The sequence below is a fragment of the Pseudaeromonas sp. HNCC25DJ180 genome, from assembly GCF_055413345.1.
Map to the genome: position 1 here is coordinate 115,343 of NZ_JBVAYF010000010.1, position 55,837 is coordinate 171,179.

Annotated in this window: 52 protein-coding genes, 5 tRNA genes and 1 riboswitch (2 of these 58 cut by a window edge); of the genes, 22 read left to right on the forward strand and 35 right to left on the reverse strand. The window is 56.1% G+C overall.

The features are described 5' to 3' along the window. Positions 1-311: the 3' portion of an FMN-dependent NADH-azoreductase gene (locus tag ACZYTD_RS10800; protein ID WP_463891953.1), read on the forward strand. 298 nt of this gene lie to the left of the window's left edge; only the last 311 of its 609 coding nucleotides appear in the window; the start codon falls outside the window, past its left edge; it ends in the stop codon at positions 309-311. A 231-nt stretch (positions 312-542) separates the two neighbouring features. Here ACZYTD_RS10800 and ACZYTD_RS10805 read toward each other — a convergent pair whose 3' ends face one another. Continuing rightward, the gene (locus ACZYTD_RS10805) at positions 543-902 is read right to left on the reverse strand and encodes a DUF2956 family protein (protein WP_463891955.1); all 360 of its coding nucleotides are present in this window, start codon (positions 900-902) and stop codon (positions 543-545) included. Positions 903-1,140: 238 nt separating this feature from the next. On the opposite strand from ACZYTD_RS10805, the gene ACZYTD_RS10810 reads away from it, so the two are divergent. Next, positions 1,141-1,944, forward strand: coding sequence for a BPSS1780 family membrane protein (locus ACZYTD_RS10810; protein ID WP_463891956.1), 804 nt, complete (start codon positions 1,141-1,143; stop codon positions 1,942-1,944). Between the two features lie 55 nt (positions 1,945-1,999). Next, complete coding sequence (locus tag ACZYTD_RS10815; RefSeq protein ID WP_463891957.1) at positions 2,000-2,512, forward strand: hypothetical protein; 513 nt, start codon at positions 2,000-2,002, stop codon at positions 2,510-2,512. Here ACZYTD_RS10815 and ACZYTD_RS10820 read toward each other — a convergent pair. Next, positions 2,474-3,148: an HAD family hydrolase gene (locus tag ACZYTD_RS10820; protein WP_463891958.1), complete on the reverse strand. Its 675-nt coding sequence runs from the start codon at positions 3,146-3,148 to the stop codon at positions 2,474-2,476. The two genes, ACZYTD_RS10815 and ACZYTD_RS10820, sit on opposite strands and share 39 nt — an antisense overlap. A gap of 183 nt (positions 3,149-3,331) precedes the next feature. Between ACZYTD_RS10820 and ACZYTD_RS10825 the strand changes: the two genes are divergently transcribed. Then, positions 3,332-4,675, forward strand: a complete 1,344-nt coding sequence (locus ACZYTD_RS10825) for a Fic family protein (RefSeq protein WP_463891960.1) — start codon at positions 3,332-3,334, stop codon at positions 4,673-4,675. A 71-nt stretch (positions 4,676-4,746) separates the two neighbouring features. Here the strand turns inward: ACZYTD_RS10825 and ACZYTD_RS10830 are convergent, their stop codons facing one another. The 4 genes from ACZYTD_RS10830 to pepA all read right to left on the reverse strand — a co-directional run bounded on the left by ACZYTD_RS10830 (position 4,747) and on the right by pepA (position 10,467). After that, entirely contained in the window at positions 4,747-5,343 is a 597-nt protein-coding gene (locus tag ACZYTD_RS10830; RefSeq protein WP_463891962.1) for an esterase/lipase family protein, read from the reverse strand. Between the two features lie 194 nt (positions 5,344-5,537). Next, positions 5,538-8,396, reverse strand: a complete 2,859-nt coding sequence (locus tag ACZYTD_RS10835; RefSeq protein WP_463891964.1) for a valine--tRNA ligase — start codon at positions 8,394-8,396, stop codon at positions 5,538-5,540. 2 nt (positions 8,397-8,398) lie between these two features. Continuing rightward, complete coding sequence (locus ACZYTD_RS10840; RefSeq protein WP_463892080.1) at positions 8,399-8,866, reverse strand: DNA polymerase III subunit chi; 468 nt, start codon at positions 8,864-8,866, stop codon at positions 8,399-8,401. A 98-nt stretch (positions 8,867-8,964) separates the two neighbouring features. After that, the gene (gene pepA / locus ACZYTD_RS10845) at positions 8,965-10,467 is read right to left on the reverse strand and encodes a leucyl aminopeptidase (RefSeq protein ID WP_463891966.1); all 1,503 of its coding nucleotides are present in this window, start codon (positions 10,465-10,467) and stop codon (positions 8,965-8,967) included. 176 nt (positions 10,468-10,643) lie between these two features. Between pepA and lptF the strand changes: the two genes are divergently transcribed. The 4 genes from lptF (at position 10,644) to ACZYTD_RS10865 (ending at position 13,902) form a co-directional block, all read left to right on the forward strand. Next, positions 10,644-11,753 (forward strand): LPS export ABC transporter permease LptF, encoded by a 1,110-nt coding sequence (lptF, locus tag ACZYTD_RS10850; RefSeq protein WP_463891968.1) that lies wholly within the window; start codon positions 10,644-10,646, stop codon positions 11,751-11,753. Next, complete coding sequence (gene lptG, locus ACZYTD_RS10855) at positions 11,753-12,823, forward strand: LPS export ABC transporter permease LptG (RefSeq protein WP_463891970.1); 1,071 nt, start codon at positions 11,753-11,755, stop codon at positions 12,821-12,823. The genes lptF and lptG overlap by 1 nt, the downstream gene beginning before the upstream one ends. A gap of 157 nt (positions 12,824-12,980) precedes the next feature. After that, positions 12,981-13,169: a hypothetical protein gene (locus tag ACZYTD_RS10860; RefSeq protein WP_463891972.1), complete on the forward strand. Its 189-nt coding sequence runs from the start codon at positions 12,981-12,983 to the stop codon at positions 13,167-13,169. Positions 13,170-13,278: 109 nt separating this feature from the next. Next, positions 13,279-13,902: a pentapeptide repeat-containing protein gene (locus ACZYTD_RS10865; RefSeq protein ID WP_463891974.1), complete on the forward strand. Its 624-nt coding sequence runs from the start codon at positions 13,279-13,281 to the stop codon at positions 13,900-13,902. 74 nt (positions 13,903-13,976) lie between these two features. Here ACZYTD_RS10865 and ACZYTD_RS10870 read toward each other — a convergent pair whose 3' ends face one another. After that, the gene (locus ACZYTD_RS10870) at positions 13,977-14,222 is read right to left on the reverse strand and encodes a DUF535 family protein (protein WP_463891976.1); all 246 of its coding nucleotides are present in this window, start codon (positions 14,220-14,222) and stop codon (positions 13,977-13,979) included. A gap of 21 nt (positions 14,223-14,243) precedes the next feature. Between ACZYTD_RS10870 and ACZYTD_RS10875 the strand changes: the two genes are divergently transcribed. Further along, a complete protein-coding gene (locus tag ACZYTD_RS10875; RefSeq protein ID WP_463891978.1) occupies positions 14,244-15,056 on the forward strand; it encodes a substrate-binding periplasmic protein in 813 nt (270 codons plus the stop codon). Positions 15,057-15,616: 560 nt separating this feature from the next. On the opposite strand, the gene ACZYTD_RS10880 is transcribed toward ACZYTD_RS10875, so the two are convergent. The 15 genes from ACZYTD_RS10880 to ACZYTD_RS10950 form a co-directional block, all read right to left on the reverse strand. Next, positions 15,617-17,026 carry a HipA domain-containing protein gene (locus ACZYTD_RS10880; RefSeq protein WP_463891980.1) on the reverse strand — a complete coding sequence of 470 codons (1,410 nt, stop codon included), beginning with the start codon at positions 17,024-17,026 and terminating at the stop codon, positions 15,617-15,619. A gap of 475 nt (positions 17,027-17,501) precedes the next feature. Next, positions 17,502-17,900, reverse strand: a complete 399-nt coding sequence (locus ACZYTD_RS10885) for a type II toxin-antitoxin system death-on-curing family toxin (protein ID WP_463891982.1) — start codon at positions 17,898-17,900, stop codon at positions 17,502-17,504. Next, complete coding sequence (locus tag ACZYTD_RS10890) at positions 17,900-18,079, reverse strand: hypothetical protein (RefSeq protein WP_463891984.1); 180 nt, start codon at positions 18,077-18,079, stop codon at positions 17,900-17,902. The genes ACZYTD_RS10885 and ACZYTD_RS10890 overlap by 1 nt, the downstream gene beginning before the upstream one ends. Positions 18,080-18,429: 350 nt before the next feature. Continuing rightward, a complete protein-coding gene (locus ACZYTD_RS10895) occupies positions 18,430-19,962 on the reverse strand; it encodes a GNAT family N-acetyltransferase (RefSeq protein ID WP_463891986.1) in 1,533 nt (510 codons plus the stop codon). 432 nt (positions 19,963-20,394) lie between these two features. Further along, positions 20,395-21,345 carry a DUF4062 domain-containing protein gene (locus ACZYTD_RS10900; protein ID WP_463891988.1) on the reverse strand — a complete coding sequence of 317 codons (951 nt, stop codon included), beginning with the start codon at positions 21,343-21,345 and terminating at the stop codon, positions 20,395-20,397. A 621-nt stretch (positions 21,346-21,966) separates the two neighbouring features. Next, positions 21,967-22,494, reverse strand: coding sequence for a GNAT family N-acetyltransferase (locus ACZYTD_RS10905; RefSeq protein ID WP_463891991.1), 528 nt, complete (start codon positions 22,492-22,494; stop codon positions 21,967-21,969). After that, complete coding sequence (locus tag ACZYTD_RS10910; protein ID WP_463891992.1) at positions 22,491-22,730, reverse strand: type II toxin-antitoxin system TacA family antitoxin; 240 nt, start codon at positions 22,728-22,730, stop codon at positions 22,491-22,493. The genes ACZYTD_RS10905 and ACZYTD_RS10910 overlap by 4 nt, the downstream gene beginning before the upstream one ends. Positions 22,731-23,263: 533 nt before the next feature. Continuing rightward, positions 23,264-26,911: an urea carboxylase gene (uca, locus tag ACZYTD_RS10915; protein WP_463891993.1), complete on the reverse strand. Its 3,648-nt coding sequence runs from the start codon at positions 26,909-26,911 to the stop codon at positions 23,264-23,266. Between the two features lie 150 nt (positions 26,912-27,061). After that, the gene (locus ACZYTD_RS10920) at positions 27,062-27,748 is read right to left on the reverse strand and encodes an urea amidolyase associated protein UAAP2 (RefSeq protein WP_463891995.1); all 687 of its coding nucleotides are present in this window, start codon (positions 27,746-27,748) and stop codon (positions 27,062-27,064) included. Positions 27,749-27,793: 45 nt separating this feature from the next. Next, the gene (locus ACZYTD_RS10925) at positions 27,794-28,516 is read right to left on the reverse strand and encodes an urea amidolyase associated protein UAAP1 (protein WP_463891997.1); all 723 of its coding nucleotides are present in this window, start codon (positions 28,514-28,516) and stop codon (positions 27,794-27,796) included. After that, positions 28,513-29,304 carry an ABC transporter ATP-binding protein gene (locus ACZYTD_RS10930; protein WP_463891999.1) on the reverse strand — a complete coding sequence of 264 codons (792 nt, stop codon included), beginning with the start codon at positions 29,302-29,304 and terminating at the stop codon, positions 28,513-28,515. The genes ACZYTD_RS10925 and ACZYTD_RS10930 overlap by 4 nt, the downstream gene beginning before the upstream one ends. Beyond that, positions 29,301-30,134, reverse strand: coding sequence for an ABC transporter permease (locus ACZYTD_RS10935; RefSeq protein ID WP_463892001.1), 834 nt, complete (start codon positions 30,132-30,134; stop codon positions 29,301-29,303). Before ACZYTD_RS10935 ends, ACZYTD_RS10930 begins: the two co-directional genes overlap by 4 nt. A gap of 8 nt (positions 30,135-30,142) precedes the next feature. Next, complete coding sequence (locus ACZYTD_RS10940; RefSeq protein ID WP_463892003.1) at positions 30,143-31,237, reverse strand: putative urea ABC transporter substrate-binding protein; 1,095 nt, start codon at positions 31,235-31,237, stop codon at positions 30,143-30,145. A gap of 64 nt (positions 31,238-31,301) precedes the next feature. Next, a riboswitch (guanidine-I (ykkC/yxkD leader) is annotated at positions 31,302-31,404 on the reverse strand. A 268-nt stretch (positions 31,405-31,672) separates the two neighbouring features. Continuing rightward, positions 31,673-33,913: a methyl-accepting chemotaxis protein gene (locus ACZYTD_RS10945; RefSeq protein ID WP_463892005.1), complete on the reverse strand. Its 2,241-nt coding sequence runs from the start codon at positions 33,911-33,913 to the stop codon at positions 31,673-31,675. 406 nt (positions 33,914-34,319) lie between these two features. Continuing rightward, on the reverse strand, positions 34,320-34,835 hold the full coding sequence (locus ACZYTD_RS10950; RefSeq protein ID WP_463892007.1) for an RDD family protein: 516 nt from the start codon (positions 34,833-34,835) through the stop codon (positions 34,320-34,322). A gap of 197 nt (positions 34,836-35,032) precedes the next feature. On the opposite strand from ACZYTD_RS10950, the gene ACZYTD_RS10955 reads away from it, so the two are divergent. The 3 genes from ACZYTD_RS10955 to ACZYTD_RS10965 all read left to right on the forward strand — a co-directional run bounded on the left by ACZYTD_RS10955 (position 35,033) and on the right by ACZYTD_RS10965 (position 36,603). Then, a tRNA-Leu gene (locus ACZYTD_RS10955) sits at positions 35,033-35,118 on the forward strand. A gap of 175 nt (positions 35,119-35,293) precedes the next feature. Next, positions 35,294-35,707 (forward strand): DNA breaking-rejoining protein, encoded by a 414-nt coding sequence (locus ACZYTD_RS10960; RefSeq protein ID WP_463892009.1) that lies wholly within the window; start codon positions 35,294-35,296, stop codon positions 35,705-35,707. A 179-nt stretch (positions 35,708-35,886) separates the two neighbouring features. Beyond that, a complete protein-coding gene (locus ACZYTD_RS10965; protein WP_463892011.1) occupies positions 35,887-36,603 on the forward strand; it encodes a substrate-binding periplasmic protein in 717 nt (238 codons plus the stop codon). Positions 36,604-36,706: 103 nt separating this feature from the next. Here the strand turns inward: ACZYTD_RS10965 and ACZYTD_RS10970 are convergent, their stop codons facing one another. Next, positions 36,707-38,218 carry an MltF family protein gene (locus ACZYTD_RS10970; RefSeq protein ID WP_463892013.1) on the reverse strand — a complete coding sequence of 504 codons (1,512 nt, stop codon included), beginning with the start codon at positions 38,216-38,218 and terminating at the stop codon, positions 36,707-36,709. 320 nt (positions 38,219-38,538) lie between these two features. Here ACZYTD_RS10970 and ACZYTD_RS10975 point away from each other — a divergent pair, with 320 nt between their 5' ends. The 3 genes from ACZYTD_RS10975 to ACZYTD_RS10985 all read left to right on the forward strand — a co-directional run bounded on the left by ACZYTD_RS10975 (position 38,539) and on the right by ACZYTD_RS10985 (position 41,042). After that, positions 38,539-39,033 carry a glycine zipper 2TM domain-containing protein gene (locus tag ACZYTD_RS10975; protein ID WP_463892015.1) on the forward strand — a complete coding sequence of 165 codons (495 nt, stop codon included), beginning with the start codon at positions 38,539-38,541 and terminating at the stop codon, positions 39,031-39,033. Between the two features lie 145 nt (positions 39,034-39,178). Then, the gene (gene rlmD, locus ACZYTD_RS10980; RefSeq protein ID WP_463892017.1) at positions 39,179-40,519 is read left to right on the forward strand and encodes a 23S rRNA (uracil(1939)-C(5))-methyltransferase RlmD; all 1,341 of its coding nucleotides are present in this window, start codon (positions 39,179-39,181) and stop codon (positions 40,517-40,519) included. A 256-nt stretch (positions 40,520-40,775) separates the two neighbouring features. Next, complete coding sequence (locus ACZYTD_RS10985) at positions 40,776-41,042, forward strand: SemiSWEET family transporter (RefSeq protein WP_463892019.1); 267 nt, start codon at positions 40,776-40,778, stop codon at positions 41,040-41,042. Positions 41,043-41,113: 71 nt separating this feature from the next. Here the strand turns inward: ACZYTD_RS10985 and ACZYTD_RS10990 are convergent, their stop codons facing one another. From ACZYTD_RS10990 to rsmC, 8 genes are all read right to left on the reverse strand, one after another. Continuing rightward, positions 41,114-41,395 (reverse strand): late competence development ComFB family protein, encoded by a 282-nt coding sequence (locus tag ACZYTD_RS10990; protein ID WP_463892021.1) that lies wholly within the window; start codon positions 41,393-41,395, stop codon positions 41,114-41,116. 86 nt (positions 41,396-41,481) lie between these two features. Then, positions 41,482-41,566: transfer RNA gene (locus ACZYTD_RS10995), tRNA-Leu, on the reverse strand. Between the two features lie 75 nt (positions 41,567-41,641). Further along, positions 41,642-41,726 (reverse strand) — tRNA-Leu (locus tag ACZYTD_RS11000). A 66-nt stretch (positions 41,727-41,792) separates the two neighbouring features. Then, a tRNA-Leu gene (locus ACZYTD_RS11005) sits at positions 41,793-41,877 on the reverse strand. A gap of 70 nt (positions 41,878-41,947) precedes the next feature. Then, positions 41,948-42,032, reverse strand: a tRNA-Leu gene (locus ACZYTD_RS11010). 106 nt (positions 42,033-42,138) lie between these two features. Further along, positions 42,139-43,596 (reverse strand): glycogen synthase GlgA, encoded by a 1,458-nt coding sequence (gene glgA / locus ACZYTD_RS11015; RefSeq protein WP_463892023.1) that lies wholly within the window; start codon positions 43,594-43,596, stop codon positions 42,139-42,141. A gap of 3 nt (positions 43,597-43,599) precedes the next feature. After that, a complete protein-coding gene (gene glgC, locus ACZYTD_RS11020) occupies positions 43,600-44,847 on the reverse strand; it encodes a glucose-1-phosphate adenylyltransferase (protein ID WP_463892082.1) in 1,248 nt (415 codons plus the stop codon). Positions 44,848-44,936: 89 nt separating this feature from the next. Further along, on the reverse strand, positions 44,937-45,974 hold the full coding sequence (rsmC, locus tag ACZYTD_RS11025) for a 16S rRNA (guanine(1207)-N(2))-methyltransferase RsmC (RefSeq protein WP_463892025.1): 1,038 nt from the start codon (positions 45,972-45,974) through the stop codon (positions 44,937-44,939). Between the two features lie 296 nt (positions 45,975-46,270). Here rsmC and dapA point away from each other — a divergent pair, with 296 nt between their 5' ends. Together dapA and ACZYTD_RS11035 are read left to right on the forward strand one after the other, a co-directional pair. Further along, complete coding sequence (gene dapA / locus ACZYTD_RS11030; RefSeq protein ID WP_463892027.1) at positions 46,271-47,143, forward strand: 4-hydroxy-tetrahydrodipicolinate synthase; 873 nt, start codon at positions 46,271-46,273, stop codon at positions 47,141-47,143. 113 nt (positions 47,144-47,256) lie between these two features. Then, a complete protein-coding gene (locus ACZYTD_RS11035) occupies positions 47,257-47,850 on the forward strand; it encodes an HAD family hydrolase (RefSeq protein WP_463892028.1) in 594 nt (197 codons plus the stop codon). Positions 47,851-47,931: 81 nt separating this feature from the next. Here the strand turns inward: ACZYTD_RS11035 and hfq are convergent, their stop codons facing one another. The 4 genes from hfq to ACZYTD_RS11055 all read right to left on the reverse strand — a co-directional run bounded on the left by hfq (position 47,932) and on the right by ACZYTD_RS11055 (position 50,665). Then, positions 47,932-48,291: an RNA chaperone Hfq gene (gene hfq / locus ACZYTD_RS11040; RefSeq protein WP_463892030.1), complete on the reverse strand. Its 360-nt coding sequence runs from the start codon at positions 48,289-48,291 to the stop codon at positions 47,932-47,934. 131 nt (positions 48,292-48,422) lie between these two features. Beyond that, positions 48,423-49,559, reverse strand: a complete 1,137-nt coding sequence (locus ACZYTD_RS11045; protein WP_463892031.1) for an HlyD family secretion protein — start codon at positions 49,557-49,559, stop codon at positions 48,423-48,425. 2 nt (positions 49,560-49,561) lie between these two features. Beyond that, positions 49,562-49,927 (reverse strand): DUF3302 domain-containing protein, encoded by a 366-nt coding sequence (locus ACZYTD_RS11050; protein WP_463892032.1) that lies wholly within the window; start codon positions 49,925-49,927, stop codon positions 49,562-49,564. Positions 49,928-50,065: 138 nt separating this feature from the next. Beyond that, the gene (locus ACZYTD_RS11055; protein WP_463892034.1) at positions 50,066-50,665 is read right to left on the reverse strand and encodes an outer membrane beta-barrel protein; all 600 of its coding nucleotides are present in this window, start codon (positions 50,663-50,665) and stop codon (positions 50,066-50,068) included. A 344-nt stretch (positions 50,666-51,009) separates the two neighbouring features. Between ACZYTD_RS11055 and ACZYTD_RS11060 the strand changes: the two genes are divergently transcribed. The 5 genes from ACZYTD_RS11060 to ACZYTD_RS11080 form a co-directional block, all read left to right on the forward strand. Continuing rightward, positions 51,010-51,945: an autotransporter domain-containing protein gene (locus tag ACZYTD_RS11060; protein ID WP_463892036.1), complete on the forward strand. Its 936-nt coding sequence runs from the start codon at positions 51,010-51,012 to the stop codon at positions 51,943-51,945. A 425-nt stretch (positions 51,946-52,370) separates the two neighbouring features. Next, positions 52,371-53,480, forward strand: coding sequence for a methyl-accepting chemotaxis protein (locus tag ACZYTD_RS11065; protein WP_463892038.1), 1,110 nt, complete (start codon positions 52,371-52,373; stop codon positions 53,478-53,480). 14 nt (positions 53,481-53,494) lie between these two features. After that, the gene (locus tag ACZYTD_RS11070) at positions 53,495-53,860 is read left to right on the forward strand and encodes a response regulator (RefSeq protein WP_463892040.1); all 366 of its coding nucleotides are present in this window, start codon (positions 53,495-53,497) and stop codon (positions 53,858-53,860) included. Between the two features lie 7 nt (positions 53,861-53,867). Continuing rightward, positions 53,868-54,176, forward strand: coding sequence for an STAS domain-containing protein (locus ACZYTD_RS11075; protein WP_463892042.1), 309 nt, complete (start codon positions 53,868-53,870; stop codon positions 54,174-54,176). Between the two features lie 9 nt (positions 54,177-54,185). Next, a protein-coding gene (locus ACZYTD_RS11080) for a chemotaxis protein CheA (RefSeq protein ID WP_463892044.1) crosses the window boundary here: on the forward strand, positions 54,186-55,837 show its 5' portion. The gene runs 508 nt beyond the window's last position; the window shows 1,652 of its 2,160 coding nt (coding positions 1-1,652); the start codon lies at positions 54,186-54,188; its stop codon lies off the right edge, out of view.

Sequence of the window (55,837 nt, forward strand, 5' to 3'; positions counted from 1 at the left end):
TACCCACTCAGCTCAAGAGCTGGTTTGACTACATCTGCCGGGCCGGGGTCACCTTTAAATATTCCGAGACAGGTCCGGTTGGTCTGCTGAGCAACAAGCCGGTGCTACTGGTGGTGACGACCGGTGGTTTGCACCGCGATACCGCAACCGATCTGGCGTTGGCACATATCCGTACCGTCTTGAATTTCATTGGCTTGCAGGATATTCAGGTCGCCTATGCTCAAGGTCTGGGTATGGGCCCGGAAGCCAGGGAGAGTGGTCTGGACGCGGCCCGTGTCAGCTTCGCTGGTTTCTTACCTGCTTTGGCATGAGCCGAGTAGGCAAGAGGATAAAGCGTGGCAACTGTCAGAGATGACAAGGTCGAATGGCAAACTGTCAGCTAGACTTAATGAGGTGCTTAAGTTTGGTGTCCGGTCTGCGAGAGCCGGGTACCGTGACCGAAAGCCACTCTGCTTTGTCAGGCAGCCCGCTTAACCTGACTAGCCCCGATGCCTATGCTCGGGGCTTTTTTATATCGGGTGGCCGGTTATCTTGCGGCTGGGTCAGCGGTTGCCGAGATAATAGATCGCCATGCCGAGCCAACTCAGCAGTAACAGGCCCCAGGGTAACCAGTAGTGCCAGGGACGATTGCTGCGGACTTCGTCTGCCACCTCCCTCTCCGCACTCTCCTCTTCAGCAAGCTCGGTGTTGGTCAGGGGCTTACGCTGTTTCTTGCGTGCCTTATCCGCCTCTCTTTGCTTGGCCTTCTGGGCCCGTTTAAATTCGGCCAGCCCTTTTTGAATACCCTGGGCTATGAGTTGGGTCTGCTCTTTGGTCTGGCCTGGGGCCTGATTGGCGCGGGCCAGGCGCAGTGATTCGGCAACGACCTCGTCTGAGATCTCGGGTTTGCGGTTCAAGGTCATGGGGCTCTCGGCAGCTAGTTATGAGGATGATTGTGCCATAACCCGCTGAATTTGGCAGGGAGGCTTGCCCCTTGTCTGCTCATCTCGTCTGACTCCCGTCACACTCCGCATTCCAGTTGTTTGAAACCATTGCTTTTTCTATGTCACTGCCCCAAGGTTTCCCCAGGGAAGGGGAAGATACACCACAGTAGCGTCAGTCAGCGCAGAAGCGCGAGTCCAATAATAGGGGAGAAACCAAGTGAACGAGATCAGTCAGTATCCTGCTGGGGAGCAGTTAGAGTTTGTCTCCAGTGCGCCTCAGCTGCAGCCACCGCGACGGGTAGCCGTGGGGCGAGGCTGGAGCTGGATCCATGAAGGATTTGGCCTGTTCAATTGCGGCATGGGGGTGAGTGTTGGCATCCTGCTGTTTAGTATTGTCATTCAGGTTGCAGGTAACGTGATCCCAGGAGCAGCGCTGCTGGTTTCGCTGTTTAGTCTGGTTCTGTCTGCAGGCTGGGTGGCGGTGGCGCACAGAGCCAGGGAAGAGGGGGTGATCCGTTTTAGTGACTTCTTCGCCGGTTTTCGCAAGAACATGGGCAATCTGGTGTTGGTGGCTGTCATTTACATGGGGCTGATTTTTGCCTGCTTTATGCTGGTGGGGATACTGTTTCTGGTCCATGGGGTGATCTCGGGGGAGCTTCAGCAATGGGGGGAATTGATAAATGGGGGGCAACAGGCTCTGGGGGTAGATAATAGCTGGGTTATTCTCAGCTTCTCATTCTGGCTCCTGGTGCTTCTGCTCTTCATCGTTCCTTTGGTCATGATGGTTTACTATGCGGCGCCCCTGGTCTATCTGAATGATGTGCAACCCTGGGCGGCGATGAAGCTGAGTTTTCAAGGGTGTATGCGCAACATGCTGCCCCTGCTCTGGTTTAGTTTGCTGGTGACGCTGGGTTTTATTCTGGTAGGTACCGTCACTCTGTTGCTGGGGCTGCTGGTGCTCTGTCCCGTGATGGGGTACGCCCACTACTGCTCCTACCGGGATATCTACCTCTATCAATAATCTTAAGTGCGGGGCATGCCATGGCCGAGCCCCGCCTCGTTAGGGTTGAACGCCTATGCCCATTACACCACTCCATATGGGGCCAGGCATGCTGCTCAAGGGCGTAGCCGAGCGGCAGATGAGCCTCATCGCCTTTGGTGTCGCCCAGATCGTGATGGATCTGGAGCCCCTGCTGGGACTGTTGCGGGGCGCGGCCGAGCTGCATGGCATCAGCCATACCCTGCTGCTCGCTCTGCCCATTGGCGCTTTGGCCGCCTGGCTGGGACGCGTCTTAAGCCCACCCTTGCTGGGCAGATGGAACCAAGAGATGCGGCACTATGGCTGGCCTCGGCTTCTGGTTGAGTACGTGCCAGGCTGGCGCCCCTATCTGCTAGGCGGCTGGCTGGGCAGCTACAGCCATCTGCTACTCGATAGCCTGATGCATGGGGATCTGCACCCCTTCTGGCCCCTTTGGCAGGGAAACCCCCTGTTGGGATTGTGCTCGATTGCCACCCTGCACGCCTTTTGCCTCATCTCGGGTGGGGTGGGTCTATTGCTCTGGTTTGCCCGCCGTCTGACCTGCCGTTGATGCGGGGGTGAGCAGGGCTGACAACTCGGCAAGTGAGTCGACCACGCGCCAGGCGCCGCTGAAGTCATGACCTTGGGTGAGCGGGTGACGCAGCACTATGCAGGGGATACCGGCGGCATTGGCGGCGGCGAGGCCGCGGGGGGAATCCTCGATCACCAGGCACTGCTCGGCGGTTAGTCCCAGACGCTTGAGCCCCTGCAGATAGGGTTCAGGATCGGGTTTGCTACCCGTGTAATCTTCCGCCGCGAGGATAAACTCAAAGTGGTCGACTAACCCCAGCTCTCGATGGATCAGCTCGAAATGCTCGGGGTAGGAGCTGGTGACGATTCCCATGCGGTAGTGGGGGGCCACGGCATTGAGCACGCTAACTATGCCCGGCATGGCCAGGCTCTGAGCCTGCTTGAGTTTGTGGCTGTAGATCCGGTTGCGCTCGGCGCGCCAGAGCTCGATCTGCGCCTCGGAGGGCTCGCCCAGCAGATGCCAGCCGCCACAGTTATCCAGCAGATACCACTTAAAGAAGCCCTCGGGCGTCAGCTCGGCCCCCAGGCTCGCCAGCAGTTCGCGATTGGCCTCGAAGAAGAGGCGCTCGCTATCTACCAGTACCCCGTCGTTATCCCACAAGATGGCCTCAACCATGGCAACGCTCCCAGTCCACATTCTGCGTGGATTCTGCCAGCAGGGTGGCATTTTGTCGAAGCCTCTGAGTGCTAACCATGGACTTGAATAGCCTGATGCTGGTAGCAAATGAATTCTTGACTTAAATGGATAAAAATCCATAGTAATCTACATTAAACGCAATTTTTTTATTTTGAGTTATATATGGCAAAAGAGCGTGTTGAGCGGGCACCAGTATGCGATTTGGCGACGCTTGATCTGAGCCAGATTGCCCCCTATCTGGCTCACCATGATGCTACGGATAATAGGGGCCGATATCTGCACTGGGATCAGCTCAAATGGCGGGTGCCGCGCAGCGAGGCCAAACAGATCTGGTTGGCCGTCAAGTTCAAGCGTCTGCTCCAGATGCGCTATCTCCCCTTGCGGGATGAGAAGGGGATCCCTTTTTGTTACTGCACTCCCCATACCATGGAGGCTCGTCTGCACCAGATCGTCAAGGTGGCGGGGGGGAGCGTGGCTGTTATGGCGGGTAATGTGGCATCGGAGAGCATCCAGAAGCGTTATCTGGTCTCTTCTTTGATGATGGAGGAGGCGATCACCAGTGCCCAGCTTGAAGGCGCCTCTACCACGCGGGAGGTGGCCAAGAAAATGCTCGAAGAGGAGCGGGAGCCGATCGATGAAGACGAGAGGATGATAGTCAATAATTTCCTGCTGTTGCGTTACGCCGAGAGGATTAAAGCAGAGCCCTTGAGTCTGGATTTGATACTGGAGTTTCATCGTATCGCCACCCAGGGGACGACGAGTAATGATGTCACGCCGGGGGCATTTCGTGCGGATAACGGTATCTATGTGGATGATGGTAATGGGGATATTGCGCACCAACCGCCGGATTTCACCCTGATCGAGTCGCGGCTGCAGACGCTGTGTGATTTTGCCAATGCCGAGCACTCAGGGCTGAATGGTTGCGACTTTATTGCTCCTGTCATCAAGGCCATCATACTGCACTTTATGTTGGGCTATGAGCATCCATTCCGTGATGGTAATGGTCGTACAGCCCGGGCACTTTTTTACTGGTTTATGCTCAAGAACGAGTACGACCTGTTCAAGTATGTTTCTATCAGTAAATTGCTCAAGGATGATCCAAAGGGGTATGGGCTAGCCTATCTCTACAGCGAGAAGGATCAGAATGATCTGACCTACTTTATTGATTATCAGTTGGAAATCATCCTAAAGGCCTTTGATGAGTTGCAAGCTTATCTGCAGCAGAAAACCGGTGAGTTCTACCAGATCCTCTCGATACTCGAGAGCTCACGTTATCAGAATGAACTGAATTTTGTGCAGAAGGATTTGATCAAGAAGGGGATCAAGGAACCAGGGCGTATCTTTACCGTCAAAGGGGTGGTCAATAGTTATGAGCTTTCGGAAAACACGGCGCGCAGCTATCTGAACAAACTGGTGGAGAGCAAACTGTTTCTGCAAACCCGAGAGGGGCGTACCACTCTCTATTTCGTGCCCTCGGATCTGGCTTCTCGATTGCGGCTTGGGTAGGACGTCAATGGTGACTGACGTGCAGTTGTAGTTAATGCAGGGGTGAGCTTGGGGCTACAAGTTAGCGCGGTTTATACCTCGGCTGGTGAGCTATCAAGTCGGGCTAACTGCTCGATAATGTCCTCGATCACCAGCTTCGAGCTCACCATGCCACGATGCAGCAGGGTGGGCACCACCCTGTTGCGTGCCTGGGGCCAGTGGGCACTGCGGGAGGGGAGCACCATCAGATCAAACGGCGTGCGATAGGCAAAGAGCGGCAGTGGGGTTAAGGCATCCACACTCTGCGCCAGTTGCTGCAAGAAACGGCTACCACGGCGCATCTCGCGGCAGCCTTGCCCCGGATAGCCATAGGCCAGCCAGGAGCCCTGATGGGGGCCGGAAATGGCAAAGAAGGCACAGGCTCTGGCTGCTCCGCCCAGCTGTTGCAGATAGGTGCGGGAGATAAGGCAGCCCATGCTGAAACCCACCACAGCAAAGCGCGTCGAGCTGGGCAACTGCGCATCGATATAGGCCGCCAGCTTCTGTGCCAGATCGGCAATGCCCAGACGTGCATCGGCGGGTTTTAGCGTTGGGCAGTGGCAGTGATGCCCCGCGGCGTCAAGCCGCCGCTGCAGGCGTACAAACCGTCGCCCGCTATCGCCAAAGCCATGAACCAGAACGATTTCCATGAGTACCTAGGGGAGTGGTAGTGTGGGGACGCATTGAGCCTACCACGTCGCGGAGCACCTTTGCGCGTTACCTTTGCCCGTTACACCGGTTGGATTTCCCCCGTGATCTGGGGTCAGTGACAACGGCTTCCCTATAAAAAAAACACCCCGGCACTGGGCCGGGGTGAGGATTAACAGAAGATGAACCTTAAGGCTCAGAGCGCCTTGATGGTTTCCTGCTGCTCTTTGAGCTTGGCGAGCTGCACCTGATAGTCGGCCAGCTTCTCGCGCTCCTTGGCCAGCACCGCTTCCGGTGCCTTGGCGACAAAGCCCTCGTTGCCGAGCTTGCCTTCGATGCGACCGCACTCCTGGCTCAGCTTGGCCACTTCCTTCTCCAGGCGAGCCAGTTCGGCCTCCTTGTCGATAAGACCAGCCATGGGGATCAGCAGCTCGGTGGCGCCGATCAGCTTGGTGACGGAGACAGGCGCTGCATCACCGGCTGCCAGCACGGTAATGGATTCCAGCTTGGCCAGGGATTTGAGGGTCGCTTCGTTGCTCTGGGCGCGAGCGGCATCTACCGCATCGGCCTTGAGCAGCACGGTCAGCGGCACGCTTGGGGCCACCTTCATCTCGGCACGGATATTACGGATGCTGATGATAAACTGCTTCACCCACTCCTGATCTGCCAGTACCGCCTCGTCGACCTTGGCTGCCTCGAAGGCCGGATAGGCTTGCAGCATCAGGGTATCGCCTTCGCTGTAGCCAACGCCTGCCAGCGGTGCCACGTTCTTCCAGATCTCCTCGCTGATAAAGGGCATCAGCGGGTGTACCAGACGCAACAGGGTCTCCAGCACGCTTACCAGGGTATGGCGGGTAGCCTGCTGCTGGGCAGGAGTACCGTGCCAGAGCACTGGCTTGGTCAGCTCCAGATACCAGTCGCAGAACTGGTTCCAGATAAACTCATAGAGCACACCGGCTACCTGATCGAAACGGTAGGTGTCCATGGCCTGACGCACATCGCGGATGGTGAGCTGCAGCTGGGACTGGATCCAGCGATCCGCCAGGCTGTAGTCGGCGGCGGCCGCCGGAGTGCACACCTGATCTTCGGTGTTCATCAGCACGTAGCGGCTGGCGTTCCACAACTTGTTGCAGAAGTTGCGATAGCCATCCAGGCGCTTCATGTCCCAGTTGATGTCGCGGCCGGTCGAGGCCAGTGCCGCCAGGGTGAAGCGCAGGGCATCGGTGCCGTGCGCTTCGATCCCGTCCGGGAACTGTTTCTCGGTGCGCTTGCCAATCTTCTCGGCCAGCTGGGGCTGCATCATGTTGCCGGTGCGCTTCTCCAGCAGCTCGGGCAGGCTGATGCCGTCGATCATATCCAGCGGATCCAGCACGTTGCCCTTGGACTTGGACATCTTCTGCCCCTCTTCGTCACGGATGAGGCCGGTGACGTAGACGGTCTTGAAGGGCACCTGGGGTGAGCCATCTTCATGCTTCATGAAGTGCATGGTCATCATGATCATGCGCGCCACCCAGAAGAAGATGATGTCAAAGCCGGTGACCAGCACATCGGTGGGGTGGAAGGTGCGCAAATCCGGGGTCTGCTCCGGCCAACCCAGAGTGGAGAAGGTCCACAGGGCCGAGCTGAACCAGGTATCCAGCACGTCTTCGTCCTGACGCAGTTTCACGTCAGCAGCGATACCATACTTGCTGCGCACCTCGGCCTCGTCGCGGGCCACATAAACCTTGCCGGACTCATCATACCAGGCCGGAATGCGGTGACCCCACCAGAGCTGACGGGAGACGCACCAATCCTGAATGTCGCGCATCCAGGAGAAGTACATGTTTTCGTACTGCTTGGGCACAAACTGGATGCGACCATCTTCCACCGCCTCGATGGCGGGCTTGGCCAGCACACCAGCGCGCACATACCACTGGTCGGTGAGCATGGGCTCGATGGGCACGCCACCGCGATCGCCGTAAGGCTGTTGCAGCACATGATCCTTGGTCTCGGCCAGCAGACCCAGCTCGTCCAGCTTGGCCAGAATGGCCTTACGGGCGGCATAGCGCTCTAGCCCTGCAAACTCGGCAGGCAGCTCGGCCGGATAGGCAGTGCTCGGGTGGCCGCTGGAGTCATAGACTTCGGCCACGGCGCGGACATGGGCATCCAGGGTGAAGATGTTGATCATCGGTAGGGCGTGACGCTTGCCCACCTCGTTATCGTTGAAGTCGTGAGCCGGGGTGATCTTCACACAGCCGGTGCCCTTCTCCATGTCGGCGTGTTCATCGCCGACGATCGGAATGCGACGGCCCACCAGCGGCAGCTCGATAAACTTGCCGATCAGGTTCTTGTAGCGCGGATCTTCCGGGTTCACCGCCACGGCGGTGTCACCCAGCATGGTTTCCGGACGGGTGGTGGCGACTACCAGGAAGTGTTCACCATCGCGGGTCTGCTCGCCATCGGCCAGCGGGTAGCGTAACTGCCACATGAAGCTTTTGACTTCGCGGTTTTCCACTTCCAGATCGGAGATGGCGGTGTGTAGCTTCGGATCCCAATTCACCAGACGCTTGCCGCGGTACATCAGCTCCTCGTCATAGAGGCGCACGAAGACTTCCTGCACGGCGCGGGAGAGGCCCGGATCCATGGTGAAGCGCTCGCGATCCCAATCCACCGAGGTGCCGAGGCGGCGCATCTGACGGGTGATGGTGCCGCCAGACTCCTCCTTCCACTGCCAAATCTTGTCGATGAAGGCGTCACGGCCATAGTCGTGGCGATTCTTGCCCTCTTCGGCGGCGATCTTGCGCTCAACCACCATCTGGGTAGCGATACCGGCGTGGTCGGTACCGGCCTGCCACAGGGTATTCTTGCCCAGCATGCGCTGATAGCGGATCAGGGCATCCATTATGGTCTGCTGGAAGGCGTGACCCATGTGCAGGCTGCCGGTGACATTCGGCGGCGGTATCATGATGCAGTAGGCATCCTGGCTGGTATCACCGTGGGGCTTGAAGTAGCCCTGGGATTCCCAGTGCTGGTAGAGCGCCTGTTCAACGGCGTTGGGATTGAAGGTCTTTTCCATGATCACTCGGTCTCTTGGCTCGGCGCTGATCCGTCACCATCTTGGGGGGCGGGCAGGGTCTGCAACGTAAAGCCGGCGGCGCGATACTGCTTGTAGCGTTCGCGGGCCAGCTGTTTGAGGGTTTCGTCTGTGGGGACAAAATCTACCACTTCGGTAAAGCGCCCTGCAAATGGTGGGGCCTCTTTACCGAGATTAATCAGTACCTGGCGGTTACGACGGGGGGCGGTGAAGCCGATCTCCACCGGTGCCAGATGGCCTGTTGGTTCGTCGGAGAGGCCGTGGGGCACGAAGCTATCCGGGTCCTGTTGCCACAGGGCTTCGTCCAGTTGCCAGGCCTGCTCCTGGGAGTCGGCATAGAGAAACAGGCTCTGCCCCAGACGGTAACGGGCCGTGGTCAGTTGGCAGACCAGGGCTAATAAGGTCTCGGGCTGCTCCGGGCTTGGCAGCAGGTAGAAGGTGGCTTGTTTCATCACGACTGGCTCCAGGTTCTGCTCATCACGGCGTGTCGCATCATGCAGCAAGGGGATGCAAGCATCCCCCTGTTCCTGTCAGGATGGTTTGAGTCCGTTTACTCATCCAGATCCATGCCGACGCGGCTGAGCAGGAATTGGGTCAACAGGGGCACGGGGCGACCGGTTGAACCCTTATCCTTGCCGGACTTCCAGGCGGTACCGGCTATGTCCAGGTGGGCCCAGTTGTACTTCTTGGCAAAGCGCGACAAGAAGGCGGCCGCCGTGATGGCACCACCGGGGCGACCTCCCACGTTGGTCATGTCGGCAAAGGGGCTCTCCAACTGCTCCTGATACTCATCCCACAGGGGCAGGCGCCAGGTCTTGTCGCCGGAGAGTTCGGCGGCGTTCAGCAGCTCGTGAGCCAGCGGGTTGTGGTTGGCCAGCAGCCCCGTGGTGTGATGGCCCAGGGCAATCACGCAGGCGCCGGTCAGGGTGGCTACATCGATGACGCACTCGGGCTCGAAGCGATCCACATAGGTGAGTACATCGCACAGCACCAGCCGCCCTTCGGCATCGGTGTTGAGGACCTCTATGGTCTGGCCGGACATGGAGGTGAGGATATCGCCGGGACGGTAGGCGTTACCATCGGGCATATTCTCGGCGCCCGCCAGAATGCCTATGACGTTCAGCGGTAGCTTGAGCTCGGCCAGGGCATACAGGGTGCCGAGCACGGAAGCGGCTCCCCCCATGTCATACTTCATCTCATCCATGGCATCGGCCGGCTTGATGGAGATACCGCCCGAGTCGAAGGTGAGCCCCTTGCCTATCAGCACAATCGGCTTGGCGTCCGGGTGCCCCTTATATTCGATGATGGACATCATGGCTTCATTCTCGGAGCCACGAGCCACGGCCAGGTAGGCATTCATCCCCAGCTCGGCCATCTGCTGATCGCCAATCACCTTGGTGCTGATGTTGGGGCTGGCATCGGCCAGACGGCGCGCCTGGGAGGCCAGATAGGCTGGCGTGCAGATGTTTGGCGGCATGTTGGCCACATCGCGGCAGATCTTCACCCCTTTAGCCACGGCCAGGCCATGGGCTATGGCCTTCTCACCCTGGGTGAGTTCTCGGCGGGTGGAGACGTTGAAGACCAGCTTGCGCAGCGGACGGCGTAGCTCGGCCTTGTTGGTCTTGAACTGATCGAAGCTGTAGAGGCCGGCCTGGGTGGTTTCTATGGCCTGACGCACCTTCCAGTAGGTATCACGCCCCTTGACGTGCAGCTCGGTGAGGAAGCAGACCGCCTCCATGGAGCCCGTCTCGTTCAGGGTGCTGATGGTCTTCTGCACTATCTGCTTGAACTGGCGCTCATCCAGCTCCCGCTCCTTACCACAGCCGACCAGCAATACCCGCTCGGAGAGCACACCGGGAACCTGGTGTAACAACAGCATCTGGCCAGGTTTGCCTTCCAGATCGCCGCGACGCAGCAGAGTGCTGAGATAACCATCACTGATACGATCCAGCTGCTCGGCGACACTGGAGAGACGACGGGGTTCAAACACGCCGACCACAATACAGGCGCTGCGCTGCTTTTCAGGGCTGCCGCTTTTTACACTGAACTCCATGGAGACTCCTTGGTCCTAAAGACAAAGTGCGTGGTTTATTCGATAATAGGGCATAAGGTGTTCGGCCTGCTGCGTAATAGACCGCCAGGTTACACCAGGTAAATATGCCAAAATGGAATTTTCAGGCCTATTTTTTAGCGATTCGCTCAAAATTACAAGTTTTCCCCGAGGCTAGCGTGATCCTGTCCCGTTACATCTTTAAAGAAACCGTCAAGACTCAGCTGGCCGTGCTGGGTATTTTGTTGCTGATTTTTTTGAGCCAGAGCTTTATCCGCATTCTCAGTCGCGCGGCGCGCGGGGCTATTCCCACCCAATTGGTGAGCGAGATGCTGGCCCTCAACATTCCCAGCATGGCCATGCTGATGTTGCCCATCAGCTTGTTCATTGCCGTGCTCTTCGCCCATGGTCGTCTGCATGCCGAGAGTGAGATGACGGTGATGCGGGCCGTGGGGTTGGGGCCGAACAGTACCATGATGGCGACTCAGGTGCTGGCCTGCCTAACCATGGTGGTGGCGCTGTTTAACTCCATGTGGCTGACCCCTTGGGCCGAAGAGCAGCAGTACCGGGTGCTGGACAAGGTGAAGGCGGATCCGGGTTTCTTCGCCCTGGACAGTGGCCGCTTCATGAATCTGGATAATGGCAAGGTCGTGGCCTACATAGACAGGCTGGATGGCAAGAGCGAGAAGAAGCTGACGCGCATCTATATCTTGCAGCAGGGCTCGGATGCTCAGGCACCTTCCGTGGTGGTCTCAGATTCCGGCAGCATCAAGAGCGATGGCAGCGGTCTGCAGTGGTTGACCCTGAACGATGGCAAACGCTACGAGGGGCCCAGCAACAAGGGAGAGTTCAAGATCTCCGAGTTTGCCGAGTACCGCACCTGGATCCAGGACAAGGAGGGGGTGGCCGCCGAGCGGCGTAAGGTGACGGCCCTCTACCTGCCCGCCCTGCTGGCCAGCGATGACCCTAAGGCCGTGGCGGAGTGGCAGTGGCGGGTGGCGTTACCGCTCTCCATTCCGATACTGACGTTGATCGTGGTGCCCATGGCAGTAGTCAATCCACGACAGGGACGCTATGCCAAGTTGCTGCCGGCCATCTTGCTCTATCTGAGCTATTTCTTGCTGCTCTCAGCCGGTAAGTCGGCGCTGGAGCGGGGAGATCTGCCCGCCGTCCCAGGGCTCTATCTGGTGCCACTCATCTACCTGTTGTTGTTTGCCTTGCCACTTAATCTAACCGATACCCGCTGGCGCAATCGTCTACGCCTGCGTATCAAGGGGAGCTGCGCCTGATGTTTGGCATTCTTGATCGTTATGTGGGCCGCAGTGTGCTGATGGCCGTGCTGCTCTGTACCCTAGTGCTGGTCGGGCTCTCGGCTCTAATCAAGTATGTGGAGCAGCTCAAGCAGGTAGGGGATGGGAACTATGATTCCATTGCCGCAGCCTGGTATGTGCTCTTCTCCATGCCCAAGGAGTTGGTGCTCTTCTTCCCCATCGGTGCCCTGTTGGGTGGGGTGATTGGCCTGGGGCAACTGGCCTCCAACTCCGAACTGGTGGTGCTGCAGTCCGCGGGACGTTCTCGCTTCAACATTGTCATGGCGGTGTTAAAGACAGTTCTGCCCACCATGCTCCTCATCATGCTGGTGGGCGAGTATCTGGCGCCGCTCACCGAGCGTCGGGCTGATGATCTCAAGAGCATGGCCATCTCGGGTGGCCAGATGACGGTCTCCTCGGCCGGGGTCTGGGTGCGCGAGCAGCAGGATTTCATCAATATCAGCCGTGTGCTGCGGGATGGCTCACTGCAGGGGGTGACGCGTTACCGCTTCGGCACTGGGCCCGAGCTGCTGGAGACGGCCCGAGTCCAATCGGCACGCTATCTCCACGGCCTGTGGCAGATGAGCCAGGTACAGCGCACCTTCTTCAACAGTGCGCAGCAGGTGAAGAGTGAATTCCATGAGGAGGAGATCTGGTCCATGGGTCTCTCCCCAGACAAACTAGAGGTGGTGGCCATCTCCCCCGATGAGCTCTCGGCCTCGGGTCTGCTGGAGTACATCCGCTACATGCAACAGAGTGGTCAGAAGGTGGAGCGTTATGAGCTGGAGTTATGGCGTAAGGCGCTCTCACCTCTGGCGGTGATCGCCATGATGCTGCTGGCGGCCAGTACCGTCTTTGGCCCCCTGCGCTCCGTACCCATGGGGGCGCGTATTGTCACCGGGGTGATCCTCGGTTTCAGCTTCTACGTGGCCAACCAGATTTTTGCCCCCATCAGCCTGGTCTACTCTGTGCCTCCGGTTTTAGGCGCGGCGGCTCCCAGCCTGCTGTTTCTCGGCGTGGCGCTTTACCTGCTCAAACGTCGGGGTTAGTCCCTGGCGCCGGGGCATGGCTTGCTGTGCTCCTCTGCCACAAACCCAGGTGGCATGCGTATCCTACTCTCTGTGCGTTGAATAGGCTGGCGCGTTGAATGGGCCGGGTCTGGGTTTAACGTTATGCGATTTAGCGTGTCATGCCATGGTGATTCATATGACACTTACCATGCTCCATGCCTCGAAACAGACGCAGATCTGGGTGGTCTCCCATGCGCCGCGTCTGATCGCCACCCTGGCCAAGGATGTCTCTTGCAATGCCATCAATCTGGAGAAGGAGTTGGGGCAGACCCTGATCCCGGGGCAAGATTTGCTTACGACCCCAAGTTGGCACTGGCCTGAATAGGGGCGCCAATCGCGTAGGCGGCAAAATCCTTCACACCCGCGCTGGGTCTGTACTTCCCTATCGTGCTGTTGCGTATCACAATGCGTTTTTACTTTTTGTGAGAGCCACCATGTCTGCCGTGAAAGCCGCCATGTCTGATCCTCTGCGCTCCGCCAGCCACTATTTTTCCCGCACCTTTAACCATATTGTCGATCCAGGAGTAGAGCTAGAGGGGTGCGAGTTTGAGGAGTGTGAGTTTCGGGAGTGCAATTTTACCGAGGCGCTGTTTCGCCGCTGTCGTTTTATCGACTGCACCTTTACCCGTTGCAATCTAAGCCTGTTGAAGGTGGCTCAGAGCGGGTTCACCGGCGTCAGTTTTGATGAGTGTAAATTGGTGGGAGTAGACTGGACTCGAGCGGCTTGGCCGCGACTGGTGTTCAGCAGCTCTTTGGCTTTTAGCCACTGCATTCTCAACGACTCCTCCTTCTTCGGCCTGGAGCTGGATGAGATAGTGCTTGAGGCGTGCAAGGCTCATGATGTGGATTTTCGCGAAGGGAGTTTCTGTCGTGCCCGCTTCGTTGATACCGATCTGACCCACAGCCTGTTCGGCAAAACCAACCTGACCCAGGCTGATTTCACCGATGCCAGCCACTACGATATCGATATATTCAATAACCGTCTGAGTCAGGCTAAATTCAGCCGCTACGAGGCCATCCGTCTGCTGGACAGCCTAGATATCGAGCTGGTGGAGTAGGAGAGGAGTAGGAGAGCAAACCACTTCTCATGCTTTACGTTTCGTAAGCACCAATCATCTCGTTTCTGCCGACCTTATTCGGCCAATCGCTCTCTCGTCTGAGTAGCCAGCTCGTCTAGCCAAGCATAACGTTGCCGGTACATGGCGCGGTTCTTGGCTGCTATCTCTTCCAGCGGTTTATGTTGATAGGGCGCCAGTCGCCAGAGATGTTTGGAGATTGGGGGGGCTGTGCCTGTGTGCTCACCATCCTGATAAGCCGGATCCGTGATGCCTTGACAAGTCAGGTGGTGTAGACGAAAACATAAGTGAATGCCAGCCAAGAGGGCGGCAAAGGGGACGCTATGTCAACTCAGCCTCGGTCCGTAGGTTCAGCGAGTGCTATTCGCACCAGGAGTGGCAAGCTATCACTCGTGATGTCCGTTCTGATCCTGTGGGGCGTGGTTTTTGGCATGCAGCCGGTGGTTGCCGCTACCGTTATTCTCGCGGCCGCTGCAGAGAGTGTTCCGACCTCCTATGCCGAGAATGGAAAGCAAACGGGCATCTTGATTGATGTTATCAACGAAGCCTTCAGGAGAGCCGGATACTCTGTGGAGGTGAAGCTAATGCCTTGGGCGCGTTGCCTAAAGGAGGTGAAGACGGGGGATGTTGATGGGATCTTCTCGGTATTTGTCACGCCCGAACGTCAAATGTATCTGACCTATACCAATGAGGTGTTGATTACTCAAGTTCAGGCGTTTTTTGTTCGATCTGATTCTTCGTTAACGTTCGAGGGTGAGCTGAGCAAGTTTACCGGCCAATCCATAGGCGTCGTCAATCAGACTAGCTATGGTCCGCGTCTGGATGCGGCCCTGAAAGAGGGTATCTTCGAGAAGATAGATTCCACAAAAGACTCCGAATCGAATATCAGGAAGTTGATAGCGGGGCGAGTGGATATGATCCCCTCCTATCGCCATGTGGTGCTGAGCACGGCCAAGAGGTTGGGAGTAGTAGACAAGATCAGACAGCTATCTCCGGATATCGAGGCGATTCCCAGCTACCTGGCGTTCACCAAGAAACGTGATTTTGCCAAACTCATCAGTGACTATGACAAGGCCATCGTTGCTATGAAGCAGGATGGCACCTACGACCAGCTGTTTAATCGTTACATTCAATAACTGTCCATTACCAACGTCATGACCTAACCGCTAACTCTGCCGCCACCTCGTGGTTTGGTGATATCCATCTTTCTTTAAAATTCCAATATAATCAAAATGATACAAAACAACCAATGAGTTCATTGAGATGTAACCTATGGATTTTGTTGGATGTTTTTATTCTTGTTCTGCAGCTTTGGCGCGTATCCCAAGGTTCACCGCGTGGTGTTGCCGTCCGCCCTGCTTGCCGAAGTGGAAGGTAATTTCTTTAAAATCAGGGGATTAGATTTTACTTGCCCATGGTTCGACAGGCTCACCACGAACGGGACAGGCTCACCACGAACGGGGACAGGCTCACCACGAACGGGGACAAGCTCACCACGAACGGGACAGGCTCACCACGAACGGGGACAGGCTTACCACGAACGGGACAGGCTTGCCATAAATGCTAAGTTCTCTGATCTGGTCGGTAACTGCGGGATTGTATCTCCCTCCCCTTTTTTGTTTGATCCGGGGGGCGGGTCAGGCTATTGGGATGATAGACACCCTTGCTCGTGTTGTAGGGGTCTAAATTTCCCCTTCTACTCCGCCATCCTATGCAGGGCGGGTAGGGTGTGTTGTGCCAGGGCCTGCTGCGAGGCGGTGGCGATGGCGCGAAACTCGTCGCTAAGACGGCTCTCCTCACTGAGTTGTTGCCAGAAGGTTTGGGCCAGTCGATAGGCTTCCAGCCAGATGGTTTTGCCGATCTGCGGAGTGAGCGCCACGGCGGCCAGCGAGTCGGCCTGGCGACGATCGCCGGTGCGGGCGGGGGCATAGGCCATGGGCAGCATGTCATAGACAGGTGCCAGTTGCAGGGGCGCGGCGGGCGGGAAGCTCGCCTCAAGACGGCTGGTGCGCAAAAAAGAGAGGTTGCCCGGGTGCATATCCTGATTGGCAATCAGCACCCCAAAGGCCCAGATCAACTCGATGAGTGGCAGCGCCTCGGGCTGGATAATGCCCAGGCGGGCCAGTTCGCGGCACAGCAGAGGCCAGGGGGTCGCTTCGGCTTTGCCCAGAAACTCGGCATTAAGAGAGCGCAGGGAGATCACGCCACGCCGCCCGCCATGGGGTAGGCGATCAAAACGTGGCGAGAGCAGATAGACCCGCTGCTCATCGACGATGAGTTGGCTAGCTGGGGTGGGGATGCCGTGGTCAGCCAGCAGTGCCAGGGCACACTGTTCGGCCAGCAGCAGGTCGGCCCAGCGCCGGGCGTTGGCGCTCTGGGTGATGTCGCTGCTGAATTTGACGATGCACTCGCCATAGGGGGCAATCTGGCGCACAAACTTGGGTTGCTCACCGCCAGCCGAGGAGCCGCCTATGGCCTGCAGTTCTTGCTCTCTGGCAATCTGCGCCAGATCAGCCAGGATCGCCGCTGCACTGGTATGGCCCTGGTTAATATAGGCGAGATAATTGCGCTCTCCGATCAGCAGGTCACCGGCCAGATCCAGGCGCTCCAGATGGCGCAGGGTGGCATCTTCCGACCAGATGCCGGAGCCGTCCGTGGCCACGCCCTGCTGCTCGGCCAGGGCGCGTCCCAGATAGCCTTGTGGCAGCAGATCCATCAGCCACCAGGGGAAGTTTTCACTGTGACCACAGCTGGCGCCTAACTGCCAGGCAAAGCCGGGATAAACCCGGTAGAGCTGGCCAAGGTGCGTCGTGGTGCCATCGGCAAACACCTGATACAGCGGCCAGCAACTGGTGCCATTCAGTGCTCTTGCCAGATAGTTGCAGCGTCCGCGTTTCTCCCCCAGTTGCACCACCTCTCCCCGCGCCGCCATCTCGCCCAGACGGCGCGATAGGGTAGGCTGGCTTACCTCCAGACTGCCCTCTTCTTTTCCATTTCCAGCACGAGCCGCGCCCCGCAGCCGGTTTGCCAACTCGGCACCATTGGCAGGCCCTAGCAACAGGGCTTGACGGATCTGCTCATCGAAGAGGGTTCTGACTCTGGCCATGGGAATCACCGGGGTAGTGAATATTAATTTGAATATTATATTGAATAATAACTCACGGCAAATCTTCCATTATCTAACTGTAAATAAATATATTTTACAATTTGCAGTTGGGGTTTATGGCTGTAAGTGAATAATAAAAGTAGGAAGTTGTATGCTAGGAGGTGGTGGCTGGTGGCTGGTGGCTGGTGGCTGGTGGCTGAGCCTGCGAGGCCACAACATTCACCGCGCGGCTTTTGCCGTTCGCCCTGAGCTTGTCAAAGGGAGCTTGTCGAAGGGGAGAGTAATTTCTTTAAAATCAGGAGATTGGATTTTAGTTGCGCCTGGTTCGACAAGCTCACCATGAACGGAGACTGGCTCATCATAAACGGGACAGGCTTGCTAGAGTTGTCTCTTCCGCGCAGGCGGGAGGCTGAGGGGGGGGTGGTCAGAGGGGCGAGGTGGCTGTGCTGTTGTGGTGGTTTTGATAGGTATGGATTTAAGAGGCTGTTTGCTCGTCCAGCCAGAGCGCGTAGAGGATGTTGGCAAACTGCTCTTCTGGCAGTTCACCTAGCACCAGATCCACCATGGCATCGGCCAGCTTTTCATTGTCTTTCTCGATCTCGTAGTCATTAAGGGATAGGTACTCAAGGCACACGGCGAGCGCGGTGCGCTTATTGGCGTCAGAGAAAGCGTGAGCAGTGCCGATAGCCATGGCGTACTTTGTAGAAATGAGAAAAACATCATCCAGCCCATTGTAGGCTATGGCGTTGTCGATGCGGCCGAGCGCTCCTTCCAATAACTCGATGCTGGCCGGACCTTGATGTCCAGGTGAGTTACCCAGTATGTAGTGATTGATCTCCAGCACCCGTGCCGGAGGGAACTGGATTATATCCATCACATATCAGCCAAACGAGTAAAGGTCTTTTCGTGAGTTTTCAGGGTCAGCTTGGTTTCAGACTTGATGATCTGGCGACCCTCTTCACCGTTCAGGCACAAGTGCTTTTCCGCCTTGATGGGTGGCCGGTTCTGTACTTGGGGTAACCCGTATTTGTTGCTGATCTTGTTCTCTTTCATGCTCTTCGCTGCCCTTTGATCTCGCACAGTGAGACTTTACCTCTGTATGGTAAGTCGCTATTCAGGTAGATGTCCAATTCAGTTATCCCCCCCTGTGTAGATACCGGTTAAACCGGCCAAGCCCAACCTTTATCGCGTGCATCTGCCGTTCGCCCTGAGCTTGTCGAAGGGGAGGGGAAATTCTTTAAAATCAGGGGATTGGAGTTTAGTTGCGCCTGGTTCGACAAGCTCACCACGAACGGGACAGGCTTGCTAGAGTTGTCACTCCCGCGCAGGCGGGAGGCTGAGGGGGGGCCTGCTTAGTCTTAGGTCCTGAAAGTGGGAGTCCATTTTTCCTGTACACTAAGGTTTCACCGTTCTGGTTTTTTACAAAAAAACAGAATTTCTTTTGCTTTGATATCAGTTCCATCCAGATTATCTCTCCAGTTACCAAGCATAACGAACTTCAAGTCGCATATTTCGAATCCGACTTCGAGCAAAATATTAGTAAGTGATGTACTAGAATATCTGCGATCTCGGACTATCAGCTCACAAGGTGCAATAGCTTCGTCAGAAAACTGCTCTTTTCGATAAGCAACTCCGCTCTGTTCATCCCACAAATAGTAATTAGGATCAAAAATATTTCCGGTTGATTGCATGATATTACTTGGTGGCAGTTGAAGTAGTTTCTTAGCCAAATCATTATTGGCGCGATGAATCGCTTGCGATGCTGTTAGTTCTCCATTCATTACGGAGGCAAGTAGAGTGCCTCCTGGTTTTAAATTTAGAAATATGTTTTCAAGAAGCTTTTTATTTTCGCTATCCGTAGCAAAAGATCCAATTACATCATAGAGGCAAATAATGTGGTCTGCTTTTTGCTCAAGTTTGACATGACGAATATCATCACAAATAAATTTTGCACTACCATTTCCTTCAATCGTTTTGGCATTTTTCTGTGCTATTTCGATTAGGCTTTGAACAAAGTCGACCCCTGTCACACGAAAGCCACGATTAGCGAGCTCTATTGAATGCCGACCGACTCCGCAGCCGTAATCAAATACTAACTGACCCTCAGAGGGTTCAGCATTATCAATAAAAACGTCAATTTCATGAGATGTGTGCTTCATCCATGCATGATTGCCGTCTAATAGCATCCCGTTATATGCATCTCTTACTGTTAAGTCACAATCCTTAATCCACGCATCCACCAGATCGCTTGCACTTTCGCTGTAATCTTGATCTGAGAATGTGAAAGCCACCCACTCTTCCGATTCATTCAAATTGCCAAGAAGCCAACCCCTTTTACTCTCTAACGTACGCAATGCTGTTGTTGAATCTAAATGATCAACAGGGAAATTCGTATTCAATGCCGTTGTAGATGAGCTTAGTTGCGCTTTCGCCACATAACTAAGATATGGCTTAGCAGCTTCAAACAGTTGAGGCCAGCTCTTTCTTATTCGATCTGGATTGCAATCCCGCAATGTTGCTTTTTCAAGAGCTCGTACCGCATATGGGTTAGCAGTAACCAAGCCCCAGGCATATTGATCAGACACACTCCATGTCGCTCTTAACAGTCTTGTACCTAAGCCTTGTCCTCTATGATCGGAATGTACGACAAACTGAGAGACCCAAGTAACAAATCCTTTATATGGGATATGTAGACGAACATAGAAGGCGTAACCAATGAGTTTTTCATTGGTATATACTAAGGTTGCCCACGACTCGGGAGCATTTAGATAATCTGCTAGTTGATTTGGGGATAGCTTTACGCGCTTTCCAATGCGGCTGGGGTCTGCGGCAGGGCCCCAGCAACCATAGTGGTTACTAAAAAGTTCGGCGCATTCGGAACGGATTTCTTCTGATAAGTTATCACCGCGACACCAGCTTATTTTGTAATTTTTCATGCGTATGTTATTAAGTTTTCGCTAGATAGGCATATTTTCCCTGTCTCCTAAGTGCAATGCAAATCTTATTTTTCCTACGGCCTTGGGGTTATCGGTTTCGTCATCGGGCTGGTCACCCGCGCTGCTGCTCATGCCTGACTCACCTCGCTGTTTTGCCAGCAAAAGAATCATGTAAGTACTGTGACCCCAGAGCGAGCGCATGAGTGTTCAATATTTAGCCACAATTGCCATTGGCCAGTCATTCAAAGAATAAAGACCGAAGTTTATGTGCAATGAGGCATCAACAATTGAACGCAAAATAGCCACTATTCGTTCATAAAACGTTCGCGATCTCGCCCGGACTGTGACCCTGGTTACCGAGCATAGATTTATTTCACTTCTGGAGATGGGGGTCCATTTTTCCAGTAAACACAATTATTTGCCAGTTCATTTTTAGAATGGAGAGTCCTCATTGTCTTGGTACTCTATCCAATCAGTATTCCATTCACTTGGGGAGTATACTTTTAATTTTCCATCTTTTTCAAATATTTCGTTGTTAAAGCGAATATAGGTTTCGCTAGATTTTTTCTTCCAAGATGTAAACCCTTCTTTAGTCCAGTCATCAAAGAAGTCATCTTCTTCTTCAAATTGACGTGCCTTTAATAACTTTGTTAATTCTTCTTTATTCTGGAAGATTATTCGGTAAGGGATGTTTAGTTTTCTTCTTGTATCTTCAAATGCAGGATGGTTACTTAGTAAAATATCTTTAATTGCTTGATCACCCCGTGTTTTTTCATCTATTAAATACGCAACGAGATTGTTTAGGGTTTTTGATGTGTTTTTAAGGTCCTCGATAATATTGACCTCCTTATGCCTTGAGCTTTCATTTAGAAGGCGTTGAAAAAGCCCTGCCCACTGCTCTTTTAAATAATAGATAATTTCTTGGACTGAATCAAAATTTTTGACTTGGTTGTTTAAAGGTAATGAAAATACCTCTTCGAGAAATTTGTATACTCGACGATCATTGACAGCCGTATAGCTTATATCTGCAATGTTCTTATTGGCTTCATATGTGCGGTATTCAGAAGCAACAGGCCCTTCGATGAAAATATATACTTGTTTTCCTTTGTTAATGGCGGCTTTTAATTCCAAGTTGGAAATTGAATAGTCATTTTCTTTCGATTCTGACCCAAATCGGCCTCCAATAACGGAAATAAGAATATCGCAAAGTTCTATTTCCTTGTAACAGTACTCCTCAAGCTTATCCGTGCTTCCATATGGTATGTGCCCTTTTTCATTCAACACAGGTTCATAGCCATGATCTTTGATAAATCGTTCGAGATCAGAGCGTATATATCTCAGATCGTAATATGTGGAACTAACGAATACTCTTGGTTTTGCCAAAATAATTCCTCATTTTTGAAACGCTAACAATTTCTTAAGTAGAACAACTTCACATAATTTCGCTGAGTTGCTCGGCTTAGTCTGTAATGGTTGCCCTGGCTCCCCGTCTTCACGGGGATGACGACTCGTGAGCGTGCGCATTGCCACGGCTACCGCAGGGCCGTGTCATTGCGCTCACGCGGGTTATGCTGATGGCTCTGACAACTGGCACTGCTTGTTCTTTATGCTACCCGCTGCGGTTTCACTTGAAAATCCCTGTTTCGTTTATGGATTACAAAAAACGTCAAAAAGAGGAGATAGGCTGGCGCTGATGCTTACCGGCTTGCTGCTGTAAGCTTTGATAAAAATATGAATAAAATCAAATGGATATAAAATAACCAATAAAATCAATGGTATATAACTATATGATTTTATTGGTGTTTTATATTCGTATTGGCGGGGCAGGGGGATGGCAACACCTTACCCAAAAGCCAGACCCCCTCTTAATCTCCCCCTTGAAAAGGGGGAGGAGTGAAGAGCGGTGGCCTTCTCTGGTTGGGGAGGAGTGAAGAGCGGTGGCCTTCTCTGGGTTGAAGTAAAGAGATCGCCTTATCCAGGCTGGAATAAAGCGCCAAACCGTCTTTACAGTTTTCCAGCTGCCGTTAGCGCGGCATGGATGGTGTTAAACGACAACAGCAAAGATAAGGGGGCATCCAGCAAGGGGACGGCACCATAGCTTGCATACCAGCTTGCCGCCCGTTCGTTTTTTGCATCGATGAGCAGCGCAACACCGCCAGCTTGCATGGCCACCAACAGAGCGCGGCGGCCTGCCGCCAGCAATAACTGGCCACCTAAACCCTGACCTTGTGCCGAGGCATCCACGGCCAAACGCCCTAGCCGGAATACCGGGATATCATGACGGGCCAGACCTCGTTTGATCACTGCCGGAGTCCGTTCATAGGTAATCGAGGCCGGACTTAGGGTGTAATAACCCAACACTGCCTGGTTATCGTCATCGGCAATGGCGAGATAGGTTTTTGCCCCACCCTTCTCGTGGCTCTGTCTGGCGTGCAGACGCAGAAATTGATTTAACTCCTCATTGCCACAGTCGAACCTTGAACGATCATGCGCCTTGTCGATGGGCTCTTCATGCCATGGGGTGATCATCATGAGCGTTTCGGTAAGCCGAAGGCGGCCGCCATTAACTTGTCATTCGGGGCGGGCGGGTTATCCAACAACTCCAACATTCGAAGGCTATCTCTTTCTGTCAGTGCCAGCCGTTCATGATCGTCGATGATCTTCTCTGCCGCGGCGACGACATTGCGGATCACGAATTCAGTGAGATTGGTGTGCTGTAACGCGGCGGCCCGCATCAACAATAATTTTTCATCGGAGGCGATCCGCAAGGATACGCGCTCACTGGTTCCTACTAGCGTTCTAGGCATCGCAGAGCCCTCCCATTTGTGTGTATTAAAAGAGTACAGCATAGGGAATTAATTGCAATTTGTACTTATTGAAGTAGTACGTAGAGGTGACTCCTGAGGTTGCAAAAGCTAAAAAGCATAACCCCCTCTCAATCTCCCCCTTAAAAAGGGGGAGGAGTTAAGAGCGGTGACCTTCTCTGGTTGGGGAGGAGTGAAGAGATGGCCTTATCCGGTAGGGCGGGTTTCTGGCAGGAAGTACTGGATCCCCGTTTTCACGGGGATGACGATGGTTGACTATTCGGCGAGTCCTAACTAGCTGTGCCGAAAAATAGATCACTCAACATAGGGGCGGGGTAGCACTAAGCTGACCCTCCGCGCCAGGGATGGCGCGGTGGAGCCCCCAGGGAAGGGTTCACGGCGTGTCAGCGTGTGTTACCTCGTTGCTGTAGCATAAATTAGGAACGGGTATTTAGTTCTGGCGCTGGCTCAGGACTCGCTGATCTTGTTTAACCCCGCTACTTCACCTCCAGCACCAGCAAGGGGTCGCCGGCGCGGATGGCGTTGCCGGGGGTGTGGAGCAGGCGGGTGACGGTGCCGGATTCGCTGGCTTGTACCGCTATCTCCATCTTCATGGATTCGATGATGAGCAGGGTGTCACCGGCTTTTACCTTGTCGCCGGGTTTGATGCTGATCTGCCAGATGCTGCCGGAGACCGGGCTTTCGACCGCCCGTTCGCTGTCGCTTAACACCAGCTCCTCGGCCTGCTCGTGCAGCCCCTCCTTTTCGCTCTCGAAGTGGGCCTGGCCCGATGCCAACCAGCGCTGGCGTTCGGCATCGAAGGCGCTCTGCTGGCGCGCCTTGGCGGCGGTGATCTCATCGGCGTTGGCTTCCAGCAGGGCGTTGTAGCTGGCCAGCGAAAAGGTGGTCTCCTCGATTTTCAGTGGATAGCGGCCACGGGGGAAGTCGTGGCGGATCTTGACCAGCTCCTCGGCGCTCACCTCGTAGAAGCGGATCTGATCGAAGAAGCGGAGCAGCCAGGGCTGGGTAAACTCGGACGTTTGGCGATAGCGGTTCCACATCTGCAGGGTGCGGCCGACAAACTGGTAGCCGCCGGGCCCCTCCATGCCATAGACGCACAGATAGGCGCCGCCTATGCCCACGGCGTTCTCCGGGGTCCAGGTGCGGGCCGGGTTGTACTTGGTGGTCACCAGACGGTGGCGCGGATCCATGGGGGTGGCCACCGGGGCGCCCAGATAGACATCGCCCAAGCCCATCACCAGATAGCTGGCGCTAAAGAGGATCTCCTTGACCTGCTCCACCGACTCCAGGCCGTTGATGCGGCGGATAAATTCGATATTGGAGGGGCACCAGGGGGCGTTCTTGCGCACCAGCTCGTCATACTTGCGAATGGCCAGGCGGGTGGCCTCGTCATCCCAGGAGAGGGGCAGGTGGACGATGCGGGCGGGCACCTCCATATGGTCGATATCGGCCAGCTCCCCTTCGGCCTGCTCCAGATGTGCCAGGAGGGTGGCGGTGGGCAGTTGCAGGTTGTCGTAGTGGATCTGCAAGGAGCGGATGCCGGGGGTCAACTCGAAGATCCCCGGCAGCTTGGCCTGCTCCAGCCAGCGCATCAGGGCGTGGGCGCGAAAGCGCAGGCGGATATCCAGCTCCTGGCGGCCATACTCCACCAGCAGATAATCATCGCCGCTGGGGCGGTAGACCACCTCCTCGCCAAAGCGCTCTTTGGGCAGGGTCTTGATAATGGGTGTGGTGAGCGGCGCGCGGGCCACCTGCGGCTCGGCCAGCGCGGTGAGCTGGGCCAGTTGCGCCAGCTGATGGCGCTCCAGCAGTTCGGCATCGGCCATGGAGACGGGTACAAAGCGCACCTTGTCGCCCGCTTTGAGCTGCCCCATCTTCCAGAGATCGGCCTTGATCAGGGTAGCCGGGCAGACAAAGCCGCCCAGACTCGGGCCATCCGGCCCCAGCAGCACTGGCATATCGCCGGTAAAGTCCAGAGTGCCGATGGCATAGGCATTATCGTGCAGGTTGGAGGGGTGCAGCCCCGCCTCGCCGCCATCGGTGCGCGCCCACTCGGGCTTGGGGCCGATCAGACGCACGCCGGTACGGCTGGAGTTGTAGTGCACCTCGTAGTCGTGGCTAAAGAGGGTGTCGATATCCTGCTGGGTGAAGAAATCGGGAGCGCCATGGGGGCCGTAGATCACTCTTAAATCCCAGTGACGGCCGATCTGCGGTTGCAGGCTTTCGGCCAGCGATTCAGGAAGGTGGTTGTCCTTTTGTTGCTTTTGTTGTTCTGGCAGCGGCTGGCCCAGGTGCAGCACATCTCCGGCCTGCAGGGCGCGTCCGGCATGGCCGCCAAACTGGCCCAGGGTAAAGGTGCTCTGGCTGCCCAGATAGTCGGGTGCGGCAAAGCCGCCTTCAATCAGCAGATAACAGCGGGCGCCGCCCTCGGCGATCTTGCCCAGTTGCAGTGTGCTACCGGCGCTCACCAGCACGCTCTGCCAATGAGGCAGGCTCTGGCTGCTGCCATCGGCGGCCAGCAGGCGCGCGCTCATGGCGGCCCCGGCCAGCACGATACGGCGTGGGCAGTGAAATTTCAGGGTTGGGCCGCTTAAGGTCATCTCCAGACCGGTAGCCCCTTCGGGGTTGCCCAGCAGCCGGTTGCCCAGACGGAACGACCAGTTATCCATGGGGCCTGAGGGGGGCACGCCGATATGCCAGTAGCCGACGCGGCCGGGGTAATCCTGCAGCGTGCTCTGGGTGCCACCGCTGACCACCTCCAGGGTCTGGGGCGTGAAGACGAAGCTGGCCAGAGTGCGGGTCAGCACCCGACCGCTTTGCACCTCCGGGCTTTGCAGCAGGGCCTGCAGCCAGCGCTGGTTGGTCTCGATGCCGTAGAGTTGGCACTCGGCCAGCAGGCTGGATAGCTCCTGCAGGGCATCGGCCCTATCCTTGCCGTGGCAGATCAGCTTGGCCAGCATGGGATCAAAGAAGGCGGGCACTTCGATGCCGCGCTCAATCCAGTGATCGATGCGTCGTCGCTGACGGTCGGTGGCGGGGAAGATCACCTCGCTCAAGAGCCCGGCGCAGGGCTGGAACTGGCGGGCAGGATCTTCGGCATAGAGGCGCACCTGAATGGCGTGGCCGCGGGCTTGCAGCGGGGCGGAGAGGCTGGTCAAACTGGGCAGGGTGCCGGCGCCCAGCTCTATCATCCAGCGCACCAGATCCACGCCGTAGACCTGCTCGGTGACGCCGTGCTCCACCTGCAGCCGGGTATTTACCTCCAGAAAGTAGAAGCGCTCGCTCTGGGCATCGTAGACATACTCCACCGTCCCGGCGCTGCGATAGCTTAGGCGCTCGCCCAGACGGATGGCGGTCTGATGCAATTCGTCTCGTGCGGCCTCGCTTAGATGGGGGGCCGGGCACTCCTCGATCACCTTCTGGTTGCGGCGCTGGGCCGAGCAGTCGCGCTCGCCGATGGCGATCACCTGTCCCTGGCCGTCACCGAAGATCTGCACCTCGATATGGCGGGCATCGCTGATAAATTTCTCCAGGAAGATGCCGCTGTTGCTGAAGTTGTTTTCGCTCAGGCGCTTTACCGAGGCAAAGGCGCTGACCAGCTCATCTGCCGTATAACAGCGCTGCATGCCGATGCCGCCGCCACCGGCTGTGCTCTTGAGCATCACCGGGTAGCCGATGCGCTCGGCTTCGGCCAGGGCTTCGTTCACATCGGCCAGCAGACCGGAGCCGGGCAGCAGGGGCACGTTGGCGGCTTGGGCGATGGCGCGCGCCTCGTGCTTGAGGCCAAAGGCGGTCATCTGCTCGGGGGTGGGGCCTAAGAAGGTGATGCCGGATTGCTCGCAGAGCCTGGCAAAGTCGGGGTTCTCGCTCAAGAAACCGTAGCCGGGGTGGATGGCCTGGGCGCCAGCTTGCCGCGCTATGGCGATCACCTTGTGCTGATCCAGATAGGTATCCTTGGCGGCGCCCGGGCCCAGCGGATAGGCCTCGTCGGCGCGGGCCACATGCAGGCTGTCGGCATCGGCCTCGGCATAGATGGCGACGGAGTGGATCCCCATGGCCTGCAGGGTGTGAATGATGCGGCAAGCGATGGCGCCCCGGTTGGCGATCAGGACTTTGGTAAACATGAGTGGCTCCGTGGCGGGTCGTCCCGCCCTGCGATGCTGATCCCTCTGGGTCGTCCCTGGGGATTTTAAAATATCAATAAAATCAAATAGATATAAAATTACGAACAAAATCAATAATATATAACATATTGATTTTATTCTGTTTTGTATTCAGATCAGCAGGGTTGTACCCTGATCTGCTGTGCTCTCTTCGCTGATCTTCTCCCAGATGATCATCTCCACCGGCGTCGGGTTATAGCCGTTGCAGGGGTTGTTGAGCTGGGGGCAGTTGGAGAGCAGCACCAGCAGATCCATCTCGGCGCGCAGCTCCACATACTTGCCCGGCGCACTGATGCCATCGGCAAAGCTGAGGCCGCCCTCGGCGGTGACCGGCACATTCATAAAGAAGTTGATGTTATGGGTGATGTCGCGCTTGGTGAGGCCATATTCCGGGTGCTCGCTCACCGCCAGCAGCCAGCTGTCGCGGCAGGCGTGCATGGTCTGCTTCTCCAGATCGTAACGGATCTGGTTGCTCTCGGTGGCGCAGGCGCCGCCCAGGGTATCGTGACGGCCGCAGGTGTCGGCGGTAATGGTGAGCATCAGGTTGCCGCGATTGGAGAGCAGGCGCGTGCCGGTGGAGAGGAAGATATTGCCCTGCTCGCGTATGGTATCCATGGCGCTGTAACGCTCGGCGGTATCATCCAGCCGGTAGAAGAGGGTATCGGCGGCCTGATTACCCTCCAGATCCAGAATGCGCAGGGTCTGCCCCTGATACAGAGGGTAGAGCCAGTAATCCCCGGCCGGGACCTTCTGGCGCAGCAGGGCCTGTTCAGGCAGCAACGGACTTGTGGTCAGCATGATAGTGACTCCTTACTTCATATGGCTCATTCAGAGCCAGCTTCTTCAATGATGAGCGCAGCAGAGATAACGGGCGTTGTTGGCAAAGCCGCGTCCATTCTCCGGCCGGGAGTTGAGGCAGAGATCGTCCGCCGCCACCGGGTCCGCTTCCAGCAGGGCATAGGCCACCGGCTTGCGCGGATACTCCTTGGCGGGGTTCAGCGGATGGGGGCAGCTGTGCATCACCACTAGGGTGTCCATCTCGAAACGCAGAGTAATGGTGCTGCCAGCCGGTGAGTGATCGCTTACATAGCTCAGGGTGCCCTCGTCACTCACCGCCAGCTTGCTAAAGAGGTTGAGGTTGGCGGCCAGATCCCGCTCGCCCAGGCCATATTTGGCCACTTCCACCAGAAAACTGTCGTGGCCGTTCTGCAGCCAGAGGTTGCGGTCGTGCTGATAATCCCGCTCCCCCCAGCGAGCACTCACTTTGGCCTTGTCACAACTGCCGCCCACCGTATCGATCCAGCCTGTGCTGTCCTCGATGATGGAGCAGAAGATATGGCCCATGTCCGAGTAGAGGCAGTGACCGGCAGTGAGCTTGAAGGTGTGCTGACACTTCAAGGTATCCGGGGCGTTGTAGCGCTCCAGCAGATTCAGCGGGTTATAAAAGAGCATGCCCAGGTTGGCGCCGCCTTCGATATCGGTCAGGCGCAGCAGGGTGCCTTTGGGAATGCGCAGTGACCAGTGGCTGCCACCGGGCAGTTGGCTTTGGTAGATGAGGTTACTCATAGTCTCTCCTTGGCGAGATCCGCGGCCGCCACGCCAGCGAGGTGGAAGTCGCGTGGCAGCTGGCCGTGCAGCAGGGGAATGTCATAGGTGATGCGCGCGCCATAGCGCAGGGGTTGTTGCGGGTCGTGGCGCAGCTTGTCGAAGACCCAGAGTCGGCTGCCCAGGGCAAAGCCCTCCTTGAGATCGTGGGTCACCATGAAGATGGTGAGCCCCTGCTCCTGCCACAGACGCTGGATCAGCTGGTGCATGTCGCCCCTGATCCCCGGATCCAGGGCGCCGAAGGGCTCGTCCAGCAGTAGCAGGCGCGGCTTTTTCATCAGCGCCTGGGCGATGGCCAGCCGCTGCTGCATGCCGCCGGAGAGCTCGGCCGGATAGCGATCCCGGGCCTGGGTGAGCCCCACCTGCTCCAGCATGGCTTCGGCCTTCTCCCGGGCGGCCTGCTTGCGCTGGCCAAACAGCCGTCCCAGCAAGGGGCTGGCGGCCAGCTCATCGGCCAGCATCACGTTCTGCAGGGCGGTGAGATGGGGAAAGACGGAGTAGCGCTGAAAGACGATACCCCGCTCCGGATCCGGCTCGGCGGGCAGGGGCTTGCCATCGAGCAGCAGCTCGCCCCGGCTCGGGGTTTCGGTACCCAGCAGCAGCTTCAAGAAGGTGCTCTTGCCGCAGCCGGAGGCGCCCACCAGGGTGACAAACTCCCCGGCGTTGACGCTGATGTTCAGGCGCTCCAGCACGCAGTGCTCGCCGTACTCCTTCCAGAGATTACGGGCTTGAATAATGGGTTGGCTCATGTTGCAGATCCCTCTCCACCCCGGCCGTAGTACCAGGGGAAGGCCCGACGGGCCAACTGACGCAGCAGATAATCCATGGCAAAGGCCAGCAGGGTGATCCAGACCACGTAGGGGAGGATCACCGCCATATCCAGATAGCGACGGACCAGAAAGATGCGATAGCCCAGCCCCGCCGTGGCGGCAATGGCCTCGGCGGCGATCAGAAACAGCCAGGCACTGCCCAGGGTGAGTCGCACCGCCTCAATCAGACGTGGCAGCACCTGGGGCAGCAGCACCCGCAGCAGCAGTTGCCAGCTGTTGGCGCCCAGGGTCAGGGCCTTGACCTTCAACTCCTCGGGCAGGCTCAGGGTCTTGAGCTGCAGATCCCGGATCAGCAGCGGGCAGATGCCGAAGATGATCAGCATGATCTTGGCCAGATCCCCCAGGCCGAAGACGATAAAGAGGATGGGCAGCAGCGCCATGGGCGGGATCAGCGACAGGGCCGTTACCAGCGGCGAGAGCGGCGCCCGCAGCAGGGGAATGGCCCCATTGCCCAGCCCAACCACCAGACCGATCAGCGCCGAGAGGCCGACGCCGGTCAGCAGCAGCTTGAGGCTGGCCAGGGTGTCGCTCACCAGCAGGATCTCGCCGCTGCGACGGCTAGGCTCGAAGGCGACCCGATGGATCCCCTCCGCCAGCGCCTTGATGCCGGGCAGCAGCTTGTCCTGCGGGTTGGCCGCCAGACGCGCCTCCGAGCAGAGCAGGTAGGCGATGGCCAGCAGGAGGAAGGGCAGCAGGGCCAGCAGTATGCGCACTGTGCGTTCCGGTTGGCGGTTGACGAGTCGGGTCATGGTGACTCCTAGAGCTTGCCGTCGGCGGCCAGCTGCATATAGCTGGGGTCAAAACGCAGCTTGATATTGTTGCTGTCGCCATAGGTGCCAGCTGGGGTGCTGATGCCGACGAGACCGGCATTGGGGGCTCCATCACCCAGCAGACCGTGGGCAAAGGAGAACTCGGCCACCAGTTGCATTGTGCTCTTGAGCTCCTTGCCCTTGGTGAAGGTCAGTGCCTCGGCGGGTTGGTAGAACATGCGGGTGGCGGCAAGCTGGCTCTCATAACCGGCCAGATCGGTGCCGGAGGCCTTGGCCATCTGCTCGCGGGCGGCCTTGGCCTTGGCATCAGAGCCGCTCATGATGCCCATCACCTCGTACCAGGCGCCCGTTAATGCCTTGCCAAGCTCAGGGTGGGCCTTGAGGCGTTCGGTGTTGACCACCATCAGATCGATGATTTCACCGGGGATCTGGCTGGAATCGAACACCTTGTGGCTGCCGGGAGTCTTGGTGATTTCGCTCAGGATAGGGTTCCAGGTGACGGCGGCGGTCACATCGGCAGAGGCAAAGGCCGAGGCCATGTCCGCATCCGAGGTGTTCACCACCTTGATATCCTTCTCGGCGAGCCCCTGTTTTTCCAGGGCGCGGGCCAGCAGGTAGTGGGAGACGCTCAGCTCCACCAGATTGACCGATTGCCCCTTGATGTCGGCCAGCTGGCTCTTGCCCTTGAGCACTATGCCATCGTTGCCGTTGGAGAAGTCCCCCACTATCAGGGCGGTGGAGTCGATGCCACCGGCCGCCGGTATGGTGAGGGCATCCATATTGGTCATCACGCAGCCATCAAAGCCGCCCGCCGTGTACTGGTTGATGGACTCCACATAGTCGTTGATCTGCACCACATCGATCTCGATGTTGTACTTGTCGGCCCACTTTTTCACTATGCCGCTCTGGGCCGCATAGTCCCAGGGCATCCAGCCGGCGTAGATGGTCCAGGCGACCTTGAACTTCTCTTTGGCAGCGGCCTGAGCAGCCGTGACCGGACCCAGCAACAGCAGGGGTAACAGCAGCAGGGCCAGCAGACGCTGGAGTGGGCGGCGAGCAGATGACGGGTTGCGGTATGGCATATGGGTTCCCTCCTTGGGAGCACATGGTGGTCAAGCACACGGGATCCGTAAGCCTTGCGGCTTGCTCTCCCGGGCTTTTGTCCCGCCGTGTAACCCACCGTCAAGGAAGGTCGATGACTCTCGGACCAGCCATCTGCAAGCAGATCGGAACCCTAGTCATCCATTACAGATTGTCGCACGGGAGTGGGCCACAGGCCCGGATCCTCGGGTGCACGCTTTCTTGTATACAAGCAGGGAACGTGCCAGAGGTGATTATTTGCTCATAGGGGAAAATAAGGGGTCAAAAGAATCTGAAATTAGCAATGCGAGGCTGTCGAGAGGGAGATGAGCACCATAATGGGGCCCAGTCATGATCATATGCTCACCCACGCCGGTTATAACCCCCTCCCAAAAGGAGGGGGCAGAACTTGCTTTACCGGTTAGCGCACCCTGCTGCTAGGCCAGGGCAAGTTGTGGAGTGGGTGAGGTGACGGCCTTGGCTTTCGGGCACTCGGGTTTGCTCTCCTGCTCCTGGCTCAGTTTGCTGGCGGTCTGTTGCAGATCGAGCACCAGTTGGCCCAGCGATTGGGCGGCTTGCAGGGTTTGCGCGGCCGCCAGGGCGCTGTACTCCGAGCCCCGGGTGATGGCCTGGGCTTGGTCATTGGCGGTCTGGGTCTGCTGGCGCTGGGCCTGCATGGCCTGGCTGATGAACTGGAGTTGATCCTGAATGGTGGCCACCTCCTGATGTATGCGCGCCAAAGCCTCATTGGCATCGGCGGAGCGAGCCACGCTCTCCTGGGCCCGCTGTTGGCATGTCTGCATAGCTTCCACCGCCAATATGCCCTGCTGACGCACGCTGTCGAGGGTGGTGGCGATCTGCTCCGTGGCCTTCGCCGTGCGCTGGGCCAGGTTGCGCACCTCATCGGCCACCACGGCGAAGCCGCGACCGCTCTCGCCGGCCCGCGCCGCCTCGATGGCGGCATTGAGTGCCAGCAGGTTGGTCTGGTTGGCGATGCCGCGAATATCCTCGCTGATATGCTGCACCTGGCGCGTGTCTTCACTCAGGCTGATGACAGTCTGGCTGGAGGATTCGATAAGCCGGGCCAGCTCCTCTATGTCGCTGGTGGTCTGCCCCACCACCTGAGCCCCGCGCGCCGCCAGAGTCAGAGCCTGAGTGGAGGAGGCTTCACTCTGCACTATGTGCTCGGCTATCTCCTCTATGCTCTGGCTTACCTCGGCCATGGCCTGGGCGGTGGAGCTGGCGGCCTGGTTCTGCTCCACGGCGGCCCGGTTGGCTTGAGTGGAGGTCCCGCTCAGATTGCCGGAGGTGTGTTCCAGGGCGCAGCTGGCGCCGACTATGCGCTGCATTGTGGTGTCCATCTTGTCGACGAAGCTGTTGATCCAGCCCACCAGTACGCCGGTTTCATCACGAACAAAGCGGCTGGGGTCGAGGCGTTCGCTCAAGGGGGCACCACACTCGGCGGTGGCCAGGAAGAAGTCGCACAGGGCCTGCAGGCGTCGGGCGCGAGGCCGCAGGCTGAGGAACCAGAAGCTGCCTATGGCCAGGCTGGTGGTGATGAGGGGTATCGACCAGTTGAGCAGGGGCGAGGGGTGGGCGGAGATGAGTGGCGGCAAGAGAAAATGACCGACACAGATGGCGACCAGGGTAAGCAGCAGGTGACTGAGCAGGGTATAGCTGACACTGCGGCGCCGGTAGACCTCCTCCAGATCGCCCTCGCACATCATGCCCCAGCGATCGGGTGAACCGGGGAGCGTAAAGGTGACGCCCGAGCCGATGACAGGGATATGGCGGTAGTCCGGGTAGCCGGGGTAGAGCACGAAAAGGTTCTGGCCGCAGCGTATGGTCTCGCGCACTCCAGGGTGGAGTTGCCTTGTGGCTGGGTCGTTGAAGATGAGCTCGAACTCGGTGTGCTCTTTGACCTGAACCTTGCCATAGGCCGTGCTCACGCCCTGCTTGAGGTTCTCGCCGCCGCTGAAGGTGTCATCTTCGAAGCGGGAGCGGGAGAGCGCCGTGCCGGGGCGGATCTTGGGGTCGAAGCGGGATTCCACCATGAAGAGGTAGTTATCCCCCGAGTCACGGTAGACGTGTCCTGCCTCGCGCTGGATCAAGTCACTGAGCACATCGTTGGGGATGCGGGCGCAGAGGCAGCCCACCGCTTTGCCCTCGACTCGCAGCGGCTGATAAAACATCAGGGTGACGGCGTCATGAAACTGCGAGCTGGTGGCGCCGAGCGCCAGGGTTACTGGGTCCAGATAGGGGCCATGCAGGAAGGGGGCTTTGAGCCCTGCTTGTAGGGCGGCGCCAGCGTGGTTCTTGCCCTGACGATTGATGGCGGTAGAGAGCAGTATGCTGCCTTGTGCATCCACCACCATCAGCTCGGAGACGTCGGGCATATGGTGGTGGGCCGTGGTAAGCAGGGCCTGATCTAAGCGGGGCCAACTCTCCTGCAGGGGGGTGGCAATCTGGGCCAGTTGTTGCCAGTGATGGCGGGTCCAGTGTTGCAGTAATTCGACCCGGGTTTTGGCCAGGCCGCGAAAGGTCTTCTCAATGCGAGAGCGCAAGGGGCGATTGAGCAGGCACGACCAGCCCAGGGACAATTTGCCATTGCGTCCCCATAGGGGTAACCAGCCTTGTTCGCGTGGGCTAAATGCCATGCGATAACTTTCAAGATCCATTCCTTTGCTCCCCAAACCAGTGATGTTTTTATGCCAATGTGCTGGCACAACACGCTTCTGCTGGGGGAAAACACACTTTGCCGTGGTGTTAGTTATTGATCTATTAGTGAAAAACCGACAGAACCTGAGGTTTTCCGACTCTGCGTCATTTATCACCACGTTGCCCTAGTGTAATGGCTCCATGATGTGCTGAATATCTGTGCGATCAAAGAAAGGTGAAAAATAAATGACTTCGACTCCCCGGTGTGAAACCCAGGTTGTTAGATGTATTGGCCATAATTTATTTGAATCTTGGTGATATATATCAATCGACAAGGCGGGATGAGTATTTGTGCGGGGGATGTCGTTTTGCGCGGTTTAACCGGGGTGGGTGGCCAAGGGGCATGGCCCCTTGGCCCGGCTTGGATCAAACTTTGTCCAGCACCACCACTTCGCACTCACCCCAGTGATCCTGAAAGGCCAAGGTGTTGCGATCCAGCGGCACCAGCAGGTTGCCCAGGCCAAAGGCGCTGGTAAACATCCGCACCAGCGCTTGCCCTACCTTGAGGGGGGAACCATCCAGGCTTTGCACCTTGAGGCTGAATAGGCGCAGGCCCGGCGTCTGGCCGCTGCGGCACCAGAACCAGAGGTAGTAACCGCAGATGACGGCAGTCAGGTAGCCAATATAGAGCAGTGAGTGGGCCAGTAGGGTTGGCACATCGGCATACTCTCCCAGGGGCAGCAGGCCACCACTGACCAGCATGAAGGCGGCGACAAAGCCCAAGGCGGCGGCTATCAGCAATAGCAACAGGACCAGGGTGGCGTCGCAAGCCCAGGCTCCCAGGCGCGGCAACAGACCGGCGCGAGGCAGCCGCGGCACCGAGGGGGGCGTCGTTGTTGTGGCGTGAGCGGTTTTGGTGGTGCGTTTGGTGGATTTGCTCATAAAAAAATCAATCTGGTTCTAGTTATGGAAAGTGGTGGCCCAGTCTACCGCAAACACCTAGGCCACCCCCAGTGACGGGGTCGACGATTTCTTCATCAACCGATTGAGATGATGGAAAAAACCATTTGTGCTCCGGTTGCGGCTATGTATAATCCCTTCCGCACAACAGAGTGTGACCGCAAGGTGACAGTGTGCAAGCCCAGGTGGCGAAATCGGTAGACGCAGCGGATTCAAAATCCGCCGGTGAATAACTGTGTCGGTTCGAGTCCGACCCTGGGCACCACATTCAATGCAAAAGGCCACTCTTCGGAGTGGCCTTTTGCTTATTGCCGATCATGATATTCATCTCCTGCCGCTTTGGTTGCTCTCTTTCCCTTCGCTTGTTCATCAGGCTCTTCATCTAGTGCTCATTCATGCGTTGCGCTAATGTTAATCAGGTTTGCCAACAGAAGGTGCGGATGATGAAGCGGATTATGTGGGCCTTGTTAATGGGGATGGGAGTCTTGGGGGGCGGTGTCTTGCCTGCTCAGGCGACGGATGGCATCAAAACTCAGGCGGTGCAGTTCAAGAAGGGAGAGTCTGGTGCCACCCTAAAGGGCAGTATCAAGGGGGATCAGACTCTGGACTATACCCTGGTTGCCAATAAGGGGCAGAGTATGGTGGTGAAGTTGCAGGGTAGCTCCAGTACCTACTTCAATGTGCTGCCGCCGGGTAGTGACGAGGCCATCTTCATCGGCTCTACCTTGGGCAATACCTTCGAAGGGGCACTACCGGCCAAGGGTAAATACACTATCCGCGTTTATCAGATGGGCTCTGCGGCCAAGAGCAGCAAAGCCCATGCCTTTACCCTCGAGGTTGGGATCAGCGGTTGATGCCGCTTTGCTCAGTGGATGCGGCGGCCAATGGGTCGCCGTTTTTTTATGTGTGCACCGGGGGCACTGTACCGCGTTAAGGGCTCGCAAGGCGTGTTGCGGCTATGCTAATGATCTAGGTGTGTCGAATGGGAGCATTGATGGCGAGAGGTGGGGGGGTATCACGGGTTGCGCTAATAATGCTGTGCGCGCTGTTGTCGCCATCGCTGTTGGCCAGTGCCCAGGCCAAAGAGCCGGAAGTGGTCTGCTCGAACATTGCGCCGTTTGTCTTTGTCGAGCAGGAGCACTACCGCGGCTATGCCTATGAGCTGGGGCAGGAGGTGATGCATCGCCTGGGCTATCGCGGCACCATACGGGTGCAGCCTCTGGCGCGGGCTAATCGCACCGTCCAGAGTGAGCCGAACGTTATCGCGCTGTGGGTCGGGCGCATACCGGAGCGGGAGTCGACGGTACACTGGTTGTATCCGGTGGTGGTGGATGATTTCAGCGTCTATACCGTCAAGGGGCGACCGGTCGCAATGACACTGGAGCAGGCCAAATCGCTGGGGATGCTGGGTGCCAATATCGGCGCCGCCAATGCCATCGCCGCTCAGCGGAAGGGGTTGGAGCAGATCGAGATGATCACCTCGGATGATGCCAATGGCCGCAAGTTGATGAGTGGTCGCATCGACGGCTGGATCGCCTCGCGTACTGCGGTCAGCTACTTTTTGCGCCTGCACGGACTACCGGAGCAGACCTTCGTCAAGGGGGTGAAGCTCAGTGACTATCAGGCCTGGGTGGTCGCATCGCTTGGCACGGATCCGGCGGTCATGGCGGCCTGGCGAACTACGCTGCAGGCGATGGAGCAGGATGGCACCTTGTTGCGGTTGGCGCAGGCGTATCGCATCCAGCGGTAGGGTGAATAATAACATTGAGGCGTGTTGGCTTCCGCAGCGTCTGAGCCACGATTCAATTCCCGGTGAGCCAAGGCAATTAATTAAGCGTATCCCCATCATCGCGCTAGGGCTTGAGTTCGAGCGAGCCTTTTATCTTCTGCTTTTCGGCCAGGTGTTCAGTCAGTAGCCGGTAACCAATGTAATATTTATAGATATTATTGACGTAAGTGACGGTCTCGGCGCCAATTTTCTCTGCGGCGACATATTCCACATGGCCAAACCATCTGTTTTCATCATATCCGCGTTTGGTGGCCAGCTTGCGCATCTCGGCTATGCGCCCGGGCCCGGCATTGTAGGAGGCAAAAGAGAATAGGGCCTTATCCAGCTCACTCATTTTGGCATCCTGGTAGAAGTGTTCGATCATCCAGCGGATATATTTAATCCCGGCATGAATGTTTGGCTCAATTTTGCGAATGTCGCCGACATTCATATCTTTACCGGTTTTGGGCATCACCTGCATTACACCTATGGCACCGACCTTGCTGCGCACCGACTGATCCAGCTTGGACTCCTGATAGCCTTGTGCCGTCATGATGAGCCAATCGATATCATAGCGGTCACTGTATTTCTTAAAATAATCCATCATGCTGACAAACTTGGCGCGCGCATTTTTGCTGACCGAGTCCGTGACATAGCGGGTATTCTGCAGATAGCGTTGCAGTATGATATTGGCCGTTTTGCTCCCTTTGGCATGGTTAGCAATATAGTCATCGAGTTCATTCACCAGTTGCGGGCTGTTCTTACGGACGGCCCAGGCTATGTGGCTGTTTTGGCGTAAGGTGGCCTGCTGATTAATTTCAATATTGGGGAATATTTTCTTCCAGAAATAGGCCTTGTGACTGTCGACCACGATATAGGAGATCAAACCGGCGTGGAGCATCTCGATCAAGTCGTCATCTTCGAGCACCTCAGGGGCGGCACGCAGTATCACAGGCGGGCGATTCTGCTGGCGCAGCGAGGCATTGAGGGCGACCAGGCTTTCGTAATAACTCGATGAGCGGCGCACAAAAACCTCCTTGTCACTGAGCTCATCGCGATGCTTTAACCTGGCGGCACCGGGGGCCGAGAGCACCAACTCGTCGACATCGTTGGAGAGCGGGGTGGTAAAGTCCACCTGCTGCTGGCGGCCGGGGGTCATGGTCAGATTAGCTGCCGCTATATCACCGCGCCCGGCCAGCAGGGCGGGGATCAGCTCATCGCGCGCGACCGGGATGAAGACGATGCGCACCTTGAGGTGGCGTTGTGCCAAGCGCTTTTGCTTGAGCAGTTTCTCGTTAAACTGACGCTCGAACTGATGAAAGGTGTCGTAGGTAATGCCGAGTGGATTGGCTCTTTCGTCGAAGAAATAGAAGGATTTGTTATAGGTGGTCAGCACCCGGATGTAGCGCCGCGCAATCATGCCATCCAGATCCCCCTGCCACGGACTCAGCCAACCTTCGAGTGGAATGGAAAAGATCGCGTCGTTAGCGGGTGTCGTGTTTTTTATCGGCATCCCATTGTCGGTGGCCTGTACGGGTAAGGTCGCCAACAAGAGAAACAGCAAGGAGCCGTTCAGGCAAGGCATCAAATGGCGCATGATATAACCATATTGTGTTCCAGTTTGATTGAATGTTAGCCGCTTTACCCCACTCGGTTCAGCATTAATCTGCAGGTTCTAGCGCAATACACCTCGCTCGTTTGTCTACGCGGATTTTTTTCGTCTGGTTGGACAGAATAATTTTACCTCGCTCAAGCAGGGATTTTTTACCGCTGTAAACGTTGCATTACGACTTTGTCGCCGAGTATGGTGTTATTGTTTACATGCCATTTGGAGCCTTACATCTGTTCTGAGACTCGTGGCGAGGGATGAAACCCGCCTGTGACCCGCAGGCTGACAAGGATAATGAGGTGATAACGATGAACAAAGCGTTTGGCGCGGTTGCACTTTTGTTGGCTATGGCGGCAGAGCCCGCTCTGGCGGGAACGGCGCAAGAAATTCAATACGGTGTGGTACAAGAGGCTCGGCTCTTCACCGAGAGCGCTAGTGCCGCTCCCAGTTCCACCGCCACTTCCACCTCTGGCCATCGTCAGGGCTTGCGTACCCTAGGGGCGGCGGCCATAGGTGGCGCTGTGGGGAACCAGTTTGGTGACGGGAACGGCCAGGATGTCGCCACCGCTGTGGGTGCCGTGGCCGGTGCTTCGGCCTCACGTCGTCGCCAGGCTCAGGCGACTACCGCTACGGCCAGTGCTGCCTCAGCCACTCAGCAGATGGTCGAGTTAACCGTCAAAACCGATGCGGGCAAGCTGCTCTCCGTGGTGCAACCGAGTAAGCCAGAGGTGACCTTTGCCAAGGGGCAGAAGGTGAAAATCCTGACCTCAGGTGCGGATACCCATGTGGAGAAAGCCCAGTAAGGCTGCTCCCTACCGCTTGGTTAGCCCTGCTTATCAGCCCTGACAACTATTGGCAGGGCTTTTTCGTCTGTCTCTGGGCTCGTGCTAGAATAGCCGCCCCAGGCGCCAGCAGGCGCCATAGTTGTTGCTCAGCTCGGAGTCGCTTATGTCCTCTACCACCATCCATGATCTCGCCATTACCACCTTGACCGACAAGGGGGATGGCATAGGTGTGGCGGAAGGACGCAAGATCTTCGTCAGGGGGGCTCTGCCCGGTGAGCAGGTATCGGTGCGGCTGCATGGTCTCAAGCCCAGCTATGCCCAGGGAGAACTACTGGCGGTGCAAACGGCCAGCCCGGATCGGGTGCCTAACTTTTGCCCCCATACCGAGTGCGGTGGATGCCAGCTCGGGATCCTGGATTATCCGGCCCAGCTGCGCCTGAAGCGGCAGTTGGTGGTCGAGGCCCTAGCGGCCAAGGGGTTGCAGGCTGAGGTGGCCGAGTGCCTGGGCATGAGTACGCCCTATGGCTATCGCAACAAGGCCCTCTACGCGGTGCGGCCCTCTCCTGATGGTGCCGAGCTGGGCTTTTTTCGCCAACAGAGCCACGAGCTGGTGGTGTGCGATGATTGTGCCATCCAGCCCAGTTTGACTGCTGAGCTGGTGGCTGAAGTTCGCGCCTGGCTGCGGGAGTTCAACATAGCAGCCTACGATGAGCAGGCTCATAGCGGCGTGCTGCGTTATCTGATGCTGCGGGATGGTCGCCACTCGGGTGAGTGGATGCTGGTGCTGGTGACCCTGGGGGAGGTGTTGCCCCACAGCGAGGCGCTGCTGCAACGCTTGGCGCGCTTTCCCCAGCTGGCCAGCGTGGTGCATAACATTAACCCCCTGCGCGGTAATCGTATTCTGGGGTTTGAGAATCACACTCTGGCTGGACGCCAGGTGATTGCCGATAGTCTGGAGGGGCTGCGCTTTGAACTCTCCCCGTTGTCGTTTTATCAGATCAACCCGCAACAGACGGCACTGCTCTACCGCGAAGCCTTGCGCCTGGCGGGCTTAACCGGCCAGGAGACTGTGTTCGACATCTATTGCGGCATCGGCACCATATCGCTGTTTCTGGCGCGTCAGGCGGCCAGGGTGATTGGCGTCGAGTTGGTGAGCGAGGCGATCGAGGATGCCCGTGCTAATGCGCTGCGCAATGAGCTCGCCAATACTGAGTTTCATGTGGGCAAGGCCGAAGAGGTGGTGCCCGCTCTCTATGCCCAAGGTTATCGTGCCGATGTGGTGGTGGTGGATCCGCCTCGCAAGGGGTGTGATGCTCGGGTGTTGGAGACGCTGGTGCAGATGGCGCCCCGGACTCTGGTCTATGTCTCCTGTGATCCTACTTCGCTAGCGCGCGATCTGGCCTATCTGACGTCGCATGGTTATCACCTCAATGCCGTGCAGCCGGTGGATATGTTCCCCCACACCCTGCATGTGGAAAACGTGGTGCAGCTGGTGCGCCAGTAGGCACTATCTCCGCTGTTGTGTGGGTGGTTTTTGCTTTGCCGAAGCGGCGCTGCCTGTATTCTGAATCGTGAGCCAAGGGGCGTGATGATTACCGCCCAGGTGGCAGAGCGTGCACCATCGGCACCAATTCAAACAGAGTGACCCTGGTCACGCCATTATGAAATCCGTTATCATATGCAGCAAGTGTAATCGATTCCACATGCATGGCCGAGTTGCCATGCTGGCTCATTGGGTCTGTTCAGATAGGAGGTTAATTGTGGTTAGCGAGAAAGTAGTGCAGCAGTTGGGCTGGTTTGCATCCATCATGGCGATGATCATGTATGCCTCGTACCTGGATCAAATCCGCCTCAATATGAACGGGAGCCCGGGCTCTCTACTGTTGCCTATCGCTTCAACTATCAACTGTGTCGCCTGGGTTGGATACGCCTTGTTGAAACGGGAAAAAGATTGGCCCATGTTCCTGTGCAATGCCTTAGGTGTGGTCATCTGTCTGGTTACGGTAACCACGGCCATAGTCTATTAGTTCGGGCGCCATGGGATGGTGCTTCACAAACAATCAGGGCCCACGTACGGGCCCTGATTGTTTGGCTTGTATCAGTGCTCCCGCGTGTCGGGGCGCTGCTTTTCATTGTCCAGCCAGCTGATGGCGCTGCTGACGGCAAAACTCACCTTCTCATCCATCTCTTGGCGTTTCTCATCGGAGGTGAAGTAGACCATATCAACGCCAAAACGGATGTAGTGGGCGGGCAACTGATTGAGTACCAGGCAGTAGAGGTCGGAGATGTAGTCAGGGGAGCGGGTGCGCTCAAGCTCGAGGGCGCGCACATATTGTTGCACCAGATCTTCGTAGTAGTTGTGGATCTCTTCGAGGGCCATTGGGGGCTTCTTCCTTGGTCAATTACCGTAACAAGAAAGATATAACAAAAAACCCGAGATGATGCTCATCTCGGGCTCACAATTTGTGGTGCGAGAGGAGGGACTCGAACCCTCACACCCGAAGGCACTAACACCTGAAGCTAGCGCGTCTACCAATTCCGCCACCCTCGCACATTATGTCGTTGACTGGATTTACATGCCGCCAACAGCATGACTCTGACAATCTGGTTACTTGATTCAATCAAGTGGTGCGATAGGAGGGACTCGAACCCTCACACCCGAAGGCACTAACACCTGAAGCTAGCGCGTCTACCAATTCCGCCACCATCGCCCGGATTGTCTGTTGGTGAGTTTTTCATGCGACCAACCGCATGGACAAGATCTCAGTAAGAGATTGTGGTGCGATAGGAGGGACTCGAACCCTCACACCCGAAGGCACTAACACCTGAAGCTAGCGCGTCTACCAATTCCGCCACCATCGCACAACTTGTCACTGTTTGTTCCGTTGTCAGTCAACGCTTGGTTTTTATGTTGCCAATCAACATTTTACATTGGTGCGATAGGAGGGACTCGAACCCTCACACCCGAAGGCACTAACACCTGAAGCTAGCGCGTCTACCAATTCCGCCACCATCGCATCTTGCGGGGGGCATTCTAACGATTCTGAGGGTGGCGTCAACCACCTTGAGCCTAATTATTTATTATGGGCCGGTTTTTTATTTGCTTGACCGACGTTAACCCCATTAACGTGTGAGTTGTGTGCCCAGGGCTTCGTTATACATAGTTTCATACAGCTTGACTGAATCGCTCCAGTTATAGCGTGTATGCATGGCAATTTGCTGTAAACGGCGATACTCGTCCGGCTCTTGCAGATAGAAGAGCAGGGCGCGACGCAGGGTCGAGAGCAGGGCAATCGGCTCCGGCTCCTGGAAGTTGAAACCAGTGGCCTTGCGTGGCTGGTTGTCATAGTCGACTACGGTATCTTTCAGGCCGCCCACAGCGCGCACTATGGGGAGGGTGCCATAGGCCAGGCTGTACATCTGGTTGAGTCCACAGGGCTCGAACAGGGAGGGCATGAGGAAGAAATCACTACCCGCCTCAATGAGGTGAGCCAGTTCGTTATCGTGGGCATCCATATAGGCCAGTCGATCAGGATTCTGCTTGGCCAATGCGGTGAGGCGTTCGGCTAAGGAGGGGTCACCGGTGCCGACGATAATCACCTGGACCTGGTGTACCAGGAACTTGTCCAAAATGGGCAACAGCAGGTGCAATCCCTTCTGTTCGGTCAGGCGACAGACCATGCCAAATACCGGTAGCGCGCTGACTTCCAGGCCTGCCCGACGTTGCAGGGCGTGTTTACACAGGGTCTTGCCTCTGAGGTTGCTGGCATTGTAGTTCACCGGGATCAGGGTATCGGTCTCGGGATCCCAATCGGCGTAGTCACAGCCGTTGATGATGCCGCGTACATCGCTGGCCCGTTCCTGGAAACTCTTGGCCATGCCGTGGCCACCCAGATAGGTCATCAATTCAGAGGCGTAGCTGGGGCTGACCGCATTGATCTGGTCGGCATAGAGCACACCACACTTGAGAAAGTTGATGTAGGCGTGGCCCTGGAGTATGGATTCGTTGTAGGTGTCGGTGACTTCGGGTAGTGCCCAGAGTTGATTGCGCTCAAATACCCCTTGGAAGGCACCGTTGTGAATGGTGAGTATGCTGCGAGTACCCTTGAAAAAATCACTACTGGCATAGCGGGTCTTCAGCAGCATGGGCACTAGCGCCGTATGCCAGTCGTTACAGTGCACTATGTCGGGTTTAAACCCCATCTGTTCGGCAATCTGCAAGCTGGCCGCCGAGAAGAAGGCGAAGCGTTCGCCATTATCTGGATAGGAGTTGTTGTTCTCCGCATAGAGACTCTTGCGATCAAAATAGTTGGGGAAGTCCACCAGCATGACGGGAACATCATCCAGCACCATCTGTCGCACCTGATAGGGAATATCGGTATGACCCGGCCGTGTGGTCAGGGTGTAGCCGCCCAGGTGCTCCGCTTTGTCGCGGTTGGCAATGCTGGCATAAAAAGGCATGACGATACGCACGTCGTGTCCACGTCGCTTTAGGGCCAGAGGCAGTGCTTTGGCTACATCGGCCAGGCCCCCGGTTTTGACAAAACTTTCGACTTCAGAGGCAATAAACAGAATATTCATGGATTAGAAACCAACTCTGGCGCCTTTAGGCACAACAACAATACCTTCATCGGAGACGGTAAAGCGATCTCTGTCATGCTCCAGATTCTCGCCTATCACGGTGCCGGGCGCAATTTCTACATGCTTATCAATAATGGTGCGACTTATGCGACACCCTTCACCGATTTTGACATCCCCTAGCAAAACCGATTCAGTCAACAGCGTGCCGCTGGCCACATTGCAGCGAAAACCCATGACGCTGCGCTCTATGGTCGAGCCTTGAATATAGCAACCAGCCGAGATGAGCGAGTGGGAGATGCTGGCTCTGTGCTCAGGGGTATCGATGAAGGTGGCAGGCGGCAGCGGCGGGTAATAGGTGTGCAGCGGCCATTTACGGTTGTAGAGCGAGAAGGAGGGATTATCGGCCACCAGATCCATGTGCGCGGACCAATAGGCATCGATGGAGCCCACATCGCGCCAGTAGACTCCGGTCTTTTCACCCTCCACCGTATTGGCGCTGTAGTCATAGACATAGACGGGAGCGCGCGGGTAGAGGTCGGGAATGATGTCGCGGCCAAAGTCATGGCTGGACTCTTCGTTCTCCGCATCGGCGGTCAGCTCGGCAAACAGAGTATGGGTTTCGAATACATAGTTCCCCATGGAGGCCAGTGCAAACTCGGGTTCACCCGGAATAGCTTTGGGGTGAGCCGGTTTTTCTTCAAAGCCTATCATCCGGCCTTCGGCATCCACTTCAATGATGCCAAATAAGGAGGCTTCAGCAATGGGAACGCGGATGGCGGCTACGGTGAGTACCGACTTCTTCTCTTTGTGGAACTCTACCATCTGGCGGATATCCATCTTGTAGATGTGATCGCTGCCGAAGATGCAGACGTGATCCGGGGCGCTCAGCTCCACAAAACCCAAGTTCTGATAGATAGCATCGGCGGTCCCGTCGTACCAACGTTTGCCCATCCGCATCTGGGCTGGGATGGGGTCGATAAACCGCCCCGTGATACCGGTCAGGTTCCAGCCCTTTTTCATGTGCAGATAGAGGGACTGGGATTTGAACTGGGTCAATACATAGATACGCAGGAAGTCCGAGTTGACGAAGTTGTTGAGCACAAAATCGATCAGCCGATAACTGCCACCGAAGGGCACGGAAGGCTTGCTTCGGGTGACGGTCAGGGGCTGCAGCCGTGTGCCTTCGCCCCCTGCTAATATCATTGCCAGTACACCAGCCATAGAGTTCTCCCACCTGAAAGCGCTTTCAATCGTTACACAAAAAATTACCTCTGCAGTTGAGGTAATTATCGTCCTTTTACAAATATTACAGTTCCGCCGAGGTCTTGTTAAGACAATTTTCAGTCACGCAAAGCGTGATAGAGACGAAATTTCTGATCTTCTGTCACTATTTGCAGGTGTTTGAAGGCTTGTGTCAGGAAGGGTTGGTATTTCAAGAAGCGGTTGGCCACCAGTAGTAACGAACCATGTGCGCTCAGTTTTCCTGGGGCGGCGAGAATAAGTTGCTCGGTCGGGCCATACAGGGTCTTGAGGCCGGCATGGAAGGGGGGATTGGTGACTATGTGCTGCAGTGGGCCTGTTACATCCGACAGCATGTCGGAGGCAAAGACGCGAGCCACCAGACCATTAGCCTGTAGGGTGCGACGGGCCGACTCCAGCGCCAAGGCATTGATGTCACACATCTCGACCTCCAGCCCAGGGTGCTGGGCGCATAGGGCGGAACCTATCACGCCGGCCCCACACCCCACATCCAGTACTCTGCCCCGGAGGGGTGGCAAGTGCTGCAGCAACATGGCTGTCCCCTCATCCAGACCATCGGCGCTGAATACGCCGGGCAGGGCGACCACTGTCAGTTGTTGCGAGCCCAGATCCAGAGGGTAATGTTGCAGCCAGGCGCTCAACTCGAAGGGCGCTACTGGCCGATCCAGCTGTGCATGGATCAGCGAACAGCGACGGGCGCTGTCGAGTTTATGGCTCTGTGTGGTGTAAGTGGCCAGCAGCTTATCGGCACCATTGATGCCGCCGCGATTATCTCCGGCAATAAAAATATCGCCGCCTGTCACCAAGTGGGGCAACAGGTTGGCCAGCAGGTATTGGGCTTCGGCCTTGGCTTTGGGCATGAGCAGCAGCAGGGCATCAAAGGGGGCGCCTTCATGCTGCCATTGATGGCCAAAATAGAGTCGGGCCGGGCTGGGTTGCGCCAGCAATTGACGGTAACGGCTGTAATCTGTGGTGAACAGGGCTAACGAGCCTGTGCTCTGGCTAAGAGCCAGGAGATAGTTATCTTCCAGGTAGCCTGCCACCAGCAGTCGTTTGCCCGCGAACAGTGCCAGATTGCGCTGCAGGAGTTGACTGACTGGGCTCACGGGTTCCGTCATGGTGCTGACCTTTTCATCTTGTGCTGGGTGGGGGAGCGGGAGCAGATTATACATCAGATGCCGAGGCTTGACATTTGCACTGGGATGCAGAAATATGCTGAATCATTGCACACTTATGTAGTTGGCCCATGACCGACAGCAAGTTGAAACGAAAATCTGATAAGCCTCTGAAACGTGAGGTTTTTTTCGTTTTCGCGTAAACGGTCATCCGCCCAAGGCAGATTCATAAACCCCGGTTACGCCCCCCGTAACCGGGGTTTTTTGTTCCGGATCCCGAGTTTTTAAAAGGAGTTTGTATGATCCAAGGTTCAATCGTTGCGTTGCTCACCCCCTTTCGCGATGGTCGTTTGGACGAACAGGCGCTCTGCAAGATGGTGGAGTGGCATATCGAGCAGGGTACCCACGGTATAGTGCCGGTTGGCACAACGGGGGAGAGCCCAACGCTCTCTCACGATGAGCATTGCCGTGTCATCGAACTGGTGGTGCAACAGGCGGCTGGTCGAGTCCCGGTGATCGCCGGTGCCGGCTCCAATAATCCCATCGAAGCCATCGAATATACTCGGGTGGCTGAGCGTGCCGGTGCCAATGCCACCCTGCATGTGGCGGGTTATTACAACCGTCCGAACCAGGATGGCCTCTATCACCACTTCAAGATGGTGCATGATGAGACCAACATCCCCATCATCCTCTACAACATTCCCCCTCGTGCCATAGTCGATATCCAACCCGCTACCATGGCGCGTCTGGCGGAGTTGCCTCGCATCATTGGGGTCAAGGACGCTACCGGCGACCTCTCTCGCCCCTGGAGTGAGCGTCAACTCATCAAGAAGCCCTTCACCTGGCTCTCGGGTGAAGATGCGACCGCCGTCGCCTATAACGTGGGTGGTGGTACCGGTTGTATCTCAGTGACGGCCAACGTGGCCCCCAAGCTGGCGGCACAGGTGCAGGAGTTGACCCTGGCCGGCAAGTGGGAAGAGGCTCGCGCGCTGCAGGATCGCCTGATCCCTCTGCATCAGGTGATGTTTGCCGAGCCGAGCCCAGCGGGTGCCAAGTACGCCGTCTCTTTGCTGGGGTTCTGTACCGAAGAGTGTCGTATTCCGGTGATGCCGCTGAGCGATGTCACCAAGCAACGGATCCGTGCTGCCATGGAGCAGTTGGAGCTGATTTAAGAGAGGGTGTTCGCTGGGCTATGACTGAAGGGAGGCAGAAATGCCTCCCTTTTTGCATCTAATCTTGCTTCAATAGCCAGGCACTCATCTAGTTGCCATGTAAGGGGTTGTTGATGAAGTTAGAGGGTTTCAAGGCGCTGATATTCGATCTGGATGGCACCCTGGTGGACTCCATGCCATTGCATGTGGCGGCCTGGCAACAAACGGCCCCTGAGTATGGGCTTGTCGTCGATGGGGAGTGGATCCATCAGTATGGTGGGGTCCCCAGTCGCAAGATAGCGGCCATGTTGGCTGCGGCTCAGGGCGTTACTCTGGATTGCGAAGCCGTGGCTCGACGCAAGACCGCTTATTATGTGGCCATGATAGGCCAGGCTGTGCCCTTCCCGGCTATGTTGCACTTGGTGCAGAGTATGGCGGGTCAATTGCCGATGGCGATTGGCACAGGTTCCTTGCGCAGCAATGCCGAGATCATACTCCAGCAGAGCGGGTTGGGTCGTTACATCCAGACTTTGGTGGCGGCCGATGATGTGACTGAACACAAGCCCGAGCCCCATACCTTCTTGCTGGCGGCCCAGCGGCTGGGGGTGGTGCCTGAGCAGTGCCTGGTATTTGAAGATACGCTGATCGGTCGTCAGGCGGCCCACGCCGCTGGAATGAAGTGCGTGATGGTGGTGGATGGTGAGCCAGACTGGAATTCGTTGGCCTAGCCAACATGGCTCCTAGAACCGAAAACAATAACGCCTTGGCATGCCAAGGCGTTATTGTTTATAAAATCTTGCAGCTTCGGCTCAGGCCGGTTGATCGTCGGCTGGTGGCGTCTGGCGCTCTTCATGGCTGCTGGAGCTACCATGGCGTTCCATGGGGGGGCGAGGACGACGCGGGCGCTGGAATCCGCCCATGCGGCTGGTGAGCATGGCGATGGTGGAGATCTTGGCCTTGTAGATCATCTGCTGATTACCGTGGGCATCGGTCAACAACACACTGTATTGATCGAAGCCGCTGATCACCCCTTCGAGCTTAATACCACTGACCAAGAAGATGGCGACCTGACTACGGTTTTTTCTCAACCAGTTGAGGGCGGCGTCCTGGCCATTTCCCAAGGAGAAGGCCTGTTCTAGCGTTGAGAAATTCTGATTTTCCGCCGTCATTTCATTGAGTTCCGCAAGGTAGTGATGAGCTCGATTGTGCTTGATGGTCGAAACATTGTCAAAGCAAACCCCGTGCTAGGCGGTAGCAAAATTGACCCAGGGCGCGCTATACGGCGCCCTGGGTCATCGCATCAATGATCCAGATAGATGTAGTGCATCCAGCTGGTCATGCGTAGCAGCACCTTCCGCAGCACGGAGAGATGGCTAAAGTGATCCGTATAGATGGCGACTTGGGCCGATACCCCATCTGGCAGGTTATAGTTGTCAATGGTCGGATCGAGCAACTCGATTTGGGCCAGAACACCATTGCGGCTGTCAAAGCTGACGGTCTGCAGGGTATTGCCAGCTTGGTAAGCCCCTTGTGGAACCAGTGGGATCACCTGTTTAACCTTGGCTTTGAAGATGGTGCCCGGGACACCGGTAAACGACACTTCGGCTTCATCACCGACCTTGACCCGTTGCAGCGAGTTTTGACGGAAAGAGGCGACTATGGTGCGATCCTGTTTGGGAATAAAGAACAGGGAGGGTCTAAACGGCATGCTGTTAACAAAACTGCCGGGGCGCAGCAATACCTGGGTGGCGTAACCATCGGTCAGGGCCTTGACTTCGGTTTGACCCAGATTGTATTCGGCTTCACGCAGTTGGGCGCGCAGGCTGGCCACAGAGGCATTTTCGCCATTGACCATGGCATCCAGCTGGCTTTGAACCTGCTCTTTTTGGGAGCGGGCAGTAGCCAATTTGGCCTCTTGAGCCAGGTAAGTTTGCTTGGCGTTAGTGGCTTCCTGTTCGGTGAATGGATTGACGGCTTTGCCCGAGGCTTTCTGGTAGCGAGCCAGATCCTTGCGAGCCTTGTCCCGTTCCGCAGTGGCACGTTCTACTTCGCTCTGGGTGGCATCCAGTTGCGCCTGCTGGGATTCAACCTGCTGCTCCGCCTTGACCAGATCGGCCTTCAGACGATCCACACGGGCTTGATAAACAGTGGGATCTATCTTGAACAGCACGGCTCCTGCCTTGACCAACTGGTTCGGGGTCACCAGTACCTCGGAAACAGTACCGCTGACCTGGGGAATGACGGGGACAGTGATTACCGCTTTTTGTGCCATAAAGGTGTAGGGGTGGTTATAGTTCATGGTCAGGATCAAACCGGCCACGATGAAAACGCCCCCCAGCATGGCGGTAGGAACTGTCCACTTGTTGACAGGAATATTGAAGATCTTGAAGCAGCCATAGGCGAAGGCTGCATAGGTCATGATGATTAACAGATCCATGTTTACGCCTCTCCCTGCGCAGTGTGCTTTTGGTTGTCAGTTGGCTGATTCAAGGCTGCAAGCTGCTGTTCCAGTTGGGCCACTCGCGACTCTAATGCATCAAGGTGGGAATGATCTTGTTGCTGCTTTTGTTGCGAGAAACCCCAACCCCGTTCTGGTCGGTAAATCGTGGCCCAGATCCAGAGAAAGGGCCAAATGGCATGCAGGGTAAAGAGGCTGACCCAGCCCGCGGCGTGGATGGCGTCTTGGTGGGGGTGGTCGCGTTTGACGGCTATCTCATAGGGGATGTCGTGAATGACGATCACGCCATAGAAGCAAACCAGCACCACGACGAGCAGTACGCCGAGAGCGAAGTAATCGAGAAACATAGAATGGCTCCTTGCCAAGGGTAGAGAGAACAATGGCCAGTATTGGCGATTTTGGGGTTGGCTCCAATAGCTGCCGGCCCTAAATTTTATCTGAACTGGCCAGTTACGCTACATAGGGTAGGCAGTTGGCCTGCTCAGCTAAAATCGGAACGTCATGCCCACGTTGGCTTGCAGCTGGCCTATCAGATCACTCTGAATGTGAGCTGCACAGATGGCCGGGTTGCAGATAAACTGGCTGTCGCCGTTGAAGAACGTGCCGTAGCCACGCAGCTCTACCATCATGGCCAGATTGTCGCTCAGCTTAGGTTGCAAACCCAATGCTAACGACATGGAGGGTTTAGTTTCCGTATCATAGGCACTCAGGCGACTGAGCCCCAAGCCGAGACCGACATAGGGGTGAGCCATGTTGTCGGGGTAGACCAGAGCGCCGGTAAAGTGCAGATAGTCGATGCTCAGTTGCTCTCCGGTATCGGGGCTGAGGTCGCTTTTTTGATGGCTATAGAGAAAGCCCATTTGACCTGGGTCGTTGGTCTCTTTATCAACCATGATACCCCAAAGGTTACTCTCGTCGCTTTGCGCGTCAGAACCTGTTTCAGCGTCAAAGTGCATGGAGCTGCCGTATCCCGCAAAGGGGGTCACGCGCCAGGCGAGTTGCTGGGGCCCGGGGGCGCTTAGTGCCGCACTACTGAGGCTAATTAGCACACAGCCTAATAAGGCAGATTTAATGACATCGTCCATGAATGTGGCCTCGATACACAAAAGAGCTGATAGAGCAGCTATTTAATGACATTTTCTGGTGGCTTGTCATCTTGGAACCCATGAATTCTTGACTTTGGCAGCCATTTTTTCGTGAAAACCTCTTCGCTTGCTTAGGTTCGATAAAATGTTCAGCGGCTGTTCGGTTAGCAATTATAGCGTCATGCTCTATAGGGGGTGTTTTACGACGTCATAGCAACCGAAGCTTTGCCCCATTTTTGCTTGAACAAAGGCAATCACGTGATTTTTATGGTGGCTCATGCTAGCGTTTGCGATAGATGGAAAAGGTCGCGTAAGCGGTTTATCACATGGAGAGTTTCAGTACTATGTCACGGTCCCCCGGTTGGCAGTGGATAAGCCTAGTTATCTTATTGAGTCATTCCCGTTGTCTATATGCGCAGGACTCCTTTCTTAAGGAACAGGTTGACGCAGCCCTCTCTTTGATGACGTTTACTGTTACACCCGATGTGACAGCCAGTAACTTGTCGATAAATAGCCATGCCTCTGGCCCAACAGAGTTGATGCTGACTCAGTTGGGAGGGGGGGCCACCATGGATGATGAAGTGCCTATCTATCTGGAGGGCACCCTGGGCTTTTGCCGTTATGACCCCAAGTATGTGATGAACGAGGGGGGGGAGTCTCGCACCATACCCGCCAAGTGGAATACGCTCTCGGCATCGGGAGGGGTGGGGTGGGATTTTCCGCTTGCCAAGAATTGGGTTATACGCCCTATGGCTAATGTGTCGCTGGGTACAGTCATCAGTGATCTACGCGCCGCCGATTGGTATTTTGATCGCCAGCGCAGTAGCCCAGAGAGTGATTTCCTCGATAATGGTCGACTCAATGCCTACGGTTTAGGGGGCTCTTTGATGCTGGACTATGAGCTGTTTTCCCCTGTGCAGGATGTGGATGCGGAGCTGCGTTACTCCTATATTGCACTCAACAGTTTTGGGAGTACGGCTGATATCGTCAGCGGACAAGCCACGGCCGAGAATATCAATCTCTATCTGAGGCGCCGGGCGCCAACGGGTTGGGAGTTGTTGGAGCGTCCGGTCCGTTATGTGATGGAGGGAGCCAGAACGGAATATCTCGGAGATCAGCGCGGAGTGCTCGGGTTCAATGCTCTGAATTCCTTGGGCCTGGGCTTGGAACTCGACAGCAGTAAATACGATATCATCATCACCCGTACTCGTTTGGTGGGCCGTTATATGTTCGGTGATAACACACAAGGTTATTCAGTGGGGCTAGCCATTAGTTTTTAATTGCTCGCGGTGAGCCATGTGCTTGTCTTTATATGTTCATTGCTCGGTTATGAATGTCATTAATTTTTTTGGCAAAACCATTTTCAATATAATATGAATTTTGGCATTTTGTTGCTGGGTTTATTTATTGTAAGCCGTTGTGTTTCCTGTCACCTTGATTGCGCCATGATATAAATACATTGCATATTCATATCCGTGTTGCATGTCACTTTTTATTTGCGTCATCTGTCATATGTGTCAGTTGCTAATGGGCCTGAATTGATGGCTGAAATTCTATTTGTGAATATTTTGTGATCCCTTCTGCAGTTTCTTTTATTTTCCCCTAGCTACTCAGTCGAACATCCTAAGCTTCCTCTATCAAATACTGCTATTGGGAGGCAATTGCCCCCGGCGGGGAGGTCTCTGTGATTCGACTTGGCACATGCATGGCAATTTTCTTGGCTCTGATCGCAACGGCTCTGGACATCACTCCGCTCATCTTGGCGGGCCTGGCGGTGGCTTTGTCGCTGCAGCTATACGTCTTGTCTTTGGTCTGGATTCGAGGGCCTAGTGCTGACGATGATGTGTTTATCCCGCCTTTACCTGAGACAGTGGAGCAGTTGGAAAAAATGAGTGCCGAGGCCGAGGCGCTCCAGCGGCAACTCCCCCCTGTCTTCCTGGGCTGGCAGCGTCAGTTGCGAGTGGTTGGGGAGTTAGTGCAACAGAACATAGAAGCCTTGCTCTCCCCGTTTTCTCTGCTGATGGGGCGTATTCAGGAGGAAAACCAAACCAGTGCCACTTTGTTTGCTGAGCAGGGGGAGAGTCACTCCATTGCTCAGGTTCTCCAGCATACCCGCTTGCAACTGGAGCAGGTTATCTCCTCGTTTCATGGTGCAAATGTTTATAAGCAAGAGTTGCAACAGACGATTCGCCAACTGGGTTCCTATATGACGGAACTCAGAGATATGGCGGCCTCGGTACAGCACCTCGCTAGCCAAACCAATTTACTGGCCTTGAACGCAGCCATCGAGGCGGCGCGGGCTGGCGAAGCGGGGCGGGGTTTTGCCGTGGTAGCCGATGAGGTGCGACGTCTGTCAGGGCAGTCAGGAGAGACGGGGCGTGAAATTGATCAGAAGGTTGAGGCTGTTACCCAGGCTATCCGTGCCACCATCCATGCTGCTGATAATTTGGCTAAAACAGATGAGCAGAATCTGCAACTCCTGGATGGCACGACCCAGCAGGTGATCACTGAGCTAGGCAGTGAGATTGATTCGTTGCATGACGCTGGGTTGCGGCTACGGGAGCTCTCCTTGGCAAGTGAGGAGGCGATCAGTCAGATCATGGTCAAACTGCAATTTCAGGATAGGGTCAGCCAGATACTCGAGCATCTGGAGAGTGATCTGCACCAGGTGCAACAGGAGTTGCTGGAGATGGATACGCTAAGCTTTGACGCGGAGCGATGGGAACAGAGCTTCAAGCAGCGCTTTACTACACAGGAGGAGCGAGAAGGTCGTGTAGCTAAGCAGTCAGCTCCAGAGTCAGTCACCTTTTTCTAAAGGGCGGGATTGCTATGAGTAAAACCATTTTAATTGTGGATGATTCCCTTTCCATGCGTCAGTTGGTCAAGGCGGCTCTGAGCTCGGCTGGTTATATGGTTCTTGATGCCTGCGATGGTCAGGATGCCTTGAAAAAGCTGGTTGGTCAGCGGGTGAATCTCATCATCAGCGATGTAAATATGCCAAATATGGATGGCATCACCTTTTTAAAGACGCTCAAGAGCAAGCCAGAACATAAGTTCACGCCTGTGGTGATGCTGACTACAGAGAGCCAGGAAGAGAAAAAGCGGGAAGGCCAGGCGGCTGGTGCCCGAGCCTGGATTATCAAACCATTCCAACCGCCTCAGTTACTGGCTGCGGTCGAAAAACTCCTGCTGTGAGGTGGTTATGAGCATTGAACTCCAGCGTAGTGCTGACGGGGTACAAGGTCACTTTTCTGGTGCCGTGACCATCTATGAAGTCTCAGAGATCCAACGTCAGCTTAGCGACTCATGTACTAAAGAGGATGTATTAATCCTGAATTTAGCCGACGTCACCGAGCTGGATACCGCAGGATTACAACTGCTCATGGCACTGCGCCAACACTTAGGTCCTAAGCTGGTATTGCAGCAACACTCGCAAGCCGTGATTGAGATGTTGGATCTGTATCGGCTGGTGCCCTTCTTTGGCGATGTGATTGTTTTAAGCGATCACTAAGGAGCCTCTATGTTCAGTCAAGAGCAGTGGGGTCGGCTATTGGCCGATTTTCTGGAGGAGGCTCGCGAGCTGATCCAGCAAGCAGAAGCCGCGTTGTTGGCATTGGATGCGGGTGATGATCCTGAAGTGCTGAACAGCCTGTTTCGGGCTGTGCATACTCTTAAAGGCTCGGCGGGTCTGTTTGCCCTGGATGATTTTGTCGCCTTCACTCATCAACAAGAGAGTCTCATCATGCGGGTGCGGGATGCGGGACTCCATCTGGATAGAGAACAGGTTTCGGCTCTACTGCAGGGGTTGGATCTGCTACGTGCTGAGGTGATACATCTGAGTGACGGGGGGGCTCCCAACCCTTTACAGGCACAGCATCCTGAGCAGTATGCGCGCTTACAAGCCATGTTGCCTGCCACCCACTCCGGGCAGTTATGCGTAGAACCGACACCCACGGTCACGGTTGAACGGGAGCCTAGAGCGGAATGTGATGCCAGTTGGCATATCTCTTTGCGGTTTTCTCACGATATCTATCAGTTTGGTTTCGATCCGGCCTCTTTTCTACGTTATCTCGGCAAGCTGGGTGAGATCACTCATCTGCAGGTACTTTCCCATGGCCTGCCAGGGTGGTCAGAATTTCAAGCCGAACAGTGTTATCTGGGTCTGGAGTTGGATCTGCTCAGCAGTGCGACTAAGGACGACATCGCCTCTGTATTCGAATTTATTCAGGATCTTGCCCAGATCCGCATCTTGCCGCCGGAGAGTCGGACCCAAGATTACCTGCAGCTCATAGCCGAGCTACCCGAGGAGCAAGATCTGTTAGGTGAGATCCTGGTGCAGAGTGGCTTGCTGACCGCCAGGGAGTTGCAAGAGGGCTTAACTCTGCAGGCGGATAATCCGAGTGCGCCTAAACTGGGTAAGGTACTGGTCGACGAGGGCATGGTGCCCCATGCGGTAGTCGAGAAGGCACTGCAGAAGCAAGAGCTGATCCGGGAAAAGCGCCATGCCGAGAGCGCCTATCTTAAGGTGTCGGCTCATAAACTCGATGAACTCATCAACCTGGTTGGTGAGTTGGTCATCGCCGCTGCGGGTGGCGAGATGCTGGCTAAACGGCAGGCCGATAGCGAGCTGTTGGCCGCCGTTTCATCTATGAATCGTCATGTTGAGCAAATTCGCGAATCGGCACTGCGTCTGCGCATGGTGGAGATAGGGGAGACATTTTTGCGCTTTCAGCGCTTGATCCGGGATGTTAGCCAAGAGTTGGGTAAATCGATCCTCCTCAAGATTGATGGGGCAGAGACGGAACTGGATAAGTCTGTGGTGGAGCGGATCAGTGAACCCTTGACCCACCTGGTACGCAATGCGGTCGATCATGGCATCGAAACCGTAGCTGAACGCGAGGCTCAAGGTAAACCGCCTCAGGGCACGATTCGCCTCAATGCCTATCATGAGTCGGGCAGCATAGTGATCGAGGTGCACGATGATGGCAAGGGGTTGGATGCCGAACGCATCCGACAAAAAGCGATCAGCAAAGGGCTCATTGACGAGCATGCCATGTTGGATGAGAGCGCCCTCTATCAACTCATATTCGAGCCTGGCTTTTCCACAGCCGAAACTGTCAGCAGCCTTTCTGGTCGAGGGGTGGGCATGGATGTGGTGCGCCGCAATGTCGA

What these genes read in the sequence shown, in the direction of transcription:
- ACZYTD_RS10970 (WP_463892013.1), bottom strand. Translation starts at nt 38,218, where the DNA reads ATGCGCCATTTGATGCCTTGCCTGAACGGCTCCTTGCTGTTTCTCTTG.
- ACZYTD_RS10930 (WP_463891999.1), bottom strand. Translation starts at nt 29,304, where the DNA reads ATGAGCCAACCCATTATTCAAGCCCGTAATCTCTGGAAGGAGTACGGC.
- dapA (WP_463892027.1), top strand. Translation starts at nt 46,271, where the DNA reads ATGATCCAAGGTTCAATCGTTGCGTTGCTCACCCCCTTTCGCGATGGT.
- ACZYTD_RS10830 (WP_463891962.1), bottom strand. Translation starts at nt 5,343, where the DNA reads ATGGAAATCGTTCTGGTTCATGGCTTTGGCGATAGCGGGCGACGGTTT.
- ACZYTD_RS11045 (WP_463892031.1), bottom strand. Translation starts at nt 49,559, where the DNA reads ATGGATCTGTTAATCATCATGACCTATGCAGCCTTCGCCTATGGCTGC.
- ACZYTD_RS10905 (WP_463891991.1), bottom strand. Translation starts at nt 22,494, where the DNA reads ATGATGATCACCCCATGGCATGAAGAGCCCATCGACAAGGCGCATGAT.
- ACZYTD_RS10835 (WP_463891964.1), bottom strand. Translation starts at nt 8,396, where the DNA reads ATGGAAAAGACCTTCAATCCCAACGCCGTTGAACAGGCGCTCTACCAG.
- ACZYTD_RS10935 (WP_463892001.1), bottom strand. Translation starts at nt 30,134, where the DNA reads ATGACCCGACTCGTCAACCGCCAACCGGAACGCACAGTGCGCATACTG.
- ACZYTD_RS10880 (WP_463891980.1), bottom strand. Translation starts at nt 17,026, where the DNA reads ATGGCCAGAGTCAGAACCCTCTTCGATGAGCAGATCCGTCAAGCCCTG.
- ACZYTD_RS10945 (WP_463892005.1), bottom strand. Translation starts at nt 33,913, where the DNA reads ATGGATCTTGAAAGTTATCGCATGGCATTTAGCCCACGCGAACAAGGC.
- ACZYTD_RS10950 (WP_463892007.1), bottom strand. Translation starts at nt 34,835, where the DNA reads ATGAGCAAATCCACCAAACGCACCACCAAAACCGCTCACGCCACAACA.
- ACZYTD_RS10940 (WP_463892003.1), bottom strand. Translation starts at nt 31,237, where the DNA reads ATGCCATACCGCAACCCGTCATCTGCTCGCCGCCCACTCCAGCGTCTG.
- ACZYTD_RS10885 (WP_463891982.1), bottom strand. Translation starts at nt 17,900, where the DNA reads ATGGATATAATCCAGTTCCCTCCGGCACGGGTGCTGGAGATCAATCAC.
- ACZYTD_RS10825 (WP_463891960.1), top strand. Translation starts at nt 3,332, where the DNA reads ATGGCAAAAGAGCGTGTTGAGCGGGCACCAGTATGCGATTTGGCGACG.
- rsmC (WP_463892025.1), bottom strand. Translation starts at nt 45,974, where the DNA reads ATGACGGAACCCGTGAGCCCAGTCAGTCAACTCCTGCAGCGCAATCTG.
- ACZYTD_RS10820 (WP_463891958.1), bottom strand. Translation starts at nt 3,148, where the DNA reads ATGGTTGAGGCCATCTTGTGGGATAACGACGGGGTACTGGTAGATAGC.
- uca (WP_463891993.1), bottom strand. Translation starts at nt 26,911, where the DNA reads ATGTTTACCAAAGTCCTGATCGCCAACCGGGGCGCCATCGCTTGCCGC.
- lptG (WP_463891970.1), top strand. Translation starts at nt 11,753, where the DNA reads ATGTTTGGCATTCTTGATCGTTATGTGGGCCGCAGTGTGCTGATGGCC.
- ACZYTD_RS10860 (WP_463891972.1), top strand. Translation starts at nt 12,981, where the DNA reads ATGACACTTACCATGCTCCATGCCTCGAAACAGACGCAGATCTGGGTG.
- ACZYTD_RS10975 (WP_463892015.1), top strand. Translation starts at nt 38,539, where the DNA reads ATGAACAAAGCGTTTGGCGCGGTTGCACTTTTGTTGGCTATGGCGGCA.
- ACZYTD_RS10805 (WP_463891955.1), bottom strand. Translation starts at nt 902, where the DNA reads ATGACCTTGAACCGCAAACCCGAGATCTCAGACGAGGTCGTTGCCGAA.
- ACZYTD_RS10965 (WP_463892011.1), top strand. Translation starts at nt 35,887, where the DNA reads ATGCTGTGCGCGCTGTTGTCGCCATCGCTGTTGGCCAGTGCCCAGGCC.
- ACZYTD_RS11065 (WP_463892038.1), top strand. Translation starts at nt 52,371, where the DNA reads ATGGCAATTTTCTTGGCTCTGATCGCAACGGCTCTGGACATCACTCCG.
- ACZYTD_RS10815 (WP_463891957.1), top strand. Translation starts at nt 2,000, where the DNA reads ATGCCCATTACACCACTCCATATGGGGCCAGGCATGCTGCTCAAGGGC.
- ACZYTD_RS11075 (WP_463892042.1), top strand. Translation starts at nt 53,868, where the DNA reads ATGAGCATTGAACTCCAGCGTAGTGCTGACGGGGTACAAGGTCACTTT.
- ACZYTD_RS11035 (WP_463892028.1), top strand. Translation starts at nt 47,257, where the DNA reads ATGAAGTTAGAGGGTTTCAAGGCGCTGATATTCGATCTGGATGGCACC.
- ACZYTD_RS10890 (WP_463891984.1), bottom strand. Translation starts at nt 18,079, where the DNA reads ATGAAAGAGAACAAGATCAGCAACAAATACGGGTTACCCCAAGTACAG.
- ACZYTD_RS10875 (WP_463891978.1), top strand. Translation starts at nt 14,244, where the DNA reads ATGTCAACTCAGCCTCGGTCCGTAGGTTCAGCGAGTGCTATTCGCACC.
- glgA (WP_463892023.1), bottom strand. Translation starts at nt 43,596, where the DNA reads ATGAATATTCTGTTTATTGCCTCTGAAGTCGAAAGTTTTGTCAAAACC.
- rlmD (WP_463892017.1), top strand. Translation starts at nt 39,179, where the DNA reads ATGTCCTCTACCACCATCCATGATCTCGCCATTACCACCTTGACCGAC.
- ACZYTD_RS10960 (WP_463892009.1), top strand. Translation starts at nt 35,294, where the DNA reads ATGATGAAGCGGATTATGTGGGCCTTGTTAATGGGGATGGGAGTCTTG.
- ACZYTD_RS10925 (WP_463891997.1), bottom strand. Translation starts at nt 28,516, where the DNA reads ATGAGTAACCTCATCTACCAAAGCCAACTGCCCGGTGGCAGCCACTGG.
- ACZYTD_RS10865 (WP_463891974.1), top strand. Translation starts at nt 13,279, where the DNA reads ATGTCTGCCGTGAAAGCCGCCATGTCTGATCCTCTGCGCTCCGCCAGC.
- ACZYTD_RS10895 (WP_463891986.1), bottom strand. Translation starts at nt 19,962, where the DNA reads ATGAAAAATTACAAAATAAGCTGGTGTCGCGGTGATAACTTATCAGAA.
- ACZYTD_RS10840 (WP_463892080.1), bottom strand. Translation starts at nt 8,866, where the DNA reads ATGAAACAAGCCACCTTCTACCTGCTGCCAAGCCCGGAGCAGCCCGAG.
- ACZYTD_RS10990 (WP_463892021.1), bottom strand. Translation starts at nt 41,395, where the DNA reads ATGGCCCTCGAAGAGATCCACAACTACTACGAAGATCTGGTGCAACAA.
- ACZYTD_RS11050 (WP_463892032.1), bottom strand. Translation starts at nt 49,927, where the DNA reads ATGTTTCTCGATTACTTCGCTCTCGGCGTACTGCTCGTCGTGGTGCTG.
- pepA (WP_463891966.1), bottom strand. Translation starts at nt 10,467, where the DNA reads ATGGAGTTCAGTGTAAAAAGCGGCAGCCCTGAAAAGCAGCGCAGCGCC.
- ACZYTD_RS11060 (WP_463892036.1), top strand. Translation starts at nt 51,010, where the DNA reads ATGTCACGGTCCCCCGGTTGGCAGTGGATAAGCCTAGTTATCTTATTG.
- ACZYTD_RS11055 (WP_463892034.1), bottom strand. Translation starts at nt 50,665, where the DNA reads ATGGACGATGTCATTAAATCTGCCTTATTAGGCTGTGTGCTAATTAGC.
- hfq (WP_463892030.1), bottom strand. Translation starts at nt 48,291, where the DNA reads ATGACGGCGGAAAATCAGAATTTCTCAACGCTAGAACAGGCCTTCTCC.
- ACZYTD_RS10920 (WP_463891995.1), bottom strand. Translation starts at nt 27,748, where the DNA reads ATGCTGACCACAAGTCCGTTGCTGCCTGAACAGGCCCTGCTGCGCCAG.
- ACZYTD_RS11070 (WP_463892040.1), top strand. Translation starts at nt 53,495, where the DNA reads ATGAGTAAAACCATTTTAATTGTGGATGATTCCCTTTCCATGCGTCAG.